Annotated in this window: 54 protein-coding genes and 1 pseudogene (1 of these 55 cut by a window edge); 13 read left to right on the forward strand and 42 right to left on the reverse strand. The window is 60.0% G+C overall.

Annotated features, from left to right (window positions below):
* From AC1RT4_RS12810 to AC1RT4_RS12850, 9 genes are all read right to left on the reverse strand, one after another.
* On the reverse strand, positions 1–416 hold the 5' end (the start) of the coding sequence (locus AC1RT4_RS12810) for a tail fiber protein (RefSeq protein ID WP_493085542.1). 2578 nt of this gene lie to the left of the window's left edge; 416 of the gene's 2994 nt are visible here — the first part of the coding sequence; the start codon lies at positions 414–416; its stop codon lies beyond the left edge, outside the window.
* The gene (locus AC1RT4_RS12815; RefSeq protein WP_493085543.1) at positions 417–1052 is read right to left on the reverse strand and encodes a phage tail protein I; all 636 of its coding nucleotides are present in this window, start codon (positions 1050–1052) and stop codon (positions 417–419) included.
* A complete protein-coding gene (locus AC1RT4_RS12820; RefSeq protein ID WP_493085544.1) occupies positions 1049–2044 on the reverse strand; it encodes a baseplate J/gp47 family protein in 996 nt (331 codons plus the stop codon). Before AC1RT4_RS12820 ends, AC1RT4_RS12815 begins: the two co-directional genes overlap by 4 nt.
* Complete coding sequence (locus AC1RT4_RS12825) at positions 2041–2373, reverse strand: hypothetical protein (RefSeq protein WP_007954853.1); 333 nt, start codon at positions 2371–2373, stop codon at positions 2041–2043. Before AC1RT4_RS12825 ends, AC1RT4_RS12820 begins: the two co-directional genes overlap by 4 nt.
* A 14-nt stretch (positions 2374–2387) precedes the next feature.
* Positions 2388–2996 (reverse strand): phage baseplate assembly protein V, encoded by a 609-nt coding sequence (locus AC1RT4_RS12830; protein ID WP_493085545.1) that lies wholly within the window; start codon positions 2994–2996, stop codon positions 2388–2390.
* Positions 2997–2999: 3 nt separating this feature from the next.
* On the reverse strand, positions 3000–3521 hold the full coding sequence (locus AC1RT4_RS12835; RefSeq protein ID WP_493085546.1) for a hypothetical protein: 522 nt from the start codon (positions 3519–3521) through the stop codon (positions 3000–3002).
* A gap of 70 nt (positions 3522–3591) precedes the next feature.
* Complete coding sequence (locus tag AC1RT4_RS12840; RefSeq protein ID WP_011332709.1) at positions 3592–3930, reverse strand: phage holin family protein; 339 nt, start codon at positions 3928–3930, stop codon at positions 3592–3594.
* 125 nt (positions 3931–4055) lie between these two features.
* Positions 4056–4496, reverse strand: coding sequence for a tail fiber assembly protein (locus AC1RT4_RS12845; protein ID WP_493085547.1), 441 nt, complete (start codon positions 4494–4496; stop codon positions 4056–4058).
* Between the two features lie 526 nt (positions 4497–5022).
* The gene (locus tag AC1RT4_RS12850; RefSeq protein WP_493085548.1) at positions 5023–5757 is read right to left on the reverse strand and encodes a LexA family transcriptional regulator; all 735 of its coding nucleotides are present in this window, start codon (positions 5755–5757) and stop codon (positions 5023–5025) included.
* Between the two features lie 211 nt (positions 5758–5968).
* Between AC1RT4_RS12850 and mutS the strand changes: the two genes are divergently transcribed.
* Together mutS and fdxA are read left to right on the forward strand one after the other, a co-directional pair.
* Positions 5969–8551 (forward strand): DNA mismatch repair protein MutS, encoded by a 2583-nt coding sequence (gene mutS / locus AC1RT4_RS12855; protein ID WP_493085549.1) that lies wholly within the window; start codon positions 5969–5971, stop codon positions 8549–8551.
* Positions 8552–8714: 163 nt separating this feature from the next.
* Positions 8715–9038, forward strand: a complete 324-nt coding sequence (fdxA, locus tag AC1RT4_RS12860; RefSeq protein ID WP_007908827.1) for a ferredoxin FdxA — start codon at positions 8715–8717, stop codon at positions 9036–9038.
* Between the two features lie 488 nt (positions 9039–9526).
* Here the strand turns inward: fdxA and rpoS are convergent, their stop codons facing one another.
* The 8 genes from rpoS to AC1RT4_RS12900 form a co-directional block, all read right to left on the reverse strand.
* Complete coding sequence (rpoS, locus tag AC1RT4_RS12865) at positions 9527–10534, reverse strand: RNA polymerase sigma factor RpoS (protein WP_007954831.1); 1008 nt, start codon at positions 10532–10534, stop codon at positions 9527–9529.
* Positions 10535–10640: 106 nt separating this feature from the next.
* Entirely contained in the window at positions 10641–11522 is an 882-nt protein-coding gene (locus AC1RT4_RS12870) for a peptidoglycan DD-metalloendopeptidase family protein (protein WP_493085550.1), read from the reverse strand.
* Between the two features lie 211 nt (positions 11523–11733).
* Positions 11734–12369 carry a protein-L-isoaspartate(D-aspartate) O-methyltransferase gene (locus AC1RT4_RS12875; protein ID WP_493085695.1) on the reverse strand — a complete coding sequence of 212 codons (636 nt, stop codon included), beginning with the start codon at positions 12367–12369 and terminating at the stop codon, positions 11734–11736.
* Positions 12370–12410: 41 nt separating this feature from the next.
* Positions 12411–13160, reverse strand: a complete 750-nt coding sequence (surE, locus tag AC1RT4_RS12880) for a 5'/3'-nucleotidase SurE (RefSeq protein WP_007954824.1) — start codon at positions 13158–13160, stop codon at positions 12411–12413.
* On the reverse strand, positions 13148–14206 hold the full coding sequence (gene truD / locus AC1RT4_RS12885; RefSeq protein ID WP_493085551.1) for a tRNA pseudouridine(13) synthase TruD: 1059 nt from the start codon (positions 14204–14206) through the stop codon (positions 13148–13150). Before truD ends, surE begins: the two co-directional genes overlap by 13 nt.
* Positions 14203–14676: a 2-C-methyl-D-erythritol 2,4-cyclodiphosphate synthase gene (ispF, locus tag AC1RT4_RS12890; protein ID WP_007954821.1), complete on the reverse strand. Its 474-nt coding sequence runs from the start codon at positions 14674–14676 to the stop codon at positions 14203–14205. The genes truD and ispF overlap by 4 nt, the downstream gene beginning before the upstream one ends.
* Positions 14677–14719: 43 nt before the next feature.
* A complete protein-coding gene (gene fghA, locus AC1RT4_RS12895) occupies positions 14720–15565 on the reverse strand; it encodes an S-formylglutathione hydrolase (RefSeq protein ID WP_493085552.1) in 846 nt (281 codons plus the stop codon).
* Positions 15566–15620: 55 nt separating this feature from the next.
* Positions 15621–16733, reverse strand: a complete 1113-nt coding sequence (locus tag AC1RT4_RS12900; RefSeq protein ID WP_007954819.1) for an S-(hydroxymethyl)glutathione dehydrogenase/class III alcohol dehydrogenase — start codon at positions 16731–16733, stop codon at positions 15621–15623.
* Positions 16734–16849: 116 nt separating this feature from the next.
* Here AC1RT4_RS12900 and AC1RT4_RS12905 point away from each other — a divergent pair, with 116 nt between their 5' ends.
* Positions 16850–17746 carry a LysR substrate-binding domain-containing protein gene (locus tag AC1RT4_RS12905; protein ID WP_493085553.1) on the forward strand — a complete coding sequence of 299 codons (897 nt, stop codon included), beginning with the start codon at positions 16850–16852 and terminating at the stop codon, positions 17744–17746.
* Here the strand turns inward: AC1RT4_RS12905 and ispD are convergent.
* The 23 genes from ispD to rpsB all read right to left on the reverse strand — a co-directional run bounded on the left by ispD (position 17743) and on the right by rpsB (position 43893).
* Positions 17743–18450 carry a 2-C-methyl-D-erythritol 4-phosphate cytidylyltransferase gene (gene ispD / locus AC1RT4_RS12910; RefSeq protein ID WP_085605225.1) on the reverse strand — a complete coding sequence of 236 codons (708 nt, stop codon included), beginning with the start codon at positions 18448–18450 and terminating at the stop codon, positions 17743–17745. The two genes, AC1RT4_RS12905 and ispD, sit on opposite strands and share 4 nt — an antisense overlap.
* Complete coding sequence (ftsB, locus tag AC1RT4_RS12915) at positions 18447–18725, reverse strand: cell division protein FtsB (RefSeq protein ID WP_003222158.1); 279 nt, start codon at positions 18723–18725, stop codon at positions 18447–18449. Before ftsB ends, ispD begins: the two co-directional genes overlap by 4 nt.
* Positions 18726–18896: 171 nt before the next feature.
* Positions 18897–20186, reverse strand: a complete 1290-nt coding sequence (eno, locus tag AC1RT4_RS12920) for a phosphopyruvate hydratase (RefSeq protein WP_007954808.1) — start codon at positions 20184–20186, stop codon at positions 18897–18899.
* A 156-nt stretch (positions 20187–20342) separates the two neighbouring features.
* The gene (gene kdsA, locus AC1RT4_RS12925; RefSeq protein WP_007954807.1) at positions 20343–21188 is read right to left on the reverse strand and encodes a 3-deoxy-8-phosphooctulonate synthase; all 846 of its coding nucleotides are present in this window, start codon (positions 21186–21188) and stop codon (positions 20343–20345) included.
* Between the two features lie 5 nt (positions 21189–21193).
* Complete coding sequence (gene pyrG / locus AC1RT4_RS12930) at positions 21194–22825, reverse strand: CTP synthase (RefSeq protein WP_007954805.1); 1632 nt, start codon at positions 22823–22825, stop codon at positions 21194–21196.
* A 274-nt stretch (positions 22826–23099) separates the two neighbouring features.
* On the reverse strand, positions 23100–24428 hold the full coding sequence (gene tilS, locus AC1RT4_RS12935; RefSeq protein WP_493085554.1) for a tRNA lysidine(34) synthetase TilS: 1329 nt from the start codon (positions 24426–24428) through the stop codon (positions 23100–23102).
* A 146-nt stretch (positions 24429–24574) separates the two neighbouring features.
* Entirely contained in the window at positions 24575–25522 is a 948-nt protein-coding gene (locus AC1RT4_RS12940) for an acetyl-CoA carboxylase carboxyltransferase subunit alpha (RefSeq protein WP_007954801.1), read from the reverse strand.
* A 139-nt stretch (positions 25523–25661) separates the two neighbouring features.
* Entirely contained in the window at positions 25662–29183 is a 3522-nt protein-coding gene (gene dnaE / locus AC1RT4_RS12945) for a DNA polymerase III subunit alpha (RefSeq protein ID WP_207985170.1), read from the reverse strand.
* A 76-nt stretch (positions 29184–29259) separates the two neighbouring features.
* Positions 29260–29886, reverse strand: a complete 627-nt coding sequence (rnhB, locus tag AC1RT4_RS12950; protein WP_007954798.1) for a ribonuclease HII — start codon at positions 29884–29886, stop codon at positions 29260–29262.
* Positions 29887–29897: 11 nt separating this feature from the next.
* The gene (gene lpxB, locus AC1RT4_RS12955; RefSeq protein WP_493085555.1) at positions 29898–31028 is read right to left on the reverse strand and encodes a lipid-A-disaccharide synthase; all 1131 of its coding nucleotides are present in this window, start codon (positions 31026–31028) and stop codon (positions 29898–29900) included.
* Between the two features lie 2 nt (positions 31029–31030).
* The gene (gene lpxA / locus AC1RT4_RS12960) at positions 31031–31807 is read right to left on the reverse strand and encodes an acyl-ACP--UDP-N-acetylglucosamine O-acyltransferase (RefSeq protein ID WP_007954792.1); all 777 of its coding nucleotides are present in this window, start codon (positions 31805–31807) and stop codon (positions 31031–31033) included.
* Entirely contained in the window at positions 31804–32244 is a 441-nt protein-coding gene (gene fabZ, locus AC1RT4_RS12965; RefSeq protein WP_003222142.1) for a 3-hydroxyacyl-ACP dehydratase FabZ, read from the reverse strand. The genes lpxA and fabZ overlap by 4 nt, the downstream gene beginning before the upstream one ends.
* Before the next feature lie 106 nt (positions 32245–32350).
* Positions 32351–33406, reverse strand: a complete 1056-nt coding sequence (lpxD, locus tag AC1RT4_RS12970; RefSeq protein ID WP_493085556.1) for a UDP-3-O-(3-hydroxymyristoyl)glucosamine N-acyltransferase — start codon at positions 33404–33406, stop codon at positions 32351–32353.
* Positions 33407–33409: 3 nt separating this feature from the next.
* Positions 33410–33913 carry an OmpH/Skp family outer membrane protein gene (locus AC1RT4_RS12975; protein WP_003222140.1) on the reverse strand — a complete coding sequence of 168 codons (504 nt, stop codon included), beginning with the start codon at positions 33911–33913 and terminating at the stop codon, positions 33410–33412.
* Between the two features lie 45 nt (positions 33914–33958).
* Entirely contained in the window at positions 33959–36349 is a 2391-nt protein-coding gene (bamA, locus tag AC1RT4_RS12980) for an outer membrane protein assembly factor BamA (RefSeq protein WP_115076720.1), read from the reverse strand.
* A gap of 74 nt (positions 36350–36423) precedes the next feature.
* Positions 36424–37776, reverse strand: coding sequence for a sigma E protease regulator RseP (rseP, locus tag AC1RT4_RS12985; RefSeq protein ID WP_207985166.1), 1353 nt, complete (start codon positions 37774–37776; stop codon positions 36424–36426).
* Positions 37777–37829: 53 nt separating this feature from the next.
* On the reverse strand, positions 37830–39020 hold the full coding sequence (gene ispC / locus AC1RT4_RS12990) for a 1-deoxy-D-xylulose-5-phosphate reductoisomerase (RefSeq protein WP_493085557.1): 1191 nt from the start codon (positions 39018–39020) through the stop codon (positions 37830–37832).
* Positions 39017–39823 (reverse strand): phosphatidate cytidylyltransferase, encoded by an 807-nt coding sequence (locus tag AC1RT4_RS12995; RefSeq protein ID WP_493085558.1) that lies wholly within the window; start codon positions 39821–39823, stop codon positions 39017–39019. Before AC1RT4_RS12995 ends, ispC begins: the two co-directional genes overlap by 4 nt.
* A complete protein-coding gene (gene uppS / locus AC1RT4_RS13000; RefSeq protein ID WP_493085559.1) occupies positions 39823–40578 on the reverse strand; it encodes a polyprenyl diphosphate synthase in 756 nt (251 codons plus the stop codon). Before uppS ends, AC1RT4_RS12995 begins: the two co-directional genes overlap by 1 nt.
* A 14-nt stretch (positions 40579–40592) precedes the next feature.
* Positions 40593–41150 carry a ribosome recycling factor gene (gene frr / locus AC1RT4_RS13005; protein WP_230735728.1) on the reverse strand — a complete coding sequence of 186 codons (558 nt, stop codon included), beginning with the start codon at positions 41148–41150 and terminating at the stop codon, positions 40593–40595.
* Positions 41147–41890 (reverse strand): UMP kinase, encoded by a 744-nt coding sequence (gene pyrH / locus AC1RT4_RS13010; protein ID WP_011332683.1) that lies wholly within the window; start codon positions 41888–41890, stop codon positions 41147–41149. The genes frr and pyrH overlap by 4 nt, the downstream gene beginning before the upstream one ends.
* 211 nt (positions 41891–42101) lie before the next feature.
* Positions 42102–42965 carry a translation elongation factor Ts gene (tsf, locus tag AC1RT4_RS13015; protein ID WP_011332682.1) on the reverse strand — a complete coding sequence of 288 codons (864 nt, stop codon included), beginning with the start codon at positions 42963–42965 and terminating at the stop codon, positions 42102–42104.
* 190 nt (positions 42966–43155) lie between these two features.
* Positions 43156–43893 carry a 30S ribosomal protein S2 gene (rpsB, locus tag AC1RT4_RS13020; protein ID WP_008052780.1) on the reverse strand — a complete coding sequence of 246 codons (738 nt, stop codon included), beginning with the start codon at positions 43891–43893 and terminating at the stop codon, positions 43156–43158.
* 374 nt (positions 43894–44267) lie between these two features.
* Between rpsB and map the strand changes: the two genes are divergently transcribed.
* From map to AC1RT4_RS13050, 6 genes are all read left to right on the forward strand, one after another.
* Positions 44268–45050 carry a type I methionyl aminopeptidase gene (map, locus tag AC1RT4_RS13025; protein ID WP_039769663.1) on the forward strand — a complete coding sequence of 261 codons (783 nt, stop codon included), beginning with the start codon at positions 44268–44270 and terminating at the stop codon, positions 45048–45050.
* A 40-nt stretch (positions 45051–45090) separates the two neighbouring features.
* Entirely contained in the window at positions 45091–47793 is a 2703-nt protein-coding gene (locus AC1RT4_RS13030; protein WP_007954768.1) for a [protein-PII] uridylyltransferase, read from the forward strand.
* A 43-nt stretch (positions 47794–47836) separates the two neighbouring features.
* Positions 47837–49036, forward strand: a complete 1200-nt coding sequence (gene dapC / locus AC1RT4_RS13035; RefSeq protein ID WP_262195169.1) for a succinyldiaminopimelate transaminase — start codon at positions 47837–47839, stop codon at positions 49034–49036.
* Between the two features lie 169 nt (positions 49037–49205).
* A complete protein-coding gene (locus AC1RT4_RS13040) occupies positions 49206–49934 on the forward strand; it encodes a M12 family metallopeptidase (RefSeq protein WP_493085560.1) in 729 nt (242 codons plus the stop codon).
* A 179-nt stretch (positions 49935–50113) separates the two neighbouring features.
* Positions 50114–50794: a M12 family metallopeptidase gene (locus tag AC1RT4_RS13045; protein ID WP_493085561.1), complete on the forward strand. Its 681-nt coding sequence runs from the start codon at positions 50114–50116 to the stop codon at positions 50792–50794.
* 60 nt (positions 50795–50854) lie between these two features.
* Positions 50855–51607, forward strand: coding sequence for a M12 family metallopeptidase (locus AC1RT4_RS13050; protein ID WP_493085562.1), 753 nt, complete (start codon positions 50855–50857; stop codon positions 51605–51607).
* Between the two features lie 42 nt (positions 51608–51649).
* Here AC1RT4_RS13050 and AC1RT4_RS13055 read toward each other — a convergent pair.
* Positions 51650–53281: pseudogene (locus AC1RT4_RS13055) on the reverse strand (Na+/H+ antiporter).
* 182 nt (positions 53282–53463) lie between these two features.
* Between AC1RT4_RS13055 and AC1RT4_RS13060 the strand changes: the two are divergent.
* The 4 genes from AC1RT4_RS13060 (at position 53464) to AC1RT4_RS13075 (ending at position 56623) form a co-directional block, all read left to right on the forward strand.
* Positions 53464–53826, forward strand: a complete 363-nt coding sequence (locus AC1RT4_RS13060; protein ID WP_003222107.1) for an ArsC family reductase — start codon at positions 53464–53466, stop codon at positions 53824–53826.
* Between the two features lie 31 nt (positions 53827–53857).
* Positions 53858–54892 (forward strand): 2,3,4,5-tetrahydropyridine-2,6-dicarboxylate N-succinyltransferase, encoded by a 1035-nt coding sequence (dapD, locus tag AC1RT4_RS13065; protein ID WP_007954762.1) that lies wholly within the window; start codon positions 53858–53860, stop codon positions 54890–54892.
* A 124-nt stretch (positions 54893–55016) separates the two neighbouring features.
* Complete coding sequence (locus AC1RT4_RS13070) at positions 55017–56222, forward strand: aminotransferase class V-fold PLP-dependent enzyme (protein ID WP_493085563.1); 1206 nt, start codon at positions 55017–55019, stop codon at positions 56220–56222.
* Positions 56219–56623 (forward strand): SufE family protein, encoded by a 405-nt coding sequence (locus tag AC1RT4_RS13075; protein WP_493085564.1) that lies wholly within the window; start codon positions 56219–56221, stop codon positions 56621–56623. The genes AC1RT4_RS13070 and AC1RT4_RS13075 overlap by 4 nt, the downstream gene beginning before the upstream one ends.
* Before the next feature lie 25 nt (positions 56624–56648).
* On the opposite strand, the gene tcdA is transcribed toward AC1RT4_RS13075, so the two are convergent.
* Positions 56649–57467: a tRNA cyclic N6-threonylcarbamoyladenosine(37) synthase TcdA gene (gene tcdA, locus AC1RT4_RS13080; RefSeq protein ID WP_039769652.1), complete on the reverse strand. Its 819-nt coding sequence runs from the start codon at positions 57465–57467 to the stop codon at positions 56649–56651.
* Positions 57468–57671: the final 204 nt, after the last annotated feature.

Below are 57671 nucleotides of genomic sequence, written 5' to 3' on the forward strand. Positions count from 1 at the left end.
AGCGTCACCAGCGAAGCATTGCTGGTCTCGAAAATCGAGCGGATGTAGAACTCTTTGCCCGAGCCGGAGTTAGCCAGAACCGGCTTGAACGACTCCGGGTATTTGACGATCGCGTAGAGAATGCCGGTGTCGGTCCACAGACCGGCTTCACGCACGTACCAGCCACCGACGTCCGGCGGGATGGTGACTTCGGCGAGCAGCCAGCTCGGGTTTTTCTCGTCCTGGAACAGCGCATTGAGCGGACCGCGCCAGACTTCGCGCTTCAGCGCGGTGGCGGTTGCGGCCGGGTTGTAGACCCCGCCCTCACCACCGTCGCCAACGGAAATCTGCGTCAGTTTGATCGGTACGCCCGCTGCCTTGCAGGCGGTTTCGTAGGCAATCCCTGCGTTGGTGAGCAGGGTGTAATAGTCAGCCATTCAGGCCCCCTGAGGATAAATAGTGGATGTTTCGACGGTGTACAGCGCCGCCGCCATGAAGGCCTCGCCGGATGTCTCGAGCCCGTCGAGGAATACCGGATAGACCGTGGTCAGCTCACCGCAGAAGGTCGCGGCGCCGATGACGTGATTGCCGAAGGCGCTGAGGCCGACCGACACCGACAGCACGTCCCGTTCGCTCTTGGCATCAGCCAGGCGTCGGTCGAGACGGGCGTCGATTGCTTCGCTGTAGGGTTGTTCGCTGAAGGCCCGCACGGAAAAGCTGTAAGGCTCGCCGGGCGGTATCTGTTCGTACCAGGCGCGGATTTCCGGTCGGAGCTGTAAGCCCTTGGCGGCGTTCTCCAGCGCCTTGCGAGTGCCGGCCTGGCGCGCGGTGGGCCAGGCCAGTTCGACGGTCAGGCGCTTTTCCGCTTCCGGTGCGTCGGTGCTCCATTCAGCCACCCCGCGATCTGCGGCGAGATACGGCAGGAACGCGACGGGTGTCGAGGCCGGGTTCATCAGTTCGGGAAACGGCGGCGCGACGCGATCAAGCAATGCGCCGAAGCCGATGTCGAGTGCCCGTTCCAGCGCCGAGCTGTTGGCTGGCAGCAGAGTCGGACGCGGTGTCTGATCGGTCATAGCGTCTGCACCTCGACTTCGACCGCCGTGCAGTACGGCGCTTGAAACGCCGAGCACACAACGGAATCCAAAGGTTCAAGAATCTGCAATTGCACAGCGCCGGCGCTGTGCAGCGTGTAGTCGATCCAGCTCGGGTCGACCCGGCCTTCCAGGCGATGGCAGCTGTCGGCGTAGGCCTGCAAATGCTGCTGCGCGGCGACTTTGGTCAGGCCCGAATCCGGACCGGAATTGATCTTGGCCACGACGCGGATTTTGTAGCGTTGAATGTCAGCAGCTTTGACGGTGACCTTGTCCGTTTCCGGGCACACATCGGGCCGGGCGAAATGTCGGCGCACGCCTTCGAGCAACGTCGGTGACGGTGTACCGTCGCCCTCGCGGGCAAGCACGGTGACTTGCACTTCGCCCGGCGCGGTGCGACGACCGTTACCGTCCTTGACCTGCGCAGCGAGGCCGTCCGGGTCGAAGGTGTAGGTGACGTTGACGACACCCGCATCGGTGGATTCGACTTTCACCGCTGGCCGTTCGCCGAGGGTGAAGACCTCACGGCGATACTGCATCCGCGAACCCGCCGCCGGCGCATGGGGCGCCAGGTAATAGCGCAGCCGGGCGTCGTCGTCGCTCTCGTAAATCGCCGGCACTGGCGGGAATGCCGCCGGATCGCCCGGGTCGAGCAACTGTCGCTCCAGGCCCATGTCCGCCAACCGCGCATCAAGGTTGCTGCCGGTGGCCCACCACGCCAGCATCTGCTTGATCCGGGCGTTGTATTTGCGTTCATGGGTTTGCAGGCGAACGCAGAAAGCCTCAAGCGCCAGGGTCAGCAGTTCGCTTTCGTTTTCCAGGCTGGTCTTGAGTTTTTCCGCGCTCTGCGGCGAGCGTGCGCCGACGTACTCGATGACGAAGGTCTTGAACTCGGCGAGCAGATCCTCGAACGCATCGACCTTGATCAAGGAGGGTTCGGCCAACTGATTCTGGCCGGGGATCAACATGCTCATGTCACGACCTCGAAAGTCTGTTGGCGATTTTTCCAGGTACCGGCAAACCGCAGCAGCAGACCGGCACCCTGTCGGGTGGCGACGATCACGCCGGGCTGGAAATCGCCGATGCCGTTTTGCGGGTTGTAGAACGCCTGAGCCGCGTGGCTCTGGGCGAGCAACAGGATGTCGTCGCCCAGGTTCTGCCCCAGCAGCGTGGGGATCAGCGAACCGTACAAGGGCCGTTTTTGCCGGGTGCCCAGCGGCGTGGTCAGGGCCCGGGTCGCGCGCTGCACGAACTGCAGCCAGTCGTCGACCGTGGCCCCGCTGTCTCTATCGATTCCGATCATGGGAAGCTCTTGATTCAGGGGCTGATGACGCGGCCCTGGTGATCCACCAGCGGGCCGCTGAAATGCACGCCCGAGGCGTCGATGGTCAGGCCGACGGCGCCCAGTTGCAGGTTGATCGCTTGCGGGGTCATCGCCAGCCGTGCGGGGCCGATGCTCAGCTCAAGGGATTCGCGGGAGCCGTTGAAGGCGGCCGGACCGTTTTGCCAGTGCAGGGTGTGAGAGGCATCGTCGTAGCCACTTTCGCTGCCATCGACATGAACCCGTCGCGTCAGCGTGGGGACGGTGGCAGCGGGTGGAAAGCGATCACTGTTCAGGCCAAACAAAGCCACGCTTTGCGCACCGCTTTCGCCGCTGCCGTAGTTGAACAGCAGGCACTGTTCGCCCACGCTCGGAATCCGCGACTCGCTCTGTGCGCCGGCACTCGGGTTGAAGAACTTGATGGCCGGGGTGAGCAATCCTCCGTGGCTGACCCTGCAGGTGTTGCTCGCGGCGTCGACGTCCTGACAGATGCCGATGCGACAATAACTCTCGGCGCGCCGGTGCAGGTCTTCGATCTCGGCTTCCATTTCCGCCAGACGCTCGATGATCGGGCCCAGCTGCATGCGCAGTAACGCGTCGAACATCGGTCAGGCCTCCAGCGTGGTGTATTGGTCGGGATCGTCGATGTCGCTGACTTCCCAGGTGCGGGCGAATTTCGGTGTGCCCAGCGGATCGTCGAGCAAGGTCGGGCCCAGGTAGAGGGTCTGGTTGAACGACAGGGTCCAGGCTTTGCTCGGCTGATCGGCGCGGATGAGCAATGACGGCATTCCATCGATGTTCATCGGCAGATCGCATTGATCGCCGGGCAGGCTCCAACGGTTGTCGGTGATCAGGTTCTTCAGGGCGGCAATGAGATCGCACGCGGCAAACGCCGTGGCGGACAGCGCCGGAATGACTTGCAGCGACAGCGTCAGCACATGGGCAATGCGCCCGTTGGCGGCGCGCTCTCCCGGTGCGTTTCGCTCGATGTCGATCAGCACCCAGGCCTGCTCGCCCGGCGCATCAAAATCCCCGCGACTGCCGACCTTGAGGTCGAGTCCGGCGGTGTTGCGCAGTGTCGTCGCGATGGCGGTGAACAGTTGCGACGGCTGCTGGATCGGTGTGGGCATAGATGACCTCCTTTTCATTCGTCCACGCGAAGCCCTGCCGCCGAAATGGCGGCATGGGAAAAAGTGAAATTCAAGGCTGGTCGCGTGGCGGGACTTCGCAGACGCCGATGCGCTTGGCCGCCCAGCGCTCGTACAGACCGATGGCGACGTCGGCCCCGGCCATGGCCGTCAGGCAACCGAATGCGCCGGCAGCCCAGATCGACAGCCCGGCGGCATACAGCAGCATGATCGCCGAGACACCGCAGATCATGCAGGCGCCGGAACGCAAGGCCAGGCGCCGCAACAGTGACCAGCCGCGAGCGCCCTCCTTGTCGGCGCGCCACATTTCGCCGGACACCCCGCCGACCACGGCGAGGAGGATCACCAGCCAGATCGGCATGTCCGCCAACGCTTGTTGCTCGTTTGTCATGTCACGCCTCCGGGGGTAATGGGTGAGTGTTGTGTGTAGGGTTCAAACGTTTTCTCTTGAGGCAGGCATTCCAAAAAGCCCGGCGCAAGGCCGGGATTTTCAGTAATGCGCACTCGTGTCTGAAACTAGAAGGGAGCTACCGGCCAGTTGATAGTGGCCGGATAGCCAGGCTGATTTTTGACTTCGCTGACGGCAACGAAGTATTGCTTGTAAGCAAGTAACGCAGCTTCGTCCGCCGGCGTAGCGACGCCAAGATCCAGCTTGTATTGCAAAGGATTGAATGTCAGCCAGAGTGCGGCGACATCAAACCGCTCTTGCATGCGGGCAGCGGTGATTGCGAGATGCTCTTCGTGGGTCGGCTCTACAAAGAGCAAACCGTCTTCTTCCAGTTTAAAAAAAACCTTCCATCCCACGTGAGCCGTAGTATCTCCGGTGATGTCATACCACTCTGCATCCGCTATCCCAACCGGAAGAGTCGTCGGCATTGGCTCATCCGATTCCAGAATCTGCAGAGCGACTTGATAACCGGACTTATAAACACGTCCTACCAAAACGTAACGATTCATTCGCTTTACCTCTGATGACTTCCAATACACGCTGCGCGTCCTTCTGCACACCTCTTGAATATCAGGCAGGCATTCCAAAAAGCCCGACAATTCGCCGGGCTTTTCAGTAATGCGCTCCTTCGCCTTCCTTCAATCCTGTGTTCGTGAAGGAAGCTGACTTTTCGGCGCTACTGGCGCGGTACGAGTCCATTCAAATTGTTTTTCCGACCGCGGTCCCTGCCCGCCGGATAACTGCTTCTGGTGCTTTACGCTGCACACCCGGGTCAGTTGCCAACCCTCTGAACCGTTGAGGCCGGTTCATCGCTGCCTGTTCTTGTGGAACTAAAGAGCTGTTGTTGCCAGCCGCTTTGTCGAGCGGCTTGGTGGCAAGAATATGCATGGATGCATATACAGTCAATGCGTAAATGCATTTATTTATGCACAAAAAATGCGCGGATGCATGAAAGCCCCGCCGTTCAAGGGTTGGCCGGTTTTCTACAGGCGAAAAAAAACCCGCCGAGGCGGGTTTTGTCAGAAAGGAATCAGGTTACCGGGCGTACATGCCCCACCAGAAGACGTGACCGAGGATGACAATCTGCTCTTCCTGCATATCCTGGAAGCTGTAGTCCTCGTCCGGGTGTTCATCACGATTGAAGCTGCGCAGACGGATACCGGTAGGCAGGCGATAGAGCTGCTTCACCCGCAATTGACCGTTGTGGTTGATCGCATAAAGGTCGCCATCAATGATGTCGCCGATCCCGCACTTGCCTGCGTTGACACCGACAGTGGCACCGTCGCGCAGCACCGGCAACATGCTGTTGCCCCGTACTGTCACGCATTTGGCCTGGTCGAACTGCACACCGTTATGGCGCAGACTGCGCTTGCCGAAGCGCAGGCTGGAGCGCTCGCTCTCTTCGATGACGAATCTTCCTGATCCAGCAGCCAATTCAACCTCGCGAAGAAAGGGCACCGACACCTCGTCGTCATCGACTGGCGTGTCGTCGTCCCACAGGCTTATGTCCTTGAGTTCGGAATGCAACTCGTCGCGTCCGCTGTTGCCGGCGGGCGCAACATCCGCGCGCCCGCGCAACTGATCGGTACTCACGGCGAAGTACTCGGCAATCTTCGAGATGTGTTTATCCGAAGGATCGACGATCTTCCCGCTGAGAATCCGCGAGAGCGTGGATTGAGGCACGCCGGTGCGACGGTGGAGCTCCGTGGGGGAGATCCCGTGCTGATCGAGCAGTGCTCTTAAGACGGTAGATACGTTGCGTTTTTGCATAACGCGCATAGTGCTTGAAGTTTTTCGCGAAGACAAATGCTGATTTGCATAAATCGTGCATAGTCGACCTTTTTAAGCCCGATAGCTGTCACCCGGCCGCGATGCTCTGCGTCCGATAGACCGCCCATGGTAATCTTGCGCCCATCGCGGAAAAGCCCGGCCACTGCCGCGCTTTTGCCCCACACCTTTGAACGAGTTGCCTGACAATCCGATGAATAAAGCCGTCTCCGACCTGTCCTCCCACACTCCGATGATGCAGCAGTACTGGCGCCTGAAGAATCAGCACCCGGACCAGCTGATGTTCTACCGCATGGGCGACTTCTACGAGATCTTCTACGAAGACGCGAAGAAGGCGGCCAAGTTGCTGGACATCACCCTGACCGCGCGCGGGCAATCGGCGGGTCAGGCGATTCCGATGTGCGGGATTCCGTATCACGCGGCGGAAGGCTACCTGGCGAAACTGGTCAAGCTTGGCGAGTCGGTAGTGATCTGCGAGCAGGTCGGCGATCCGGCTACCAGTAAAGGTCCGGTGGAACGTCAGGTGGTACGGATCATCACTCCGGGCACGGTCAGCGACGAGGCATTGCTGGATGAGCGTCGCGACAACCTGATCGCGGCGGTGCTGGGAGACGAGCGCCTGTTCGGCCTCGCCGTACTGGACATCACCAGCGGCAACTTCACCGTGCTGGAGATCAAGGGCTGGGAGAACCTGCTGGCGGAGCTTGAGCGGGTCAACCCGGTCGAGCTCTTGATCCCGGATGATTGGCCGAAAGACTTGCCGGCAGAAAAACGCCGTGGCGTACGTCGCCGTGCACCGTGGGATTTCGAGCGTGATTCGGCGCTGAAAAGTCTCTGCCAGCAATTCTCCACCCAAGACCTGAAAGGCTTTGGCTGCGAAACCCTGACTCTGGCGATCGGCGCCGCCGGTTGCCTGCTGGCGTATGCCAAGGAAACCCAGCGCACCGCCCTGCCCCATCTGCGCAGCCTGCGCCATGAGCGGCTGGACGACACCGTGGTGCTGGACGGCGCCAGCCGCCGCAACCTCGAGCTCGATACCAACCTGGCCGGCGGCCGCGACAACACGCTGCAATCGGTGGTCGACCGTTGCCAGACCGCCATGGGCAGCCGCTTGCTGACCCGCTGGCTCAACCGTCCGCTGCGCGACCTGACCGTGCTGCTGGCTCGCCAGACCTCGATCACTTGCCTGCTCGACCGCTATCGCTTTGAAAACCTGCAACCGCAGCTCAAGGAAATCGGCGACATCGAGCGGATCCTGGCGCGGATCGGCCTGCGCAATGCCCGCCCTCGCGACCTCGCCCGCCTGCGTGATGCACTCGGCGCCCTGCCTGAACTGCAAGCGGCGATGACCGATCTTGAGGCGCCGCATCTGCAACGTCTGGCGACCACCACCAGCACTTATCCGGAACTGGCGGCGCTGCTGGAAAAAGCCATCATCGACAACCCGCCGGCGGTGATCCGTGACGGCGGCGTGCTGAAAACCGGTTACGACAGCGAGCTCGACGAGCTGCAATCGCTGAGCGAGAACGCCGGCCAGTTCCTGATCGATCTGGAAGCCCGGGAAAAGGCCCGCACCGGCCTCGCCAACCTGAAAGTCGGATACAACCGCATTCACGGTTACTTCATCGAGTTGCCGAGCAAGCAGGCTGAATCAGCACCAGCAGACTACATCCGTCGTCAGACCCTCAAGGGGGCCGAGCGCTTCATCACGCCTGAACTGAAAGAGTTCGAAGACAAGGCGCTGTCGGCCAAGAGCCGCGCCCTGGCTCGCGAGAAAATGCTCTACGAGGCGTTGCTGGAAGATCTGATCAGCCAGTTGCCGCCGTTGCAGGACACCGCTGGCGCGCTGGCCGAACTGGACGTACTGAGCAACCTCGCCGAGCGTGCGCTGAATCTCGACCTGAATTGCCCGACGTTCGTCAGCGAACCTTGCATGCGCATCTCCCAGGGCCGTCACCCGGTGGTCGAGCAAGTGCTGACCACGCCGTTCGTGGCCAACGACCTGAGCCTGGACGACAACACCCGCATGCTGGTGATCACCGGCCCGAACATGGGCGGTAAATCCACCTATATGCGCCAGACTGCACTGATCGTGCTGCTGGCGCACATCGGCAGCTTCGTGCCGGCGGCCAGTTGCGAGCTGTCGCTGGTGGACCGGATCTTCACCCGGATCGGTTCCAGCGATGACCTCGCCGGCGGGCGCTCGACCTTCATGGTGGAAATGAGCGAAACCGCGAACATCCTGCACAACGCCACCGAGCGCAGCCTGGTGCTGATGGACGAAGTCGGTCGCGGCACCAGCACCTTCGACGGTCTGTCCCTGGCGTGGGCGGCGGCCGAGCGCCTCGCCCATCTGCGTGCCTATACTCTGTTTGCGACGCACTATTTCGAACTGACCGTGTTGCCGGAAGCCGAACCGCTGGTGGCCAACGTGCACCTCAACGCCACCGAACACAATGAGCGCATCGTGTTCCTGCACCATGTGTTGCCAGGGCCGGCGAGCCAGAGTTATGGCCTCGCGGTTGCACAACTGGCCGGTGTGCCGAGCGAGGTGATCGTGCGCGCTCGTGAGCACCTGAGCCGCCTGGAAGACACCGCGCTGCCGCATGAGGCGCCAAAACCGGCCGCCAAGGGCAAACCGGCGACACCACAGCAGAGCGACATGTTTGCCAGCCTCCCGCATCCGGTGCTGGATGAGTTGGCGAAACTGGATCTGGATGACGTGACACCGCGTCGTGCACTCGAAATGCTCTATGCACTAAAGAACCGGATCTAAGCACCGACGAACCGGATATAACGCAAACGGCTTCAAGCTGTTAGAATCTCGCGCGGTTTGGGATGCTGCTGGCTAATAGCCTGGCTGGCAGACATCGCTCCCGAACCTGGCGACCCCAACCGTGAAGGGGCAACGCTGCCGCCGCCTGAGGAGAAAATTAGAAATGACCTTCGTCGTCACCGACAACTGCATCAAGTGCAAGTACACCGACTGCGTAGAAGTCTGTCCGGTGGACTGCTTCTACGAAGGCCCGAATTTCCTGGTGATTCACCCGGACGAGTGCATCGACTGCGCCCTGTGCGAACCGGAATGCCCGGCCGTGGCCATTTTCTCCGAGGACGAAGTTCCGGAAGAGATGCAGGAGTTCATTCAGCTGAACGTCGAGCTGGCCGAAATCTGGCCGAACATCACCGAGAAAAAAGAATCGCTGCCGGATGCCGAAGAGTGGGATGGCGTCAAAGGCAAGATCAAAGACCTCGAACGCTGATCTGTCCCGCGTTTGAAGAAAAGGCCCCTCGCGGGCCTTTTTGCTTTTCCGGGTTTTGCTTTTCTACAGGCAAAAAAAGGGGCGGTTTGACCCGCCCACATTTTTTCCCTATTCCCTGTGTTCCTTTTCATCGTCCTGATGAATCGCTTCCTGCGATGTCCGTTCCCCTCTTCCTTGAAGGGCGTGTCTATCCGTCGACACAACCCAGATACTAGAGATTTCCCCGCCGGGGGCAACTGGCCTCCAGCGCACGAACGGGTTGTCATAAGCCCTTCACATTAAAAAATAACCATATGAATCATTAAGTTATGAATCAACAACGAGCGTAATCGCCTTCAGCGGCAGTGTAAAAATAACGAACACTTACGATACAGTCAGCAAAGGCTTACAACGCAAACCTACAAGCTGGGAACGTATCCCGCTTTCAGTGTGCCAACAAAAAGCCCCGAACCAGTCGGGGCTTCCTGCATAGCGGTCATGCGGGTGGCTTATTGAAACAGCGACTCGCTCGACAGGCCGTTTTTCTCGAGAATTTCCCGAAGGCGCTTGAGGCCTTCCACCTGGATCTGTCTTACCCGTTCCCGGGTCAGGCCGATCTCCAGGCCTACATCTTCCAGCGTACTGCTCTCATGGCCGCGCAGGCCGAAGCGGCGCACGACCACCTCGCGTTGCTTGTCGGTCAGTTCCGAGAGCCATTGATCGATGCTCTGCGACAGGTCGTCATCCTGCAGCAGTTCACATGGATCGGTCGGACGGTCATCCGTCAGGGTGTCCAGCAGGGTTTTATCCGAATCCGGACCCAGCGAGACGTCGACCGAAGAAACCCGCTCGTTCAGGCCCAGCATGCGCTTGACCTCGCCCACCGGTTTTTCCAGCAGGTTGGCAATTTCTTCGGGTGAAGGTTCGTGGTCGAGTTTTTGCGTCAGCTCCCGTGCAGCCCGCAGGTACACGTTGAGCTCCTTGACCACATGGATCGGCAACCGGATGGTCCGGGTCTGATTCATGATTGCGCGTTCGATGGTCTGACGAATCCACCAGGTCGCGTAGGTCGAGAAGCGGAAGCCGCGCTCGGGATCGAACTTTTCCACCGCGCGGATCAGTCCGAGGTTGCCCTCTTCGATCAGATCCAGCAGCGACAGCCCCCGATTGACGTAACGCCGGGCGATTTTGACCACCAGCCGCAGGTTACTTTCGATCATGCGCTTGCGCCCGGCAGGATCGCCACTTTGCGACAAGCGCGCAAAATGAACTTCTTCTTCCGGGGAGAGCAATGGGGAAAAGCCGATTTCGTTGAGGTACAGCTGCGTGGCATCGAGTGCCCGAGTGTAATCGATGTACTTGTGTTGTTTAAGTGAAGCGGAGTGTTTGGATTTGGCACGAACGGAAGGTGGAGCAGCCCCTTCATCATTCGACATCGAATCCGAATCGATGCCGGTCTCCATCAGGAGAACCTCATCGTCGATGTCAAACTCCGGCACTTCTTTACTGAGAGCCATTGTTATAGTCCTTTGGTGAGTTCGACCCCAAGCTCAAGCGACGCCTTTATCCTTGGCAACGCTGGAGCCTGTCCCCTCTACGCGACGGAACAGGCTGGTCTGCAAATCAACGTCTTGGCAGGAACTGCAGCGGATCTACAGGTTTACCTTGTCGGCGAATCTCAAAATGCAGTTTCACCCGGTCTGTACCCGTTGACCCCATTTCGGCAATTGTCTGTCCGACCTTGACCTGCTGTCCCTCCCGTACCAACAGCCGACGGTTGTGTCCGTAAGCACTGACGTAGGTTTCGCTGTGTTTGATGATGACCAATTCGCCGTAGCCCCTTAAGCCACTCCCGGCGTATACCACCGTCCCATCAGACGCAGCTAAAACAGGCTGTCCCAAATCTCCGGCGATATCAATTCCTTTATTCAAACTACCGTTTGAAGAGAATTTACCAATCAGAATGCCATTAGATGGCCATCCCCAGCCGGTCGGGGCCGGGCCCGGTGGAGGCAATGGAGCGGGTGTTTGCTTGTTGGCGACGGACGGTACAACCGTCGTCGCAGCCGCACCGGAACCTGTGGTTGTCGTAGTTGTCGTGCCATTTGCCTGGCGCCGGATAACCGTGGTTTTGCTGGACGAAGACGCTGAGGAACCGGAGTTGCTGACGACCGCAGTCGACGTTGAACCGGTGCGGCCATCGAAGCGAATTGTCTGACCCGGATGGATCGTGTATGGCGTAGGAATATTGTTCCGGGCGGCGAGGGCTTTGTAGTCCCAGCCGTAGCGAAAAGCGATGGAAAACAAAGTATCGCCCGGACGGACTACATACTGCCCGGTCGTCACGACCGGACGCTGGGCCACCGCATTGTTGCGATCGACGACCCGAACGTTGCTCGATTTTGTGCTGGAGCAACCGACCAGCAAGGTGCTCAAGACAAGGCCAGTCACCAGGCGCTGAAAGCTCGTGTTACCCATACGCTGCGCAATGACTGTGAGACTCACCCGCCGCTCCCTTTGTGGTGGCTGAAAAATGTGGAATGCCGAATCCGGCATGAAACTTCGCAAGTATAACGGGCGCAACCGGCTTTACCTTTATAGAAGCGCTATCGCCCGGCGCACACGTTTGCTTGTAGACGATCCATCCTGTTTAAACATTCGCTGCCGCTGTAAGACAGGCGCGTTCGACAGGAATTCAGCATCCTGAAACAAATGCTCAGGCCAGCGGACCGTTGAGCAATGGCACGAAACGCACCGCCCCGAGAACGTGTCGGGAGAAGCCGTTTTCTTCGCGCACGATCAGCATCAATTGCTGCACTTCACCGGAGCCGACCGGGATCACCATCCGCCCGCCCGGTGCCAGTTGATCAAGCAGAGCCTGAGGCACATCGGCCGCAACGGCGGTGACGATAATGCCGTTATACGGCGCCAGGGCCGGCCAGCCTTCCCAGCCATCGCCCCAGCGAAACACCACGTTGCGCAGGTTGAGCTCGACCAGGCGTTCCTTGGCCCGATCCTGCAGAACCTTGATGCGCTCCACCGAGAACACCCGCTCGACCAGTTGCGACAGCACCGCCGTCTGATAACCGGAACCGGTGCCGATCTCCAGCACCTTGTCCAGCGGCCCGGCCTCCAGCAGCAGCTCGCTCATGCGCGCCACCATATAAGGCTGGGAAATGGTCTGGTTGTTGCCGATCGGCAGCGCGGTGTCCTCATAGGCACGGTGCGCCAGCGCTTCATCGACGAACAGGTGTCGCGGGGTGCGGCGGATCACTTCCAGCACGCTGGCGTTGGAAACGCCCTCTTCGTACAGACGCTGGATCAGGCGCTCACGGGTTCGCTGGGACGTCATCCCGATGCCGCTGCGCAGCCTGTCGTCTTGTTCACGAGCCATCAGTTGAGCCCCTCCAGCCAGCCGTCGAGACTTCTGAAGGCATCATTGAAGGTGCGATCGAGCTGCAACGGAGTGATGGATACGTAACCCTGCATGACCGCATGGAAATCGGTGCCCGGCCCGCCATCTTCCGCATCACCTGCCGCTGCGATCCAGTAACCGGCCTTGCCGCGCGGGTCCACGACTTTCATCGGTGCCGCCGCACGGGCGCGATGGCCGAGACGGGTCAGTTGAATGCCGCGAATGTGATCGATCGGCAGATTGGGAATGTTCACGTTCAACACCGTGCGCGGTGGCAGATCGAGCCCGGCGTGGGCCTCGACCAGTTTGCGCGCAAAGTAGGCGGCCGTGGGCAAGTTGTCGACCTGCCGCGAAACCAGCGAGAAGGCAAACGACGGGCGCTCGAGAAAGCGGCCCTCGAGGGCGGCTGCCACCGTTCCGGAATACAGCACGTCGTCACCCAGGTTGGCGCCCAGGTTGATCCCTGAAACCACCATGTCCGGCTCGCGTTCGAGCAAACCGTTGAGCCCCAGATGGACGCAGTCGGTCGGTGTGCCATTGAGGCTGATAAAGCCATTGGCCAGGTATTGCGGGTGCAGCGGACGGTCGAGTGTCAGCGAACTGCTGGCACCGCTCTTGTCCTGTTCCGGGGCGATAACCACGCACTCGGTGTAATCCGCCAGCGCAGCATAAAGCGCGGCAAGACCGGGTGCAGTCACCCCATCGTCGTTAGAAATCAGAATACGCATGGGCTGTCCGTCTGCCCCACCGGCACCAGATCAACGAGTTCGCGCACCAATACGGTGGCGAAGCATCCGGCCGGGAGGACGAATTCCAGTTGCAGAATGTCAGGCTCGGGATAATGCCACGTCAACCCGCCAATGGGCAGCCGCAGGATGCGACGTTCGTGGCTCATACCGGCATTAATCAACCAATCGCGCAGATCCGCCTCGCGTGCGGCAATCCCCTGCTCCAGATCATGGACAACCCCGGCCGCCGGCGAGTCACCTTCGCCCCACTGCGGGCCGGTCGGATGCAGGTCGAGAATCGCCAGACGCGGGTCGCTGCACTCGGCTTCACCGGCCGGGAAAAAGCTGCGGCTGTCGGTGAAGGCCAGCAGATCGCCAACCTGGGCACGTTGCCAGGTGCCATCGGCGACCCGCGCCGCGAGCACCTGATTGAACAGAAAACTGCGCGCGGTCGACAGCAGTCGCGAACGCACATTGCGTTGCTCCGGCAGTGCCTTGCGCGCCGCCCAGGAACGGGCATCGACGACGTTGCCGCCGTCATGGCCGAAACGCTGGGCGCCGAAGTAATTCGGGATACCTAGTTTGGCGATCAGTTGCAGGCGCTCGTCGATGGCAGCCTTGTTGCCATTGAACTGGGTCAGGCGCAACGTGAAACCGTTGGCCGAATGCGCACCGCGCTGCAGCTTGCGCTTGTGGCGGGTGGTCTTGAGGATTTTCAGCGTGTCGTTTTCCGCCGCCGACAGATCCGGATCGGCCTTGCCCGGCAATTGCACGCTGAACCACTGACGGGTCAGCGCCTGACGATCCTTCAGACCGGCATAGCTCACCGTACGCAACGGTACACCGGCAGCCTTGGCGATGCGGCGCGCGGCCTCTTCCGTATTCAAGCCGCGCTTTTCCACCCAGATCCACAGGTGCTCGCCGTCACCGCTGAACGGAATGTCGAGAACTTCATCGACCTGGAAATCTTCGGCGATGGCTTTCAGTACCGCGGTGCCGAGGGCGTCGCCATAGGCCCGCGGGCCGAGCAGTTGCAGTTCGTTCATGCGCGCAGCAACAAGGCAACGGAATGCACGGCGATGCCTTCTTCGCGACCGACGAAGCCGAGCTTCTCGGTGGTGGTGGCTTTCACGTTCACTTGATCCAGTTCTACTTGCAGATCCGCGGCAATCAGCGCGCGCATCGATTCGATATGGGGGGCCATTTTGGGGGCCTGGGCAACGATGGTGTTGTCGACGTTGCCGACCTTCCAGCCTTTGGCGTGGATCAGACTGACCACGTGACGCAGCAGCACTCGGCTGTCGGCGCCCTTGAATTGCGGGTCGGTATCCGGGAAATGTTTGCCGATATCACCCAGCGCCGCCGCGCCGAGCAAGGCGTCGCTCAAGGCATGCAGCAGGACGTCACCGTCGGAGTGAGCGAGCAGCCCGAAGCCGTGTGCGATTCGCACGCCGCCCAGAGTAATGAAATCGCCTTCAGCGAAACGGTGCACATCATAGCCGTGGCCAATACGCATAAAAAAACGCCCCGAATTTTGTCAGGGCGTGATTCTACCTGCATTAGGCCTTGAGGGCGCGCGCGTGATGCTGCAAGTGGTCGTCAATGAAGCTCGCGATGAAGAAATAGCTGTGGTCGTAGCCCGGTTGCAGGCGCAACGTTAACGGATGACCCGCTTGTTTTGCCGCTTGTTGCAGAGCTTCCGGTTTGAGCTGGGTCGCGAGGAAATCGTCGCGATCACCCTGATCGACCAACAACGGCAGCTTCTCGTCCGCCTCGGCGATCAGTGCACAGGCATCCCATTCGCGCCACTTCGAACGGTCTTCGCCCAGATAGCGGGTGAATGCCTTCTGGCCCCACGGGCAGTCGATCGGATTGTTGATCGGCGAAAACGCCGAAACCGACTGGTAGCGACCCGGATTACGCAACGCGCAAACCAATGCGCCGTGGCCGCCCATGGAGTGGCCGCTGATGCTGCGCTTGTCCGAGGCCGGGAAATGCGCTTCAACCAGTGAAGGCAATTCCTGCACGACGTAGTCATGCATCCGATAGTGCCGCGACCAGGGTTCCTGCGTGGCATTCAGATAAAACCCGGCACCGAGGCCGAAATCCCAGGCCCCGTCAGGATCACCCGGCACATCCGGGCCGCGCGGACTGGTGTCCGGCGCCACGATGATCAGGCCGAGTTCGGCCGCCATGCGCATCGCGCCGGCCTTTTGCATGAAGTTCTCGTCCGTGCAGGTCAGGCCCGACAGCCAGTACAGCACCGGCAACTTGCCGCCCTGCTCTGCCTGCGGCGGCAGGTACACGGCGAACACCATGTCGCAGCCCAGCACTTCGGAACGATGGCGATAGCGCTTGTGCCAGCCGCCGAAACTTTTCTGACAGGAGATGTTTTCCAGACTCATGTAAGACTCCTACGCCGCCACGGCTGCACATCGGCAGCCGTGGCATCGCGATTGATCAGAAATGAATGACGGTGCGGATGCTCTTGCCTTCGTGCATCAGGTCGAAGGCTTTGTTGATGTCTTCCAGGCCCATGGTGTGGGTGATGAAGGTATCCAGCGGGATTTCGCCGCTTTGCGCCATGTCGACGTAGCTTGGCAATTCGGTACGGCCACGCACGCCACCGAACGCCGAACCACGCCAGACGCGACCGGTCACCAACTGGAACGGACGGGTGGCGATTTCCTGGCCGGCACCGGCGACGCCGATGATGACCGATTCGCCCCAGCCTTTATGGCAGCACTCGAGGGCTGCGCGCATCAGTTGCACGTTGCCGATGCATTCGAAGGAGAAGTCGACACCGCCATCGGTCATGTCCACGATCACTTCCTGGATCGGACGATCGAAGTCTTTCGGGTTCACGCAGTCGGTGGCACCCAGCTGCTTGGCGATTTCGAACTTGGCCGGGTTGATGTCGATGGCGATGATGCGCGAGGCCTTGGCCTTCACCGCACCAATCACGGCCGACAGACCGATGCCGCCCAGACCGAAGATGGCCACGGTGTCACCCGGCTTGACCTTGGCGGTGTTGATCACGGCACCGATACCGGTGGTCACGCCGCAGCCGAGCAGGCAGACCTTTTCCAGCGGTGCATCCTTGGAGATCTTGGCCACGGAGATTTCCGGCAGCACGGTGTACTCGGAGAACGTCGAAGTACCCATGTAGTGGAAAATCGTTTGGCCCTTGTAGGAAAAGCGCGAAGTGCCGTCCGGCATCAGACCCTTGCCCTGAGTGGCGCGAATGGCCTGACACAGGTTGGTCTTGCCCGACTTACAGAATTTGCACTGACCGCATTCCGGGGTGTACAGGGGAATCACGTGGTCGCCGACGGCCACCGAGGTCACGCCTTCGCCGATCGCTTCGACGATGGCGCCGCCTTCATGGCCGAGGATCGACGGGAAGATACCTTCCGGGTCAGCGCCGGACAGGGTGTAGGCGTCAGTGTGGCAAACCCCGGAAGCCACCACGCGCAGCAACACTTCACCGGCCTTGGGCATGGCGACATCGACTTCTACGATTTCCAGCGGCTTTTTGGCCTCGAAGGCAACGGCGGCGCGCGACTTGATCATGCTGACTCTCCAGTGAATCCATTGAATAAAAAACCAGACAGCGAGTGTAGTCCAGCGCTGCTTGATGAATAATCCGGACAAAAGCAAAACATTATTGCCATACAGGGATAATCCCCATGTCCGAAAACCGCTGGGAAGGCATCGACGAGTTCGTCGCCGTTGCCGAGTGCAGCCAGTTCACCGCGGCTGCCGAACGCCTGGGCGTTTCTTCCTCACACATCAGTCGACAAATCGTACGGCTGGAAGAGCGTTTGCAGACGCGACTGCTGTATCGCAGCACCCGGCGCGTCACCCTGACCGAGGCCGGCCAGACTTTTCTGCAACATTGTCAGCGCCTGCAGGACGGTCGAGAAGAAGCGTTGCGCGCAGTCGGCGACCTGACCAGCGAACCCAAAGGCATGCTGCGCATGACCTGCGCCGTGGCCTATGGCGAGCGCTTCATCGTGCCGCTGGTGACCCGGTTCATGGGGCACCACCCGCAACTGCGCATCGATATCGAACTGACCAACCGCCAGCTCGATCTGGTGCACGAAGGCCTGGACTTGGCGATCCGCCTCGGTCGTCTTCAGGATTCCCGGCTGGTGGCGACGCGCCTTGCACCGCGTCGGATGTATCTGTGTGCATCGCCTTCCTACCTTGAACGGTACGGACGCCCACACAGTTTGTCGGAACTGGGACGGCACAATTGCCTGATCGGCAGCTCGGACATCTGGCAGCTTGAACAAAACGGGCGGGAATTTTCCCAGCGGGTGCAGGGAAACTGGCGCTGCAACAGTGGGCAAGCGGTGCTGGATGCGGCGCTACAAGGCGTCGGACTGTGTCAGTTGCCGGACTATTACGTGCTGGAGCATCTGCACAGCGGTGCGTTGATTTCGCTTTTGGAGGCGCATCAACCGCCGAATACGGCGGTGTGGGCGCTGTATCCGCAGCAGCGGCACTTGTCGCCGAAGGTGCGCAAACTGGTGGATTTTCTCAAGGAAGGTTTGGCCGAGCGGCCGGAGTACCGGATCTAACGACGATTGGTCCAGCGCTGACGCAACCATTCCAGGTCTTCGGGGCGGGTGACTTTCAGGTTGTCCGCGCGGCCTTCGATCAGGCGCGGCGCCATGCCAGCCCACTCCATCGCCGAGGCTTCATCGGTAATCACTGCATCCGCCACCAGACTGTCAGCCAGCGCCCGGTGCAACGCACCGAGGCGGAACATTTGTGGCGTATAGGCTTGCCAGATCACGCTGCGATCGACGGTTTCTACCACCCGACCGTGCTTGTCGACCCGTTTCAAAGTGTCCTTCGCCGGCACGGCCAAAAGGCCGCCGACCGGATCGTTTGCCAGTTCAGCAAGCAATTTGTCGAGATCGTCACGGCTCAGATTGGGCCGCGCCGCATCGTGCACCAGCACCCAGTCCTCGTCGTCCGCACCTTGCGCATGCAGGTGCAACAAGGCGTTGAGCACCGAGCCGGAACGTTCGGCACCACCGTCGACCCGTTGAATGCGCGGATCGCTGGCGCTGGCCAGGTTCGGCCAATAAGGATCATCAACGGCAAGACTGACCACCAGGCCCTTGAGGCTCGGGTGATCGAGGAAACAGCCGAGGCTGTGTTCGAGAATTGTGCGTCCGCCCAGTTGCAAGTACTGCTTGGGACGGTCCGCGGCCATACGGGCACCAACGCCCGCGGCAGGAATCACGGCCCAGAAGGCCGGCAGGGAATCGATCATTGGGCCAACTGGTAAAGGGTTTCGCCGTCCTTGACCATGCCCAGTTCGTGACGAGCCCGCTCTTCAACGGTCTCCATGCCTTTCTTCAACTCGCTGACTTCAGCGTCCATCACCCGGTTGCGCTCCAGCAGGGCTTCGTTCTCGGCGTGTTGATCAGCAATCTGCTGATTCAGTTCGGCGACCTGCGCCAGACTGCCATTGCCCACCCACAGGCGGTACTGCAGACCGGCCAGCAGCAAGAGCAAAACGAGAAACAACCAGTAAGGACTGCGCATCGAATATCAGGTATCCAGTGAAAAAAGACAGCCACGCCAAAACTTTGAAGCATCTGATAGCACGAAGCCTGGAATATCCAGGCTTGTGCATATAAGGCATCAGATTAGTGGCAAATCCATCGCTGTCACGACTTTTCCGACACAATCCGGTGTCTTTTTACCATTTACAACTTAGCCGCGGAACTCGGAGCGACCGTTGTACTTGGCCTTGCCATTCAACTGCTCTTCGATACGCAGCAGTTGGTTGTACTTGGAAACTCGGTCGGAACGGCACAGCGAACCGGTCTTGATCTGGCCAGCCGAAGTACCCACAGCCAGGTCGGCAATGGTCGAATCTTCGGTTTCGCCCGAACGGTGCGAGATCACGGCGGTGTAACCGGCAGCCTTGGCCATCTGGATGGCTTCCAGGGTTTCGGTCAGGGTGCCGATCTGGTTGAACTTGATCAGGATCGAGTTGGCGATCTTTTTGTCGATGCCTTCTTTCAGGATCTTGGTGTTGGTCACGAACAGGTCGTCGCCGACCAGCTGGGTCTTCTCGCCGATCTTGTCGGTGAGGATTTTCCAGCCAGCCCAGTCGGACTCGTCCAGGCCGTCTTCGATCGAGATGATCGGGTAACGCTCGGTCAGACCTTTGAGGTAGTCGGCGAAACCTTCAGCGGTGAACACCTGGCCTTCGCCGGACAGGTTGTACTTGCCGTCTTCGAAGAACTCGCTGGCCGCGCAGTCCAGAGCCAGGGTCACGTCGGTGCCCAGCTTGTAACCGGCGTTGGCGACTGCTTCGGAGATCACTTTCAGTGCGTCTTCGTTGGAAGCCAGGTTAGGCGCGAAACCACCTTCGTCACCGACAGCAGTGCTCAGGCCACGAGCCTTCAGCACGGCTTTCAGGTGATGGAAAATCTCGGTGCCCATGCGCAGACCTTCCGAGAAAGACTTGGCGCCAACCGGCTGAACCATGAATTCCTGGATGTCGACGTTGTTGTCGGCGTGTTCGCCACCGTTGATGATGTTCATCATCGGAACCGGCATCGAGTACACACCCGGGGTACCGTTCAGGTTGGCGATGTGAGCGTACAGCGGCAGGTCCTGATCCTGTGCAGCCGCCTTGGCTGCAGCCAGGGACACGGCGAGGATGGCGTTGGCGCCCAGGGTCGCTTTGTTTTCAGTACCGTCCAGCTTGATCATCGCGTGATCCAGGGCTTTCTGGTCGCTTGGGTCGGTGCCCAGCAGCAGATCGCGGATCGGACCGTTGATGTTGGCTACCGCCTTGAGCACGCCCTTGCCCAGGTAACGGCTCTTGTCGCCATCACGCAGCTCGAGCGCTTCACGCGAGCCAGTGGATGCACCGGACGGCGCGCAAGCGCTGCCGATGATGCCGTTGTCGAGAAGCACGTCCGCTTCCACGGTGGGATTGCCACGGGAGTCGAGAACTTCACGACCTTTGATGTCGACGATTTTTGCCATTGTTGTAAACACTCCAAAGTTGACGAAAACGACGCAGCTAGAGGAAATCTTTTTACCGTCGGCAAGTGGTGTGCAGCGGGCAGCTTGCAGACGACAACGCTCATACCCGAGGGCATGAGCGACAAATCGTGCGGTACTTTACCGGAGAATTGAGGTTTACGCGGTTTCTACCGTCGGAAAACTCTTCACCAGTTCGTCCAGGGCTTTGAGCTGGGCCAGGAATGGCTCCAGTTTGTCCAGACGCAAGGCGCAAGGGCCGTCGCATTTGGCGTTGTCCGGATCCGGGTGCGCTTCGAGGAACAGGCCCGCCAGCGACTGGCTCATGCCAGCCTTGGCCAGATCGGTGACCTGGGCGCGGCGACCGCCGGCGGAGTCGGAACGACCGCCAGGCATTTGCAGCGAATGGGTCACGTCGAAGAATACCGGGTACTCGAACTGCTTCATGATGCCGAAGCCGAGCATGTCGACCACGAGGTTGTTGTAGCCGAAGCTCGAACCGCGCTCGCAGAGGATCAACTGATCGTTACCCGCTTCCACGCACTTGTTCAGGATGTGTTTCATTTCCTGAGGCGCGAGGAACTGGGCTTTCTTGATGTTGATCACAGCGTTGGTCTTGGCCATCGCGACGACCAGATCGGTCTGGCGCGACAGGAAGGCCGGCAGCTGGATGATGTCGCAGACCTCAGCGACGACCGCGGCCTGGTCAGGCTCGTGGACGTCGGTGATGATCGGCACGCCGAAGGCTTGTTTGATGTCCTGGAAGATGCGCATGCCCTCTTCCAGGCCAGGACCGCGATAAGAGGTCACAGAAGAACGGTTGGCCTTGTCGAAACTGGCCTTGAACACGTAAGGGATACCGAGCTTTTCGGTGACCTTCACGTACTCTTCGCAAACCTGCATGGCCATGTCACGGCTTTCCAGCACGTTCATGCCGCCGAACAGCACCATGGGTTTGTCGTTGGCAATCTCGATGTCGCCGACGCGGATGATCTTCTGTGCCATCGGGGTTACGCCTTCTTCTGGTGTTGAGCCAATGCCGCTTTGACGAAGCCGCTGAACAGCGGATGGCCATCGCGTGGCGTCGAGGTGAACTCTGGGTGGAACTGGCAAGCGACGAACCATGGATGATCCGGGGCTTCGACCACTTCAACCAGCGCTGCATCGGAAGAACGACCGGAAATCTTCAGGCCGGCTTCGATGATTTGCGGCAGCAGGTTGTTGTTCACTTCGTAACGGTGACGGTGACGTTCGACAATCACATCCTTGCCGTAGCAGTCGTGCACCTTGGAGCCGGCTTCAAGCAGGCATTCCTGAGCGCCGAGGCGCATGGTGCCGCCCAGATCGGATGCTTCAGTACGGGTTTCGACTGCACCGGTAGCGTCTTCCCACTCGGTGATCAGACCGACAACCGGATGGCCGCTGGCACGATCGAACTCGGTGGAGTTGGCGTCTTTCCAGCCCAGCACGTTACGGGCGAACTCGATGACTGCCACTTGCATGCCCAGGCAGATACCCAGGTATGGAACCTTGTTTTCGCGAGCGTATTGAACGGCGGTGATCTTGCCTTCCACGCCGCGCAGACCGAAGCCGCCCGGTACGAGAATCGCGTCGACGCCTTCCAGCAGCGCGGTGCCCTGGTTCTCGATGTCTTCGGAATCGATGTAGCGCAGGTTGACCTTGGTACGGTTGGTAATGCCGGCGTGACTCATCGCTTCGATCAGCGATTTGTAGGCGTCCAGCAGCTCCATGTACTTGCCGACCATCGCGATGGTGACTTCGTGCTCTGGATTCAGCTTGGCATCAACGACCTTTTCCCACTCGGACAGATCGGCGCCATTGCATTGCAGGCCGAAACGCTCGACGACGAAATCGTCCAGACCCTGAGCGTGCAGCACGGCCGGGATCTTGTAGATGGTGTCGACGTCTTCCAGGGAGATCACCGCACGTTCTTCAACGTTGGTGAACAGCGCGATCTTGCGACGCGACGACACATCCACCGGATGGTCGGAGCGGCAGATCAGCACGTCTGGCTGCAGACCGATCGAACGCAGTTCCTTCACGGAGTGCTGGGTCGGCTTGGTCTTGGTCTCGCCCGCGGTGGCGATGTACGGAACCAGGGTCAGGTGCATCAGCATCGCGCGCTTGGAACCGACTTCCACACGCAGCTGGCGGATGGCTTCGAGGAACGGTTGCGACTCGATGTCGCCAACGGTACCGCCGATTTCCACCAGGGCTACGTCGGCATCGCCGGCGCCCTTGATGATGCGACGCTTGATTTCGTCGGTGATGTGCGGAATCACCTGGATGGTTGCACCCAGGTAGTCACCACGGCGCTCTTTGCGCAGCACGTGCTCGTAGACACGGCCGGTGGTGAAATTGTTGTTCTGGGTCATGGTCGTGCGGATGAACCGCTCGTAGTGGCCCAGGTCCAGGTCGGTCTCGGCGCCGTCGTGGGTGACGAACACTTCACCGTGCTGGAACGGGCTCATGGTGCCCGGGTCGACGTTGATGTACGGATCCAGCTTCAGCATGGTGACCTTAAGCCCCCGCGCCTCCAGGATGGCCGCCAATGAAGCCGATGCAATGCCTTTCCCCAAAGAAGAAACAACACCGCCCGTGACGAATATGTAGCGCGTCATGAAAAACCCTAGAAGTCTGCGTTAAAGCGGTCCGAGCCGCCGGGGAAAGCGAAGGAAGGCCGAAGCCCCCGATCACCTGCATTAATCACAGTGCACCTTTCAAAAAAACCGCCGCGTTGGGACAGACCGGAAGTGAAAACACCGGTACGTTGCTCGCTACACATTTTTTGGAATCGCCCAGCAAAGACTGCTTGGTAATCGGCAACTCCTGCAATTCAGGCGAATCCACAGAAGTTGTATCAAGAAGGGAGCGTAGTCTACCGGAATGCCCCCTTCATCTCAAACCTTGATCTTCGTCAGAAGGCTGCCAATGCAATCGCCAGCCTTCCAGAGCATTGCCGTCGAGCCCCGGCAGGTTCGCCACGGCGAGCAATTCTTCACCGCGAAACAGCAGCGGCAATCTGCCACGCACGAAGCCCGGCACCGCGCGCTCATTGAGCAGGCGCTTGAGATCGCGATGTCCGCGATCCGCCAGATGCATCACCTCGCCGCCCTGCCGATAGCGGATCTGCAGCGGCCCGGCGGGAGTCTGGCCGCTGAACATGACACGCCCGTTATCGGGCAAGCGTAGCGCTGACGACAGGTCATGCCAGTCGCCGCTGACCACCGGTGCGCGTAGCCATTGCCCGCTGAGCCACCACAGGCGACCGGCGCTGCGGTGCAACTCGCCATCCGCCAGACGCCAGATCGGCGAGGCATCGTTGCCGGCATCGCGCAGATCCGCCCAACCCGACCAATGGTCGGTATCCGGTAGTCGGGTCAGTGGTTCAAGCCAGTGACTGAGTGCGTTTCGCTGACGGGCATCAGATAAGCTCGCAATGACTGCGAACTCCAGTGAGGGCAATCCCGACCACTCGAACTCCCCGGGCAAGTTCGCTGTAGTCAGATCGATTTGCGCCAGATCATCGAGCAAGCCTTGCGCCTCACGCAGATGCGCCGCACTGCGGGCCATGCTGGCGTGTGCCTGGGGCCAGCGACCGGTCAATAGCGGCATGACCTGATGGCGCAGATAATTGCGCGAGAACTGTCGATCCTGATTCGACGGATCTTCTACCCAACGCAGACCATGGTCCTGCGCATAGGCTTCCAGCTCTGCACGCGTAACATCGAGCAACGGCCGAACCAGACTGCCCTGCCCCAGCGCTCGCGTGGCCGGCATTCCGGACAGCCCACGCACACCGGCGCCACGCAACAGGCGGAACAGCAGCGTCTCAGCCTGATCATCGCGGTGTTGCCCGGTCAGCAACACGTCATTGGCCAGAGTCGCTGCACTGAACGCTGCATAGCGCGCATCCCGCGCCGCCCGTTCCACACTCGCCCCCGGCTGCACCTGCACACGCAGCACTTGCAATGGCACCGACAGTTCATCGCAAACCGCCTGGCAATGTGCCGGCCACGCATCGGCCACAGCCTGAAGGCCGTGATGAACATGGATGGCGCTTAGCGCCGGAATGGATTGGGTTTTGGCGAGATGCGCCAGGAGGTGCAGCAAGACGGTGGAGTCGAGGCCACCGGAGAAGGCGATGCGCCAATGGGAAGCACCGAGCCAGGGCTTGAGATTGCGCAGAAGCCTGGAAGGCAAATCAATCGAGGGCTGACCCATTTTTCTACCTTTTCACAAACCAAATGTGGGAGCGGGCTTGCTCGCGAAAGCGGTGAAACAGCCAACACAGTCGTTGAATGTTACATCGCATTCGCGGGCAAGCCCGCTCCCACAGTGTTTTGCATCGCTGGCCGAAACGGCTCGACTTAGAGACCGTAGCTCATCAGACGATCGTAACGACGCTTGAGCAGCGCTTCGTTGTCGAACTTCTTCAGCATCGCCAGTTGCGAGCTCAGCTCGGCGCGGATCGATGCAGCGGCAGCGGCCGGATCGCGGTGAGCGCCACCCAGAGGCTCGCCGATCACCTTGTCGACGATGCCCAGGCCTTTCAGACGCTCGGCAGTGATGCCCATCGCTTCAGCAGCATCCGGCGCTTTCTCTGCGGTTTTCCACAGAATCGAAGCACAACCTTCCGGCGAGATCACCGCGTAGGTCGAGTACTGCAGCATGTTCAGCTGGTCGCACACGCCGATCGCCAGTGCACCGCCAGAACCACCTTCACCAATCACGGTGGCGATGATCGGGGTTTTCAGGCGAGCCATGACGCGCAGGTTCCAGGCGATCGCTTCGCTCTGGTTGCGCTCTTCGGCGTCGATGCCCGGGTAGGCACCCGGGGTGTCGATGAAGGTCAGGATCGGCATTTTGAAACGCTCGGCCATTTCCATCAGGCGGCAAGCCTTGCGGTAGCCTTCCGGACGCGGCATGCCGAAGTTGCGGCGTACCTTTTCACGCACTTCACGGCCCTTCTGGTGACCGATCACCATCACTGGCTGGTCTTCCAGACGTGCCACGCCGCCCACAATGGCCGCGTCGTCGGAGAAGTGACGGTCACCGTGCAGTTCGTCGAACTCGGTGAAGATGTGGTCGATGTAGTCCAGGGTGTAAGGACGTTTCGGGTGACGCGCCAGACGTGCGATCTGCCAGCTGGTCAGCTTGCCGAAGATGTCTTCGGTCAGCGTCTTGCTCTTGTCCTGCAGGCGGGAGATCTCATCGCCGATATTCAGCGAATTGTCATTACCGACCAAGCGCAACTCTTCGATCTTGGCTTGCAGGTCGGCGATCGGCTGTTCGAAATCTAGAAAATTCGGGTTCATAGGCGTCCGTCTTGGGTCGTGTCCCAAGTGAGCTTGGGCCGGCCGGTTGTCTATTCGCGCCCTACCTTAAGGGAGAGGCGCGCTGAGGTCGAGATTAAAAATTCAGGTTGTGGGCAGGCGCTTTGATGGCACCTGCCGGTCAACGGTATTGGAGGAAGACGTTGTCTCGCCCGAACTGGTCACGCAGGGCTTGAATCAAGGCATCCGCCGGGTCGATCCGCCAGGTCTCGCCAAACTGCAGCAAGGTCTTCGCATCGGGACTGGTGTATTCCATGGTGATCGGGCACGCCCCGCGATGACGCTTGAGCAAATCACCCAACCAGCGTAGCTGATCGCCTTTCAGGTCCTGGGTCTGCAACTTCAGGCGCAGGCTCTCGGCCAGGTTGGTGCGCGCATCTTCCATGCTCATCACCCGCTTGACCCGCAGGCGCAGGCCGCCGGAGAAGTCATCGTTGCTGACCTCGCCTTCGACCACCACCATCGCATCGGTCTGAAGCAGCGATTGCGCAGAATGGAACGCATCGGCGAACAGCGACGCCTCGATCCGCCCGGAGCGGTCGTCGAGGGTGATGAAGCCCATCTTGTCGCCCTTTTTGTTCTTCATCACTCGCAGGGCGATGATCATCCCCGCCACGGTCTGGGTATCCCGGGCCGGTTTCAGGTCGATGATGCGCTGACGGGCGAAACGGCGGATCTCACCTTCGTACTCGTCAATCGGGTGACCGGTCAGGTACAGGCCCAAGGTGTCTTTTTCACCCTTGAGTCGTTCCTTGAGGGTCAGCTCTTTCGCCTTGCGATGGATCGCGTAAACGTCCGCGTCTTCCTCAACGAACAGCCCGCCAAACAGGTCGGCGTGACCGCTGTCACGGGTGCGCGCGGTCTGCTCGGCCGACTTGATCGCCTCTTCCATCGCCGCCAGCAGCACGGCGCGGTTGCGATCGATGTTGGCCTGATAGGCCTTTTGCTCGTCATGGAAGTACGGGCCGAGGCGATCCAGCGCGCCGCTGCGGATCAGACCATCCAGCGTGCGTTTGTTGATGCGCTTGAGGTCGACCCGGGCGCAGAAGTCGAACAAGTCCTTGAACGGACCGGCCTGACGGGCTTCGGTGATCGCTTCCACCGGGCCTTCGCCGACGCCTTTGATCGCACCGAGGCCATACACGATGCGGCCTTCGTCGTTCACCGTGAACTTGAACTCCGAGGTGTTCACGTCCGGCGCGTCGAGGCGCAGCTTCATCGTGCGCACTTCCTCGATCAAGGTCACGACCTTGTCGGTGTTGTGCATGTCCGCCGAGAGTACCGCGGCCATGAACGGCGCCGGGTAGTGGGCTTTCAGCCAGGCAGTCTGGTACGAGACCAGGCCGTAGGCGGCGGAGTGGGATTTGTTGAAGCCGTAACCGGCGAATTTCTCTACCAGGTCGAAAATGTTACCGGCCAGATCCGCGTCAATATTGTTCGACGCACAACCCTCAATGAAACCGCCGCGCTGCTTGGCCATTTCCTCGGGTTTCTTCTTGCCCATCGCCCGACGCAGCATGTCCGCACCACCGAGGGTGTAACCGGCCATGACCTGGGCGATCTGCATCACCTGTTCCTGATACAGGATGATGCCGTACGTCGGCGCCAGCACCGGCTGCAAACCTTCGTACTGGTAATCCGGGTGCGGATAAGCAAGCTCCGCGCGACCGTGCTTACGGTTGATGAAGTCATCCACCATGCCGGACTGCAACGGGCCCGGACGGAACAGGGCCACCAGTGCGATCAAGTCTTCGAGGCAGTCGGGCTTGAGCTTTTTGATCAGCTCTTTCATGCCACGGGATTCAAGCTGGAACACCGCGGTGGTTTCAGCTTTTTGCAGCAGCTGATAAGTCGGCTTGTCATCCAGCGGGATGAACGCGATGTCCAGCGGCGGCTCGTTGACCTTGGCGCGATCGCGGTTGATGGTTTTCAGCGCCCAGTCGATGATCGTCAGGGTCCGCAGGCCGAGGAAGTCGAACTTCACCAGACCGGCCGCCTCGACGTCGTCCTTGTCGAACTGGGTCACCAGACCGTCGCCGGCCTCGTCGCAATAAATCGGCGAGAAGTCGGTCAGTTTGGTCGGCGCGATGACCACACCACCGGCGTGTTTACCGACGTTACGCACCACGCCTTCGAGCTTGCGCGCCATCTCCCAGATTTCCGCCGCTTCTTCATCGACCTTGATGAAGTCGCGCAGGATTTCTTCCTGCTCGTAGGCTTTTTCCAGGGTCATGCCGACTTCGAACGGAATCATCTTCGACAGGCGATCCGCCAGGCCGAACGACTTGCCCTGGGCCCGCGCCACGTCACGAACCACAGCCTTCGCCGCCATGGAACCGAAGGTGATGATCTGGCTCACCGCATTGCGGCCGTATTTTTCGGCCACGTAATCGATTACCCGGTCGCGACCATCCATGCAGAAGTCGACGTCGAAGTCGGGCATGGATACACGTTCCGGGTTGAGGAAACGTTCGAACAGCAGGTCATATTCCAGCGGGTCGAGGTCGGTGATCTTCTGCACATAGGCCACCAGCGATCCGGCACCCGACCCCCGGCCAGGGCCCACCGGCACGCCGTTATTCTTGGCCCACTGGATAAAGTCCATCACGATCAGGAAGTAACCGGGGAACCCCATCTGGATGATGATATCCAGCTCGAAATTCAACCGGTCGACGTAGACCTGACGCTTGGCCTCATAGTCTTCGGTAGTGTCCTTGGGCAGCAGCACGCTGAGACGATCGTCCAGACCGTCGAACGACACCTTGCGGAAATACTCGTCGATGGTCATGCCATCGGGAATCGGATAGTCAGGCAGGAAGTGCTTGCCCAGCTTCACGTCGATGTTGCAGCGCTTGGCGATCTCGACGGTGTTTTCCACCGCATCCGGCAGGTCGCTGAACAGCTCGGCCATTTCCTCGGCGCTTTTCAGGTACTGCTGATCGCTGTAGTTCTTCGAACGCCGCGGATCGTCGAGGGCACGACCCTCACCGATGCAGACGCGGGTTTCGTGGGCGGCGAAGTCTTCCTGCTTGATGAAGCGCACATCGTTGGTCGCAACCAGCGGCGCGCCGAGCTTGTCGGCCAGGGCCACGGCACCGTGCAGTTGTTCTTCGTCATTCGGACGGTTGGTACGCTGGACTTCCAGATAGAAACGATCCGGGAACACCGCCATCCATTCGCGCGCCAGGGTTTCGGCCTCGGCGGGGTTGCCGCCGATCATGGCCATGCCGATCTCGCCTTCTTTGGCGGCGGACAGCATGATCAGGCCTTCGTTGGCCTCGGCGACCCATTCGCGCTCGATGATGATCATGCCGTTGCGCTGACCTTCGATGAAGCCACGGGAAATCAGCTCGGTCAGGTTGCGGTAGCCCTGGGCATTCATGACCAGCAGGCTGAGGCGGCTCAGCGGACCATCCGGGTCCTTGTTCGACAGCCACAGGTCGGCGCCGCAGATCGGCTTGATCCCGGCGCCCATGGTGTTTTTATAGAATTTGACCAGAGAACACATGTTGTTCTGGTCGGTCACCGCAACAGCCGGCATGCCCATGCCGGTCAGGGCCTTGACCAGCGGCTTGATCCGCACCAGCCCGTCGACCAGGGAGTATTCAGTGTGCAGGCGTAGATGAACGAATGAAGCCGGCATAGTGATCCTGTCCAGTTACATAGAGACAACAAGGCCCGGATTGTACCGGGCCCCGAACAAAACATCAGCCTCGCCGCTAAACCTGCGCGAGACCTTCCAGCGCTTCATAAGCCTGCCGAACCGGGGCAAAAGAACGCCGGTGAATCGGTGTCGGCCCGAGGCGCACCAGCGCTTCCAGATGAACGGGCGTCGGGTAGCCTTTGTGGCCGCCGATGCCGTAACCCGGGTAGATCAATTCGAACGCCGCCATCTCGCGGTCGCGGCTGACCTTGGCCAGAATCGAGGCCGCTGCAATGGCCGGGACCTTGCTATCGCCCTTGACCACCGCTTCGGAACGCATCGGCAGTTTCGGGCAGCGGTTGCCGTCGATCATCGCCAGTTTCGGCTGGATGTGCAGGCCAGCGACGGCGCGCTGCATTGCCAGCATGGTGGCGTGAAGGATGTTCAGCTCGTCGATTTCTTCGACTTCGGCGCGGGCGATGCACCAGCTGAGCGCCTTCTCGCAGATCTCGTCGTAGAGCTTTTCACGCTTGGCTTCGGTGAGTTTCTTCGAGTCGTTGAGACCGAGAATCGGCCGGTTCGGATCGAGGATCACCGCTGCGGTGACGACCGCGCCGCACAACGGACCGCGACCGACTTCATCAACGCCGGCCACCAGTTCTTCGACTTCGGCGACCAAGGTGAAATCCAGGCCCATCTGCATGCTTGTCTTGCTCATCGTGTTTGACCGATCAGGTTCAGAACGGCGTCAGCCGCCTGATTGGAAGCGTCCAGGCGCAGGGTGCGATGGATCTCGTCGAAGCCGCGGGTCTGCTCTTCGCCACCGTCGATCAACGGCGACAAGGTCTGGGCGAGCGCTTCGACCGTCGCATCATCCTGCAACAATTCCGGAACCAGCAGTCGCTGGGCCAGCAGATTCGGCAGGGACACGTACGGGCTCTTGACCATGCGTTTGAGAATCCAGAACGTCAGCGGCGCAAGACGATAAGCCACGACCATCGGACGCTTGTACAGCAGCGCTTCCAGGGTCGCCGTACCCGACGCGATCAAGACCGCGTTGCACGCCGCCAGGGCCAGATGGGATTTGCCATCGAGCAGGGTCACCGGCAGGTCGCGGCCGGCCAGCAGCTCTTCGAGCTGGGCACGACGCTCGGGGTTGGCGCACGGTATGACGAAGCGCACACCCGGGCGCATGGCCCGCACGCGCTGGGCGGTATCGAGGAACAGCGCCCCCAGACGACTGACTTCGCCGCCCCGGCTGCCGGGCATCAAAGCCACCAACGGGCCGTCGGGCAGACCGAGTTCGGCACGCGCAGCGGCGCGATCGGCCTCCAGTGGAATGGTGTCGGCCAGCGTATGGCCGACAAACCGCACCGGTACGCCCTTCTCTTCGTAGAATCTGGCTTCGAACGGCAGCAGCGTGAGCATCAGGTCGCAGCCTTCGCGGATCTTCAGGACCCGCTTCTGCCGCCACGCCCACACCGAAGGGCTGACGTAGTGCACGGTCTTGATCCCGGCCTGACGCAGCTTGAGTTCGATATTGAGGTTGAAGTCCGGCGCATCGATGCCGATGAACACATCCGGTTTTTCAGCGATAAGCGTGGCGATCAGGTCCTTGCGGCGTTTGAGCAATTCACGCAACCGCCCCAGAACTTCCACCAGCCCCATGACCGACAGACGCTCCATCGGAAAATAGGACGTCAGGCCTTCGGCCTGCATCAGCGGGCCGCCGACACCGATGAACTCCACCGCAGGATGCTGTGCCTTGAGGGCGCGCATGAGACCGGCGCCCAGAATGTCACCGGAAGCCTCCCCCGCCACCAGCGCAATACGCAGATTGGCCATGATCAGCGGGTGATGCCGCGGGTCGACGACTGGATGGAGTCACGGAACATCGCGACTTCCGGGAACTGTGCAGACGGCTCGGCCAGTTCGGCCAGCGCCTGTTCGACGGTCAGGCCCTGGCGATACACCGTTTTGTACGCACGGCGCAGGGCGTGAATGGCGTCTTCGCTGAAACCGCGGCGACGCATGCCCTCGAAGTTCATGCTGCGCGCTTCGGCCGGGTTGCCGAATACGGTAACGAACGCCGGAACGTCCTTGCCGATCGCCGTGCCCATGCCGGAAAAGCTGTGGGCGCCAATGTGGCAATACTGATGCACCAGGGTGAAACCGGACAGGATCGCCCAGTCATCAACGTGCACATGGCCGGCCAGCGCGGTGTTGTTGACCAGAATGCAGTGGTTGCCGATAACACTGTCATGTCCGATGTGGGCATAGGCCATGATCAGGTTGTGATCACCCAGGGTCGTTTCGGAACGATCCTGAACGGTGCCACGGTGAATCGTCACGCCTTCGCGGATGACGTTGTGGTCACCGATCACCAGACGGGTTTCTTCGCCCTTGTATTTCAGGTCCGGCGTGTCTTCGCCTACCGAGGAAAACTGGTAGATACGGTTGTGCTTGCCGATACGGGTCGGACCTTTGAGGATCACGTGTGGCCCGATGACCGTACCCTCGCCGATTTCCACACCTGCACCGATGATCGACCACGGGCCGACCTCGACGCCATCAGCCAGGACGGCCGACGGATCGATGATTGCGCGAGGGTCAATCAAACTCATAGCTTGCGTTCCGCACAGATGATTTCAGCCGAGCAGACCGGTTTGCCATCGACCGAAGCCTGGCATTCGAACTTCCAGATCTGACGCTTGCAGCTGATGAACTTGGCTTCAAGGATCAACTGATCACCCGGCAGCACTGGCTGGCGGAAGCGCAGCTTGTCGGAACCGACGAAGTAGTAAAGCGTGCCGTCGGCCGGTTTCACGTCAAGCATCTTGAAACCGAGGATCCCGGCAGCCTGAGCCATGGCTTCGATGATCAGCACGCCCGGCATGATCGGATGCGCAGGGAAGTGACCATTGAAGAACGGTTCGTTGATGCTGACATTCTTGTAGGCGCGAATGCGCTTGCCTTCAGTATCCAGCTCCACTACCCGGTCCACCAGCAGGAACGGGTAACGGTGAGGCAGGTATTCGCGAATCTCGTTGATGTCCATCATTTCGGGGGGAAGCCTATGTAAAGATTGGGAGCGCGACTGACGCGCACTCCTCTAGCAAATCAAGGAGGCAGTCCAGAGGCTGTGCACACTTGATATGGAAATGGTATCAGCCTTCAGATGAAGCATTACCGTCGGGGGTCACTTCCCCGGACCGCTTTTCCAGCTGTTTCAAACGTCGCGCGATGTCATCGAGCTGACGAATACGGGCCGCGCTTTTGCGCCATTCGGCCGCAGGTTGCATGGCTGTGCCGGAAGAATAGGCACCCGGCTCGGTAATCGAGTGGGTCACCATGGTCATCCCGGTCAGGAATACGTTGTCGCAAATATCGATGTGTCCTACCAGGCCAACACCCCCGGCGAGCATGCAGTGCTTGCCGATTTTGGTGCTGCCGGAAATCCCCACGCACGCCGCCATGGCGGTGTGGTCACCGACCTGCACGTTGTGGGCGATCTGAATCTGGTTGTCGAGCTTCACGCCGTTGCCGATCACGGTATCGGCCAACGCACCGCGGTCGATGGCGGTATTCACGCCAATCTCCACATCGTCGCCGATGGTCACGCCACCGATCTGGGCAATTTTCTGCCAGATGCCCTTCTCGTTGGCAAAGCCGAAGCCTTCACCGCCGAGCACGGCACCGGACTGGATCACCACACGCTTGCCGATCCGCACATCGTGATACAGCGTGACCCGCGGGGCCAGCCAGCCGCCCTCGCCGATTTCACTGCGGGCACCGACAACGCAATGCGCGCCAAGTGTCACGCCTGCACCGATTCGCGCACCGGCTTCGATCACCACGAAAGGACCGATGCTGGCACTCGGATCGACCGCGGCGTCCTCGGCGATCACCGCCGTCGGATGAACGCCGGCAGTTGCCTTGGGCTTCGGATCGAACAAATGGGAAATGCGTGCGTAAGCCAGGTAAGGATCCGGCACCACCAGCGCATCACCGGCATAACCTTCGGCGTCGGCAGCCTTGAGCAACAGGGCTGCGGCTTGCGAGCCAGCCAGGTATTTACGGTATTGGGGGTTTGCCAGAAAGCTCAACTGAGCTGGGCCAGCCTCCTGCAAGGTGGCTAGCCCAGTAATTTGCTTCTCGGGGTCGCCACTCAGGGTGGCGCCGAGGAACTCGGCCAACTGGCCGAGCTTGATAGTCACGGTCATGGGTTACTTCAGCTGATTCATGCGCTCGATAACCTGGCGCGTGATGTCGTACTGAGGTTTGACATCGATCACTGCGCCACGCTCGAACACCAGGTCAAAACCACCTTTCTTGATGACTTCTTCCACTGCGCTATCCAGTTTCGGCTTCAGTTGCTTGAGCATTTCGCGGTCGGCAACGGCCTTGGCTTCGTTCAGTTCCTTGGACTGGAACTGGAAGTCACGAGCCTTTTGCTTGAACTCAAGCTCCAGACGCTCGCGCTCGCCCTGCTGCATCTTGTCGCCACCGGCCATCAGACGATCCTGAATACCCTTGGCGCTGCTTTCCAGGGTTTTGAGCTTGGTCAGTTGCGGACCGAATTTCTTCTCGGCATCCACGGCGTACTTCTTGGCCGCGTCGGATTCCAGCAGAGCCATCTGATAGTTCAGAACGGCGATTTTCATGTCGGCAAATGCCGGGCCTGCCACCAGTACGGAGGCCAGGAGAACCAATTGAGTCAACTTACGCACGATGCACTCCTACAAAATCCATTGTCGTTATCTTGGGTCAGACGCTTAGAACGTCTGGCCGAGGGAGAATTGGAACACTTGAGTTTCAGCGTCATCCGGTTTCTTGATCGGCATCGCCAGTGCAAAACTCAGCGGACCCAGTGCGGTGACCCAGGTCACGCCGACACCGACGGAGCTGGCCATGTTGCTGAGGCTGATGTCGTTGCACTGAGTGGCAGAAGTCGAACCAACAGTCGCGTTGGTAGTCTTCTCGCACTTGGAGTCAAATACGTTACCCACGTCCCAGAATACCGAAGTACGCAGGGAACGCTGATCCTTGACGAATGGCAGCGGGAACAACACCTCGACACCACCCTGGATCAACACGTTACCACCGAACGGCAGCGGATCCTGATCCGGGTCGGCAAGCGTACCGGCGTTACCGGTTACAGCCTGGCCACGGCTTGGGGTACTGCGAGGACCCAGTGTGCTGTCTTTAAAGCCGCGAACCGAGTTGAAACCACCAGCATAGTAGTTTTCATAGAACGGCAAGCCATCGGTCGAACCGTAACCGTCGCCATAGCCCAGCTCGGTGTGCAGGCGCATGGTGTAGTTCTCGCTCAGCGGCTGGAACAACTGGCCACGGTAGTCGAGCTTGAAGAACGACAGGTCACTGCCCGGAATGGTGGTTTCCAGGGTCAGGCTCTGGGAACGACCACGGGTTGGCAGAACGCCTTTGTTCAGGGTCGACTCGGACCAGCCGGCCGAAGCCTTGAAGTTCAGGTAGTTGTCGCCTTCACGCTTAACGAAGTCGAAAATCTCGTCAACGGTGTACTGACCGGTCTTGATCTTGTCCTGTTGTGCGGACAGACCAAAGGTCAGACGCGAAGTCTCGCTGATCGGGTAGCCCACGTTCACGCCGGCACCCAGGCTGTCTACGGCATAGCTCGCCACATCGACGTCGAGGTCTTTGTAGTCGGTGGTGCGGTAGAACGCGTTGTAACCCAGGCTCACGCCATCGGCGGTCCAGTAGGGGTCAACGTAGCCGAAGTTGTAGCGGCTCTGGTATTCGCTGCGAGTCAGGCCGACGCTCACACGGTTACCAGTACCGAGGAAGTTGTTCTGAGTGATCGAACCACCGAGGATCAGACCGGCGCTCTGGGCGAAACCGACGCTGGCGGTGATCGAACCGGAAGCCTGCTCTTCAACGCTGTAGTTCACGTCAACCTGGTCGTCGACACCTGGCACGGCCGGAGTCTCGACGTTGACCTCTTTAAAGAAGCCCAGACGCTCCAGACGGGTCTTGGACTGGTCGATCAGGTAGGTCGAAGCCCAGCCACCTTCCATCTGACGCATTTCACGACGCAGCACTTCGTCCTCGGACTTGGTGTTGCCACGGAAGTTGATGCGGTTGACGTAGGCACGCTTGCCCGGATCGACGGCAAACAGGATATCCACGGTGTGATCTTCGTCGTGCGGCTGTGGCACGCCGTTGACGTTGGCGAAGGTGTAACCCTCGTTACCCAGACGTCGGGTGATCAGTTCGGAAGTGGTGGTCATCAGCTTGCGCGAGAACACCTGGCCTTTCTGCACCAGCAACAGCGACTTGACCTGGTCCTCAGGGACTTTCAGGTCACCGCTGAGCTTGACGTCACGAACGGTGTACTTTTCGCCTTCGTTGACGTTGACGGTGATGTAGACGTGCTTCTTGTCCGGGGTGATGGACACCTGGGTGGAAGCGATATCCATGTTGATATAGCCGCGGTCCAGGTAGTAGGAGCGCAGGCGTTCCAGGTCACCGGAAAGCTTTTCACGGGCGTACTTGTCGTCGTTCTTGAAGAACGACAACCAGTTGGTGGTTTTCAGTTCGAACAGGTCGGTCAGGTCTTCCTCGGGGAAAACCGTGTTGCCCACCACGTTGATGTGCTGAATGGCAGCGACGGTGCCTTCGTTGATCTTCACTTTCAGGCCGACACGGTTGCGCGGCTGCGAGACCACTTCGGTATCGACGGTAGCCGAGTAACGACCTTGCGCAACGTATTGACGTTGCAGCTCGTTACGCACGCCTTCGAGGGTCGCGCGCTGGAAGATTTCGCCTTCGGCCAGACCGGATTGCTTGAGGCCCTTCATCAGGTCTTCGGTGGAGATCGCCTTGTTGCCTTCGATCTCGATGCTCGCGACCGAGGGACGTTCGACGACAGTGATCACCAGAACGTTGCCTTCGCGGCCCAGCTGGATATCTTGAAAGAAACCGGTTTTGAACAACGCACGAGTGGATTCCACCAGGCGACGATCATCCGCCTGCTCGCCGACGTTCAACGGCAAGGCACCAAAGACGCTACCCGCGGAGACCCGCTGGAGGCCATTGACGCGAATATCAGAGATAGTGAAGGACTCGGCGTGAACTTCGGCGATCATCAATACGGTGAGAACCGCAGTTAGCAGCAGACGTTTCATGAAGTCCTTTCTTATTCCAACTGGCAATAAACAAACTGCCGCAAAATGCGGCAGATTCGCAATTCAGCGAAGCGTTACAGACGACCCAGATCGTTGACCAGAGCAAGCAACATCACCCCGACCACCAAACTGATACCGATCTGTATCCCCCAACCTTGCACCCGATCCGACAAGGGACGACCACGCGCCCACTCGATCAGATAAAACAACAAATGCCCCCCATCCAGTACAGGAATGGGCAGCAAATTCAGAACCCCCAGGCTAATACTCAGATAAGCAAGGAAATTCAGGAAATCAGCGACGCCCGACTGGGCAGAAGCGCCCGCCACTTTAGCAATGGTTATCGGTCCACTCAAGTTTTTTACCGAGAGCTCGCCGAAGAGCATTTTCTTCAGTGAATCCAGCGTCAGGACACTCATGGTCCAGGTACGACGGGCACCCTCGCCAATCGCTGCCAAAGGCCCGTAGCTGACCTCGCGGATCATCTCCGGCGGCCAGTCGACAGCCTTCACGCCCGCCCCCAGGTAACCGCTTGGAGACTTTTTCTCGCCACGTGCGGCCAGCGTCACAGGGACGTCGATTTGAACACCGTCGCGCTCGACGCGCAGCACGATTTTGGTATCAGGACGCGTACGAACGGTGTCGACCACCTGCTGCCAGTCATCCAGCGCCTTGCCATCCAGCGTCAACAGACGATCGCCGGTTTTCAGTCCGGCTGCCTGGGCCGGGCCTTTCGGATCGAGTTCGGCCAGCACCGGCGGCAATGCCGGGCGCCAAGGGCGAATGCCAAGGGAGCGAATCGGATCCGGCTCGTCAGCCCCTTTAAGCCATTTATCAAGTGCCAGCACACGAGGCGAATCCACCGTGGAACCCTGATCGCGCACCAGCAATTGCAGAGAACCGCTCTCCCCCAGCCGGCGCACCAGCTGCAGGTTGACCGCAGCCCACCCCGAGGTCGGCTCGCCGTCGATCGCGACAATTTCCTGACCGGCGCTCAGCCCAGCCGTTGCGGCGATGCTTCCGGACTCCACCGAACCGATGACCGGGCGAATCTGCTCGCTGCCGAGCATGGCCAGCACCCAGAAGAACACCAGCGCGAGCAGGAAGTTGGCCACAGGACCGGCCGCGACGATGGCGATGCGCTGACGAACAGACTTGCGATTGAATGACTGATGAAGCTGATCGGCCGGCACTTCACCTTCGCGCTCATCGAGCATCTTGACGTAGCCGCCCAGCGGAATGGCCGCTACCACGAACTCGGTGCCCTGCTTGTCATGCCAGCGCAGCAGCGGCATGCCGAAGCCCACGGAGAAACGCAGAACCTTGACGCCACAGCGACGCGCGACCCAGAAATGGCCGAATTCGTGAAAGGTGACCAGCACACCCAAAGCGATCAGGGTGCCGGCAATCATATAGAGCGCGCTCATCTACTTTCTCCGCAATCCTGTCCAGTGCCGCGTGAAGCCATGTGTTGCAAGACCTATCGGCCGTGGCGAGTCAACCACTGACCGGCCAATGTCCGGGCAGTCGCGTCAGCGGTAAACACCGCATCGAGATCGTCCAGGGCCACCACTGGCTCGAGATTCAAGACTTCCTCGATGATACTCGCGATTTCCAGATAGCGAACCCGCCCGTCGAGAAACGCGGCAACCGCCACTTCATTCGCCGCGTTGAGCATGGCCGGAGCGCTGTTTCCCGCCTCGGCGGCCTGCCGCGCCAGACGCAGGCACGGAAAGCGCTCTTCGTCGGGAGCTTCGAAATCCAGGCGCGCAACAGCGAACAGATCCAGCGGCGCCACGCCCGAGTCAATCCGCTCAGGCCAGGCCAGGGCATTGGCAATCGGGGTGCGCATGTCGGGATTGCCCAACTGCGCCAGCACCGAACCGTCCACATAATCGACCAGCGAATGAATGACGCTTTGTGGGTGAATCACCACTTCGACCTGCGAAGGCTTGGCATCGAACAACCAGCAGGCCTCGATCAACTCGAGCCCCTTGTTCATCATGCTGGCCGAATCCACCGAGATCTTGCGACCCATGGACCAGTTCGGGTGCGCACAGGCCTGATCGGGTGAAACATGCGCCAGTTCGGCCATCGGCGTCTGCCGGAAAGGGCCGCCAGAGGCTGTCAGCAAAATCCGACGGACGCCAACGTTGCTCAACCCGCGAGCAAAATCCTGCGGCATGCACTGGAAAATCGCGTTGTGCTCACTGTCGATCGGCAGCAGCACCGAACCGCTCTTGCGCACAGCCTGCATGAACAAGGCGCCGGACATGACCAGCGCTTCCTTGTTGGCCAGAAGAATCTTCTTTCCCGCCTCGACAGCCGCGAGGGTCGGGCGCAGACCGGCGGCGCCGACGATGGCGGCCATGACGGCATCCACCTCGGGTGCAGCCGCAACCTGGCACAAGCCCTCCTCGCCGACCAGCACCTGCGTCGACAAGCCTGCAGCACGCAAATCGTCCTGAAGGTTGCGAGCAGCGCCAGCTTCCGGAACTACCGCGTATTTAGGGAGATGGCGAACACACAGGGCAAACAGTTCGCTCAGACGCGAAAAACCGCTCAGAGCGAACGCCTGATAGCGCTCCGGATGCCGGGCGATGACATCCAGGGTGCTCAGACCGATCGAACCGGTCGCGCCCAGGACGGTAATCTGCTGCGGGCGACTCACGACGCCGCCATCCACAACAGCACCGCGAACACCGGGATCGCCGCTGTCAGGCTGTCGATGCGATCCAGCACACCACCGTGGCCCGGCAGCAGATTGCTGCTGTCCTTGATGCCGGACTGACGCTTGAACATGCTTTCGGTCAGATCGCCCACCACCGAGATGAAGACAATCACCGCAGCACCGATCAAACCCTTGAACAGTTGCGCCACCGTCCAGTCACGGAACAGCGCGACCAGGGTGGTGATGACCAGGCTCAGCGCCAGGCCGCCATACACGCCCTCCCAGCTTTTGCCGGGACTGACTTGCGGCGCCAGCTTGCGCTTGCCGAACGCACGACCGGAGAAATACGCCCCGATGTCAGCGCCCCAGACCAGCACCATCACGGCCATGATCAGCCAGTTGCCGAGCGGGTATTGCTTGATCTGCACCAGTCCTTGCCAGGCGGGCAACAGAATCAGTAAACCAATCACCAGTTTGCTGGCGGCACTGGACCAGCGCTCGCTGGAACGCGGGTACGTCAGCACCAGCCAGGTCGCCAATGCCCACCAGATCACTGAAGCGCCCAGCACCCACGGTGCCAGCCCCGGCAGGATGTACATGACGAACAGCATCAGCGCGACTACCGCCGCGTAGCCGACACGAAATGTCTGCGCGGTGAAACCGGCCAGACGCGCCCATTCCCAGGCACCCAGACTCACGACCAGCCCGATGAACAGGGCAAAACCGGAACCTTCAAGCAGGAAAAAACCGCCCAGGGCGATCGGCAGCAGAATCAGTGCAGTGATGATGCGTTGTTTAAGCATTAAACCCGGGCTCCAGCCTCGACCTGCTCGCTCGTTTTACCGAAACGACGCTGACGCGAAGCGAAATCGGCCAGCGCATTGCGCATGGCTTCGTGTTTGAAGTCCGGCCAGAACAGGTCGGAGAAGTACAACTCGGAGTATGCCAACTGCCACAAGAGGAAGTTGCTGATGCGATGCTCACCACCGGTACGAATACACAGGTCCGGCAACGGCAGATCACCGGTGACAAGGCAGGTCTGCAACAGATCCGGCGTGATGTCTTCCGGACGCAGATGACCAGCCTGAACCTCACGCGCGAGACGCTGCGCTGCCTGCGCGATATCCCACTGACCGCCGTAATTTGCGGCGATCTGCAGGATAAAGCGGTTGGCACCAGCGGTCATCGCCTCTGCTTCACGCATGGCTGCCTGAAGCTCCGGATGAAACCGCGTGCGGTCACCAATGATGCGCAGACTGATGTTGTTATCGTTCAGGCGCTTGGCCTCGCGACGCAACGCCTTGAAGAACAGGTCCATCAAGGCACTGACCTCATCGGCCGGGCGTTGCCAGTTCTCACTGGAGAAGGCAAACAGGGTCAGCACTTCGACCTTGGCCTCTGCGCACACCTCGATCACCGCCCGAACGGCGTCCACGCCCGCTTTATGCCCGGCGACACCCGGCATAAAGCGTTTTTTCGCCCAGCGATTATTGCCATCCATGATGATCGCGACATGGCGCGGCACCGCGGACGGCGCAGTCTGCTTGGTCTTGTCCATTTAAAACTCGACCCTTATACGGCCATCAGGTCTTTTTCTTTCTCGGCCAGCTTAGCGTCGATTTCAGCCACGAACTTCTTGGTCAGGTCGTCGATCTCGCCAGTGGCGCGACGCTCTTCGTCTTCGCTGATTTCCTTTTCCTTGACCAGATCCTTCAGCGAGCTGTTGGCATCGCGACGGATGTTGCGCACGGCAACACGGGCGTCTTCAGCCACGTCACGCGCCTGCTTGGTGAAACCGCGACGGGTTTCTTCGGTCAGGGCCGGCATGCTGATCAGCAGCAGCTCACCCAGGTTGGTCGGGTTCAGGTTCAGACCTGCACTACCGATGGCCTTGTCGACGGCGCCCAGCATGTTGCGTTCGAACGCAACGACTTGCAGGGTACGAGCATCCTTGACGGTAATGTTGGCCACTTGCTTGATCGGGGTGTCAGCGCCGTAGTAAGGCACCATCACGCCTTCCAGGATGCTTGGGTGCGCCTGACCGGTGCGGATACGACCGAAGTTGTGAGCCAGGGACTCAACGGACTTCGTCATACGCTCTTTAGCGTCTTTCTTGATTTCGTTGATCATTGTTGGACTTCCTCGATCAGAGTGCCTTCAGCGCCACCATGCACGATGTTCAGCAGGGCGCCCGGCTTGTTCATGTTAAATACGCGCAGCGGCATCTTGTGATCGCGGCACAGGCAGATAGCCGTCAGATCCATTACACCCAGCTTGCGATCCAGCACTTCATCGTATGTCAGATGATCGAACTTCTCGGCATGCGGGTCTTTGAACGGGTCAGCGGTGTAAACGCCATCGACCTTGGTCGCCTTGAGCACGACGTCCGCGTCGATTTCAATGGCGCGCAGGCAGGCTGCCGAATCCGTGGTAAAGAACGGATTGCCGGTACCGGCCGCGAAAATCACCACGTCCTTGGAGTTCAGGTGGCGCATGGCCTTGCGACGGTCATAGTGGTCGGTCACGCCAACCATGGAGATGGCCGACATCACGATCGCCGAGATATTGGCACGTTCCAGCGCGTCGCGCATGGCCAGGGCGTTCATCACAGTGGCCAGCATGCCCATGTGGTCGCCCGTGACCCGATCCATGCCGGCCTTGCTCAGCGCTTCACCGCGGAACAGGTTGCCACCGCCGATCACCAGACCGACCTGAACGCCGATACCGACCAGCTGGCCGACTTCCAGCGCCATGCGATCCAGCACTTTCGGATCGATCCCGAACTCTTCCGAGCCCATCAGGGCCTCGCCGCTAAGCTTGAGTAGAATGCGTTTATAGCGAGCCTGATAACCACTGCCCTGCTGAGCCATTGCGAATCTCTCCTGCGGCGTATTTTAAAAATTCTTTGCGAGCTGTTTACAGCTGGCGTTCACTCTAGCTTGGCGCTGCTTCAGCGCCATCGGAACATGGCTTTGTAAGTCAGTTCCAAGGGGAAACCAATTAAAAATTGGTAACCCTATCTGAAAAGAGGCTGCGCGCGTGAGCGGGCAGCCTCTTTCGGGCGACAGTTGAAAAACCGTCTTATTGCTTGGCGGCAGCCAGCTGGGCAGCAACTTCTTCAGCGAAGTTGTCGACCGGCTTCTCGATGCCTTCGCCTACTTTGAAGTAGGTGAAGGAAACGATTTCAGCGCCGCCTTTCTTGGCCAGCTCGCCAACCTTGATTTCAGGGTTCTTGACGAACGCCTGCTCAACCAGGCTCGCTTCTGCCAGGAACTTGCTGATACGGCCTTTGACCATGTTCTCAACAATGTTTTCTGGCTTGCCTTTGATTTTTTCTTCGTTCAGCTGCAGGAACACAGCCTTTTCACGCTCGATCGCTTCGTCGGAGACTTGCGAAGGCAGCAGGAACTCAGGGTTGCTTGCAGCAACGTGCATTGCGATGTCTTTGGCCAGCTCGACGTCACCGCCTTTCAGGACAACAGCAACACCGATCTTGTTGCCGTGCAGGTAGGTGCCGACCACGTCGCCTTCTACGCGCACCAGGCGACGGATGTTGACGTTCTCGCCTACTTTGGCAACCAGTGCTTCGCGAGCGGCTTCTTGAGCAGCGATCAGCGGAGCTGCGTCGGTCAGCTTGTCAGCGAATGCTTTGTCAACGCTGGCAGCAACGAAGTTTTTGAAGTCGTCCTGCAGAGCCAGGAAGTCGGTCTGCGAGTTGACTTCGATCAGAACGGCAGCCTTGCCGTCGTCCTTGATGGCGATAGCGCCTTCAGCGGCAACGTTGCCAGCTTTCTTGGCAGCCTTGATGGCGCCCGAAGCACGCATGTCATCAATGGCTTTTTCGATGTCGCCGCCAGCCTTTTCCAGGGCTTTCTTGCAATCCATCATGCCTTCGCCGGTACGCTCGCGCAGTTCTTTGACCAACGCTGCAGTAATTGCTGCCATTTTCAAATTCCTCTTGGATAGGTTTTCAACCATTCCACCCGATCGAACGGGCGTTCAATTCTTCCCGAGCCACCTTGTAGCCGCTGCACGTTACAGATGCTGTAGCTGCGCTGCCGACAAATGGTTTTCGAGGTGGCAAAAAGGGGGCCAAGCCCCCTTTTTGCTTACTGAGTCAACGCCAGGGCGTCAATTACTCAGCTGCAGCCTGAGTTTCTTCAGCTGCGAATTCTACAGTACCGCCAGCAACGTTGTTGCGACCGCGGATGACTGCGTCAGCCATCGAACCCATGTACAGCTGGATAGCGCGGATTGCGTCATCGTTGCCTGGGATGATGTAGTCAACGCCTTCCGGGCTGCTGTTGGTATCGACAACGCCGATGACCGGGATGCCCAGCTTGTTGGCTTCGGTGATCGCGATGCGCTCGTGGTCAACGTCGATCACGAACAGTGCGTCTGGCAGACCGCCCATGTCCTTGATGCCGCCCAGGGAGCGATCCAGCTTCTCAAGATCGCGAGTGCGCATCAGCGCTTCTTTCTTGGTCAGCTTGGCGAAAGTACCGTCTTCGGCTTGTACTTCAAGGTCACGCAGACGCTTGATGGAAGCACGAATGGTCTTGAAGTTGGTCAGCATGCCGCCCAACCAGCGGTGATCGACGTACGGCGAACCGCAACGTGCTGCTTCTTCAGCAACGATCTTGCCAGCGGAACGCTTGGTGCCGACGAACAGAATCTTGTTTTTGCCCTGGGCCAGACGCTCTACGAAAGTCAGAGCTTCGTTGAACATTGGCAGGGTTTTTTCAAGGTTGATGATGTGAATCTTGTTACGCGCGCCGAAAATGTATTTACCCATTTTCGGATTCCAGTAACGGGTTTGGTGACCGAAGTGCACACCGGCCTTCAGCATATCGCGCATGTTGACTTGGGACATGATAGTTCCTTGATAAGTCGGGTTGGGCCTCCACGTATCCCAATGACCAACCATTGATCCGAGGATCAAAGGCACCCAGGCCATCGTGTCGACACGTGTGTGGGTTAATGCTCTCGGGGCTATCCCCGGAAAGCGGCGCATTTTATACCACAGGGACGACGCAAACGGAACCCGGAATCTGCAATCGCGTCAGGGACATGCGCGCCAGCCCCTTGGAATCGGGACAATGCACCACATTGTATAGAGAGAAGCGATGCACGCAGGCGCGGATTTGCGCCTTTGGTCTGTTAGAATCGCGTTTTTCGGGGCCGCCAAATCAACAGCCGCGCCCCTGTTCGTATCAGCAAGCGCCGCCGAGCGCAGAGAGAGCCTGTATGACCGTCACCCTCAAAACCCCCGAGGACATCGCTGGCATGCGTGTCGCCGGCAAACTGGCCGCCGATGTGCTGGAAATGATTGCCGAGCACGTCAAGCCGGGCGTGACCACCGATGAGCTGAACCAGATCTGCCACGACTATATCGTCAACGTGCAGCAGGCCATCCCTGCCCCGCTCAACTACAAGGGCTACCCGAAGTCGATCTGCACCTCGATCAACCATGTGGTCTGCCACGGCATCCCGAACGACAAGCCGCTGAAAAACGGCGACACCCTGAACATCGACGTCACCGTTATCAAGGACGGCTACCACGGCGACACCAGCCGCATGTTCCACGTCGGCACCGTGCCGGTCTGGGCCGAGCGCCTGTCGCAGGTCACCCAGGAATGCATGTACAAGGCGATCGAGATCGTCAAACCCGGCTGCCGCCTCGGCGACATCGGCGAAATCATTCAGAAGCACGCTGAAAAGAACGGTTTCTCGGTGGTGCGTGAGTTCTGCGGCCACGGTATCGGCAAGGTGTTCCACGAAGAGCCGCAGATCCTGCACTACGGCCGTGCCGGCACCGGCATGGAACTGAAGGCCGGCATGACCTTCACCATCGAGCCGATGATCAACCAGGGCAAGGCCGACACCAAGGTGTTGGGCGACGGCTGGACCGCGATCACCAAGGACCGCAAGCTGTCGGCACAGTGGGAACACACTTTGCTTGTCACCGACACCGGCTACGAGATCTTCACCCTGCGCAGCGACGACACCATCCCGCGCATCTCGGCCTGATCCAGACACCGTTCCCAGCCTATAGAAGGAAAGCCAATCGATGCCGCAGGTGGATCCCGAACTCTTCGACCGCGGTCAGTTCCAGGCTGAACTGGCCCTGAAAGCGAGTCCCATCGCGGCGTTCAAGAAGGCGATCCGCCAGGCCCGCGAAGTGCTCGATGCACGTTTTCGGGCCGGGCGTGACATCCGGCGGCTGATCGAAGACCGGGCATGGTTCGTCGACAACATTCTGCAAAAGGCCTGGGACCAGTTTGACTGGAGCGAAGACGCCGACATCGCGCTGGTCGCGGTCGGCGGCTACGGTCGCGGCGAACTGCACCCTTACTCCGACATCGACCTGCTGATCCTGCTGGACAGCGCTGATCACGAAATTTTCCGCGACTCCATCGAGCGTTTTCTGACGCTGCTGTGGGATATAGGGCTGGAAGTCGGTCAGAGCGTTCGCTCCGTCGACGAATGCGCCGAAGAGGCCCGCGCCGACCTGACGGTGGTCACCAACCTGATGGAAAGCCGCACCATCTGCGGCCCCGAGCGCCTGCGCCAGCGCATGCTCGATGTCACCAGCACCGCACATATGTGGCCGAGCAAGGATTTCTTCCTGGCCAAGCGCGCCGAGCAGAAGGCTCGCCACCACAAGTACAACGACACCGAATACAACCTGGAACCCAACGTCAAAGGCTCGCCCGGCGGACTACGGGATATTCAGACGATTCTGTGGGTGGCCCGTCGTCAGTACGGCACCCTGAACCTGCGCGCTCTGGCCGGCGAAGGCTTTCTGGTCGAGAGTGAAAACGCCCTGCTGGCCTCCTCCCAGGAATTCCTCTGGAAGGTGCGTTACGCCCTGCACATGCTCGCCGGTCGCTCCGAAGACCGCCTGCTGTTCGATCACCAGCGCACCATTGCCGGGCTGCTGGGTTTTGAAGGCGACGACGCCAAACAGGCTGTCGAAAACTTCATGCAACAGTACTTCCGCGTTGTGATGAGCATTGCCCAGCTCAGCGACCTGATCATCCAGCACTTCGAGGAAGTCATCCTCGCCCCGGAAGACGAAGCGCCGCCGCAGCCGATCAACTCGCGTTTCCAGCTGCACGACGGCTACATCGAGGCACGCAACGACAACGTATTCCGCCGCACGCCGTTCGCCATGCTCGAGATCTTCGTGCTGATGGCCCAGCAACCGGAAATCAAAGGTGTGCGCGCCGACACCATTCGCCTGCTTCGAGAAAACCGTCACCTGATCGACGACAATTTCCGCAACGACATCCGCAATACCAGCCTGTTCATCGAACTGTTCAAGTGCAAGATCGGTATCCACCGCAACCTGCGGCGGATGAACCGCTACGGCATTCTCGGGCGCTACCTGCCGGAGTTCGGCTTCATCGTCGGGCAGATGCAGCACGACCTGTTCCACATCTATACGGTCGATGCGCACACGCTGAACCTGATCAAACACCTGCGCAAGCTGCAGTACACCCAGGTGTCGGAGAAATTCCCGCTGGCCGCCAAGCTCATGGCGAAACTGCCCAAGCCTGAACTCATTTATATGGCCGGCCTGTACCACGACATCGGCAAAGGCCGGCATGGCGATCACTCGGAGATCGGCGCGGTCGATGCCGAGGCGTTCTGCCAGCGTCACCAACTACCGGTGTGGGACAGCCGCCTGATCGTCTGGCTGGTGCAGAACCACCTGGTGATGTCGACCACTGCCCAGCGCAAGGACTTGTCCGACCCGCAGGTCATCCATGATTTCGCCCTGGCGGTCGGTGACGAAACCCGTCTCGACTATCTGTACGTCCTGACCGTGGCCGACATCAACGCGACCAATCCGACCTTGTGGAACTCGTGGCGCGCCAGCCTGTTGCGCCAGCTCTACACCGAAACCAAGCGTGCCCTGCGCCGTGGCCTGGAGAATCCGGTGGATCGCGAAGAGCAGATCCGCCAGACTCAGAGCGCGGCGCTGGATATCCTGGTACGCGGCGGCACCGATCCGGATGACGTCGAGCAATTGTGGGCGCAACTGGGCGATGACTACTTCCTGCGCCACACCGCTGGCGACGTGGCCTGGCACACCGACGCGATCCTTCAGCAACCGGCCGACGGCGGCCCGTTGGTGCTGATCAAGGAAACCACCCAGCGCGAATTCGAGGGCGGCACGCAGATCTTCATCTATGCGCCCGACCAGCACGACTTCTTCGCCGTGACTGTGGCCGCGATGGACCAGCTCAACCTGAACATTCACGACGCCCGGGTCATCACGTCCAGCAGCCAGTTCACCCTCGACACCTACATCGTGCTCGACACCGATGGCGATTCGATCGGCGACAATCCGGTCCGGGTCAAACAGATTCGCGACGGTCTGACCGAAGCCCTGCGCAATCCCGCCGACTACCCGACGATCATCCAGCGTCGGGTGCCGCGCCAGCTCAAGCATTTCGCGTTCGCCCCGCAGGTGACGATCCACAACGACGCCCAGCGCCCGGTAACGGTGCTGGAACTCACGGCACCGGATCGCCCGGGCCTGCTGGCACGGGTTGGCGGGATTTTCCTCGAGTTCGACCTGTCGCTGCAGAACGCCAAGATCGCCACCCTGGGCGAGCGGGTGGAAGACGTGTTCTTCATCACCGACGCCCACAATCAACCGCTGTCCGACCCGCTGCTGTGCAGCCGTTTGCAGGATGCCATCGTCGAACAGTTGAGCGTCAATCAGGAACCCGATATCAAACTGTCGCGCATCAGCATTTGATTGCGCGCCCGGATTCAACCGCTTTGCACGAGATCCCGCACCGATGAACAACGCTCTGTCCCAGCTTCAGCCCTACCCGTTCGAAAAGCTCCGCGCCCTGCTCGGCAGCGTCACGCCAAACCCGGACAAGCGCCCGATCGCGCTGTCCATCGGCGAACCGAAGCACCGCTCGCCAAGCTTTGTCGCCGAGGCTTTGGCGAACAATCTGGATCAGATGGCGGTGTACCCGACCACGCTCGGCATTCCGGCCCTGCGCGAAGCCATCGCCGCCTGGTGCGAGCGTCGCTTCAACGTGCCGAGCGGCTGGATCGACCCGGCGCGCAATGTGCTGCCGGTCAACGGCACCCGTGAAGCGCTGTTCGCCTTCACCCAGACCGTGGTCAACCGTGGCGACGACGCACTGGTGGTCAGCCCGAACCCGTTCTATCAGATCTACGAAGGCGCAGCGTTCCTCGCCGGCGCCAAGCCGCACTACCTGCCGTGCCTGGACGAGAACGGCTTCAACCCGGATTTCGACGCGGTTTCGCCGGACATCTGGAAGCGCTGCCAGATCCTGTTCCTCTGCTCGCCGGGCAACCCGACCGGCGCGCTGATTCCGGTCGACGTGCTGAAAAAGCTGATCGCCCTGGCCGACGAATACGACTTCGTGATCGCCGCCGACGAGTGCTACAGCGAGCTGTACTTCGACGAACAGACCCCGCCGCCGGGCCTGCTCAGCGCCTGCGCGGAACTGGGTCGCAAGGACTTCAAGCGTTGCGTGGTGTTCCACAGTCTGTCCAAACGCTCGAACCTGCCGGGCCTGCGCTCCGGTTTCGTCGCCGGCGACGCCGACATCCTCAAGGGTTTCCTGCTGTACCGCACCTACCACGGCTGCGCGATGCCGGTTCAGACCCAACTGGCCAGCGTTGCCGCGTGGAATGACGAAGTGCACGTGCGCGCCAACCGTGCGCTTTATCGCGAGAAGTTCGATGCCGTGCTGGCGATCCTGAGTCCGGTGATGGATGTGCAGCGTCCGGATGGCAGCTTCTACCTGTGGCCAAACGTGCAAGGTGATGACGCAGCTTTCTGCCGTGATCTGTTTGCCGAAGAGCACGTGACCGTGGTGCCGGGTTCGTACCTGTCCCGTGACGTCGATGGCGTCAACCCGGGCGCCGGGCGCGTGCGCATGGCACTGGTTGCGCCTCTGGCGGAATGCGTCGAGGCTGCCGAGCGCATCCGCGATTTCGTCCTGCGCCACAAGTAATGCCTGAACGCCCGTGCCGGGCAATCCGGCACGGGAGATCAAATATCACGTAACAGTTCCCCTCCTGTTTCTACCCCTCTCCCCTGCCCGCCAGACGTTAGTCTTGAGCGGCGCCGTTCTTTGCGCATCCACCAAAAACCGACGTTTGACTTCATGGAAGAAGTGAAAAATGACTGAATTGCTCGATTGCCACCTCAATCAATGGCCCGACGATCAGGCGGCCTATACAGCCGCCATCAACGAAAACCCGGCCAATGCCGGCACCGTGACCGGCACTCGCCGCAGGCGCTCCGTCGTCAACTACTCAAAACTGTGGGCCAACGGCCGCACGCTGAAAATCGCCTTCATGGATGCACCCGACGACGCTCACAAAACAGGGATTATCAATGCGGCCAGCAACTGGCTGCCCTATATCAATCTCAAGTTTGAATTCGTCGACGATTTGAAAGGTGATATCCGCATCGCCACCCAAAACAATGACAACAGCTCAATGCTGGGCACCGATGCCCTGTTGATACATCCCGACCATCCAACGATGAACCTCGGCGTCAAGCCGGATCACGCCGACTTCGAGGTCATCGTAATGCACGAGTTCGGCCATGCACTGGGTGCCATGCATGAACATCAGCACCCACAAGCCAATATTCCATGGGATAAACCCAAGGTGTACGCGTTTTATCAGAATCGGGAAATGAATCCGCTGACCCGCGAACAGGTCGACCACAACCTGTTCGCGTCCTTCGATACCCTGGATGCGCTTTATACCGCCTACGACAAACGCTCGATCATGCATCACCCCGTATCGAACGACCTGACAATCGGCAACTGGGAAGTTCCGACAAACCGCAAGATCAGCAAAAAAGACAAACAGTTGATGAAACTGCTTTATCCAAAATAACCAAGGCACTTAAAACGCAAAAGCTCGTCTGGCGCAACGCCAGGCGAACTTCAACTGAAACACACCGCCTTACACCAAACAACTTTCACTCACTCACGAACCTCACTAACTTCTTCACTTCCCGAATACATCGTATTCCAGAGCCTTTTAGTTATCCCTACAAGTAAGGACGCTTGAACATGAATAAAACATCTATCGAATCCAACCGTAAAAAACGCGCTATCGGCAAACCGGCCCATTTCTGGACGCCGGGCCAGACATTGCGCATCGCCTTCCTGAGTGGCGATCAGGCGTTCAAGGATGCTGTTAAAACGGCAGCGAGCAACTGGTTACCTCACATCAATCTGAAGTTCGATTTTGTCGAAGGCGCGTCGGGGGATATCCGTATCAGCAGTGAGCCAGGGATCTACTGGTCGATCATCGGAAACAATGCCCTGCTGATCGAGGAAGGCCCGACCATGCGGCTGTCGCCCGATCTGCGCACTCCGACATTTTTCGCCGCCAATGTGATGCATGAGTTCGGGCACGCACTGGGTGCCGAACATGAGCACCTGCACCCGGAGTCGAACATTCCCTGGAACAAGCCTGCGGTCTACGCGGCGCATTCGGTGGCTGAAGACGCCGACGAAGACGATTACGCACGCCGCGCTGTCGATGAGCGTTACTTCAACCTGCTAGACGCCAGCGATTACGACTATTCACCTTACGATCCGAAATCGATCATGCATTACGCCGTGCGCCAGAGCTGGACCCACGGCGACTTCAAGATTGATCTGAACATGGTGCTCAGTGAAAAGGACAAGGCGTTCATGGCAAAGGCCTATCCACACTTGGCGACCTGGCAGGGCCGAGCCATTTAACACGGCGCATTTCCATAAAACACTCGAAAACAATCCAGACTTGAATAGCGAAATCAAGTAATGAACAACTGCAATCTCTGCAAAACCATCCCCCCTGTTGATCCCTTTCTTTCCTACCAGGCCGCCATCAAAGAAAGCCCAGGAAACTCACGTGCAGGCAGTCACCCTGTGCGCTCGGTTGGACTCTTCTCAAAATTCTGGAAAAACTTCCGAACGCTACCCGTGTGTTTTCTGGATGACTTGAGCGAAGATGACAAACAGGCATTTAAAGAAGTCATCTGGAAATGGGCAAGGTTGACGAACCTTAATATCGTTTTCGTCAACTCCCTTACTGCAACGATCAGGATCAAAACGAATACTCAGGATAACCTTTCCCTGATCGGCACAGATGCGTTATTGGCTGATCCCGGTGAACCGACGACCTGGATTGCAGAAAAGCCCGGCTCCGAATTTTTCGAAGCAACAGTACTTCACGAATTTGGCCACGTACTCGGTCTCCAGCACGAACACCTGCACCCTGAGGCAAACATCCCCTGGAACAAAACCAAAGTTCGGGCGTTTTACGCCACCCACGGCTGGAGTCGCGAAGAAATCGACCGAAACTTTTTCGATCCTATTGACGAGCCACATCCAGTGCTTACGGATTACGACCGCCTGTCAGTCATGCATTACTCGGTTGATAAAGCATTCACGGACGGCCTCTTTGAGGTCAGCAGGAACATGATGCTCAGCGAAGAAGACATTCGTCTGGTCAGAAGGGTCTACCCGGAAACGCCTTCCGAATCCCCCGACGACCCATCGTACCGCCCATGAGCTTGCTCATCGGTTGATTGATCTCACAGGCGCGCGAGTGGCCTACTTGACCTGCCCCAGATTCGCCTCACTCAAATCCAGTTCGCCCAACACTTCGCGCAGCACGTCATCACCGATCTGGTGCTGACGGCTGAGGCTGTACAACTCGAGGCGTTGCGCGCGCAGTGCCTTGAGTCGCAGACGGCGCTCCAGCAGATCCATCTGGAACGCCAGCGCCTGGGCTTCGGCCGAATCGTTGAAGACCTCCAGTTGATGCCGATACTCGGACATGATCCGCGCCTTGAGCTCCGCTGCCAGTGCGGCTTACGCGGCGTCCTGCGGGTTGACCTCTTCGGTTTCCAGCGCATGAATCGCCGCTTCGGCGGTCTTGCGCCAGGCGTCGCGGACTTCCTGTCGGCGCTTGTCGTCCGGGCTCCTTTCGATGCCGCGCAACAACAAAGGCAGCGCAATGCACGCCGCCACCAGCGACAACAGGATCACCCCGGCGGCGATGAAGATCAGCAGATCGCGCTCGGGGAACGCCTCGCTGCCCATCAGCATCGGCACCGACATCACGCCCGCCAGGGTCACCGCACCGCGCACGCCACCGACGGTCAGCAGCCAGCAGGAACGGGTAGTCGGTACTTGCGTCAGATCACCCTTGCCGCGCAGACGGCGCAAAAGTACTGACAGACGCCAGATGCTTTGCACCCAGATAAAGCGCAACAGCACCAGCGCCAGGAAGATAGCCACCACATCCAGACAACGATAGAACAGGGTCGGCCACAACGACGTCTCGTGGCTGGCCACCGCTTTAATGATGTCCGGCAGTTGCAGACCGAGCAGCAGGAAGATCAGGCCATTGAAGGCGAATTCCAGCAACGACCACACACTGCGGTTGAGCAAGCGAGTGCTGGTCTGACGCGGCAGCAGGTCGAGCCAGCTCTGCATCATCCCCGCCGCCACCGCCGAGAGAATGCCCGACGCGCCAAGCCGTTCGGCCAGCACGTAAGCGGCAAACGGCAGCAGCAACATGAACACCACGTGGGTCGCCGGATCGTCCCAGCCTCGGGCGATCATCCAGGCGCGCAACCGGCCGACCAGCCAGCTAAGTGCCACACCGACCGCCAGTCCGCCGACCGCGACCAGCACGAAGGTCAGACTGGCATTGGCCAGGGAAAATGCGCCGGTCACCGCCGCGACCAGAGCAAACTTGAACGTCACCAGACCCGAGGCATCGTTCATCAGCGCCTCGCCTTGCAGCATGTGCATCAGCGGCGTGGGCAAGCGGTTCTGCGAAATGGCCGAGACCGCCACGGCATCGGTCGGCGACAGCACCGCCGCCAGCGCGAATGCCACCGGCAATGGAATTGTCGGCAGCAACCAATGAATGAAGTAACCGGCGCCGACCACGGTAAACAGCACCAGCCCGACCGCCAGCGTCAGCACTGGCCCGCGCAGACGCCACAATTCGCGTTTGGGCATGCGCCAGCCATCGGAAAACAGCAACGGCGGCAGGAACAGAAACAGGAACAGTTCGGGATCGAGGGCCACGTGCAGGCCCAGCGTCGGCCAGGCCAGCAAGGCGCCGGCGGCGATCTGCACCAGTGGCAGCGGCAGCGGAATCACCCGTCCCACCAGGCGCGAGACACTGACCAGCATCAGCAGGATCAGGACGGTATAAGCGGTTTGCATAAAGCGGAAATCCCGGACAATCGACAGCGTTGAACTGCCATATTAGCCGCTTAGGCTGTGGCTGACCGTTGCACCTATGTCGCAGGCGCCCACAGCAAAAGCAACCTCGGCGCCGCGAAACCGTCTGGTCATGGCATAATCCGACACCATTTTTTTCCAGCACCTGTAAAGGGGGCAATTCCTTGACCGTTTCAAGCAAAACGTTGCACCTTTTCGGCATCAAAGCCTGCGACACCATGAAAAAGGCGCGCACCTGGCTCGATGAACACGCTGTCAGCTATGACTTCCACGATTACAAGACCGCCGGCATTGACCGTGAGCACCTGACCCAATGGTGCGACGAGCATGGCTGGCAAACGGTGTTGAACCGCGCAGGCACGACCTTTCGCAAACTCGACGACGAACGCAAAGCCGATCTCGACCAGTCGAAAGCCATCGAACTGATGCTCGCTCAACCCTCGATGATCAAGCGCCCGGTGCTCGATCTCGGTGACCGAACCCTGATTGGCTTCAAGCCAGATATCTACGCGGCCGCGCTCAAGTAAGCAGCCCGTCACTTTTTGCAGAGGTATTCACATGTCCAACTCCCTGTTCAGTATTGCCTTCGGTGTCGGCACCCAGAACCGTCAAGGCGCGTGGCTGGAAGTGTTCTACGCCCAGCCGCTGTTGAACCCTTCGGCTGAACTGGTCGCCGCTGTTGCACCGATCCTCGGCTACACCGAAGGCAACCAGGCCATCACCTTCACCACCGCACAAGCCGCCCAACTGGCTGAAGCCGTGAAAGGCATCGACGCGGTACAAGGCAAGCTGCTGACTCGTCTGGCTGAAAGCCACAAGCCGCTGGTCGCCACCCTGCTGGCCGAAGACGCGCAACTGACCTCGACCCCTGAGGCTTATCTGAAGCTGCATCTGCTGTCCCATCGTCTGGTCAAGCCGCACGGCGTGAGTCTGGCCGGGATCTTCCCGCTACTGCCGAACGTGGCCTGGACCAGCCAGGGCGCGATCGACCTGAGCGAACTGGCCGAGCTGCAACTCGAAGCCCGTCTGCGCGGCGAGCTGCTGGAAGTGTTCTCGGTGGACAAATTCCCGAAAATGACCGACTACGTGGTACCGGCCGGCGTGCGTATCGCTGACGCTGCACGTCTGCGTCTGGGCGCCTACGTGGGCGAAGGCACCACCGTGATGCACGAAGGTTTCATCAACTTCAACGCCGGCACCGAAGGCCCGGGCATGATCGAAGGCCGTGTATCCGCTGGCGTATTCGTCGGCAAGGGTTCGGACCTGGGCGGCGGCTGCTCGACCATGGGCACCCTGTCGGGCGGCGGCAACATCGTGATCAAGGTCGGCGAAGGCTGCCTGATCGGCGCCAACGCCGGTATCGGTATCCCGTTGGGCGACCGCAACACCGTCGAGTCGGGCCTGTACGTGACCGCCGGCACCAAGGTGGCGCTGCTGGACGAGCACAACAACCTGGTCAAAGTGGTCAAGGCTCGTGAACTGGCGGGTCAGACCGACCTGCTGTTCCGTCGCAATTCGGAAACCGGTGCTGTGGAATGCAAAACCCACAAATCGGCGATCGAACTGAACGAAGCGCTGCACGCTCACAACTAAGCGCCAGAAGCTCACCTGAGGGAGCCGGCCCGTTTGCGATGGCGTTCGACCGATCGTCATCGCGGCAAGCCCGCTCCCGCAGGGTTCGGCGTTAACCCGCCCATCTTCACCAGGGCTTGAAACCGTGATGATTCCCTCCCCCTGGCGTGCCGATTTCCCGGCCATCGCCGCCCTGCAACGGCAAGACCAGACCTATCTGGACAACGCCGCCACCACGCAAAAACCCCAGGCCCTGCTCGACGCGCTGGCGCATTACTACGCCAATGGCGCGGCCAACGTGCATCGTGCCCAGCATCTGCCCGGCGCCCATGCCACGCAGGCGTTCGAGGACAGTCGCCTGAAGGTCGCCCAGTGGCTGAATGCCGGTGACAGCGGGCAGATCATCTTCACCCACGGCGCCACCAGTGCGCTGAATCTCCTGGCCTATGGCCTGGAACATCTTTTCCATCCGGGCGATGAAATTGTCATCAGCGCCCTGGAGCATCACGCCAACCTGCTGCCGTGGCAGCAAATGGCACAACGTCGCGACCTGAAGCTGGTGATCCTGCCGCTGGACGATGACGGCGTGATCGACCTCGCCGCCGCCGTTCACCTGATCGGCCCGCGCACCCGCTTGCTGGCGGTCAGTCAGTTGTCCAACGTGCTTGGCGCCTGGCAACCGTTGCCGGCGCTGCTGGCGATGGCCAAGGCGCACAACGCGCTGACCGTGGTCGATGGCGCTCAAGGCGTGGTTCATGGCCGGCATGACGTGCAGGCGCTGGGTTGCGACTTTTATGTGTTTTCCAGCCACAAGCTGTATGGCCCAGATGGCCTTGGCGTGCTGTTCGGGCGCAATGCAGCGCTCGAACAGCTGCGCCCGTGGCAGTTCGGTGGCGAGATGGTGCTGGAAGCCAATTATCACGACGCGCGTTTCCGCCCAGCCCCACTGGGCTTCGAAGCCGGAACGCCGCCGATTGCCAGCGTGATCGGCCTTGGCGCGACTCTCGACTACCTCGCGGGTCTGGATCAGGACACGGTGTCTGCCCACGAAGCGGCGCTGCACGACTATCTGTTGCGCGGCCTCGCCGCCCGTAATGGCATCCGTCTGCTCGGCAAGCCGCAATTGGCGCTGGCGAGTTTTGTCGTGGAAGGTGTGCATAACGCCGATCTGGCGCACTTGCTGACCGAACAGGGCATCGCCGTACGTGCCGGTCACCACTGCGCGATGCCGCTGCTCAAGCGTTTCGAACTGGCCGGGGCGATTCGCGTCTCGCTGGCGTTGTACAACGATTCCGAGGATCTGGAACGGTTCTTTGAAGCGCTGGATCAGGCGCTGGAGTTGTTGCGATGAGCCTGCCGGTCGAGGCCTCCGAAGCGCTGCAAACGTTTCAGAACGCCGCCGGTTGGGAACAACGGGCGCGGCTGTTGATGCAGTTTGGCGATCGTCTGCCGCCGTTGAGCGATGCGGACAAGTGCGAGGCCAATCGGGTACACGGCTGTGAAAGCCAGGTGTGGCTGGTCGGTGAGCTGCGCGACGGCCATTGGCAATTCGCAGCCAGCAGCGATGCGCGGATGATTCGCGGACTGGTGGCGTTGCTGCTGTTGCGGGTCAACGGCTTGTCGGCCGCCGAGTTGCAGCAAATCGATCTGCCGGACTGGTTCAATCAGCTGGGACTGTCGCGGCAGTTGTCGCCTTCGCGCAGCAATGGCTTGAATGCCGTGCTGCAGCGGATGAATGAATTGGCGCGATAAAAGGGCTGCTGCGCAGCCCTGTAATTCAGGCCTGAGGCTTGACCCGATCCGCCGGGCGCCGAACGCCCGCCACAATCTTGTCCACGGCCTTGGTCGCCGCGACCATGCCGAACGTCGCCGTCACCATCATCACCGCACCAAACCCGCCGGCGCAGTCCAGCTTCACGCCGTCACCGACAAAACTCTTCTGCAGGCAGATGCTGCCGTCCGGTTTCGGATAGCGCAGTTGTTCGGTGGAGAACACGCACGGCACGCTGTAATGGCGGGTCACGGTGCGCGAGAAGCCGTAGTCGCGGCGCAGCGTCGAGCGCACTTTCGAAGCCAGCGGATCATTGAACGTACGGTTGAGGTCGCAGACCTGAATCAGCGTCGGATCGATCTGCCCGCCGGCACCGCCGGTGGTGATGATCTGGATCTTGCGGCGCTTGCACCAGGCGATCAGCGCAGCCTTGGCGTTGACCGCGTCGATGCAGTCGATCACGCAGTCGATGTTCGGCGTGATGTATTCGGCCATGGTGTCGCGGGTGACGAAGTCCGCCACGGCGTGCACCTTGCAGTCCGGGTTGATCCCGCGCAGACGCTCGGCCATCACCTCGACCTTGGGCTTGCCGACGGTACTGTCCAGCGCGTGCAGCTGGCGGTTGGCGTTGCTGACGCAGACGTCGTCGAGGTCGAACAGCGAAATCTCGCCCACCCCGCAACGGGCCATGGCTTCCGCCGCCCAGGAACCGACGCCGCCGACGCCGACAATCGCCACATGGGCTGCACGCAGCCGCTCAAGGCCCTCGATGCCATACAAACGGGCGATGCCTGCAAACCGCGGATCTTCTGTACTCATGACCATTACCCTAAAAACCGGCGCGCATTATAGGGCCGTCGGCGGCCAAGAGCATCTTTGCGCTATGAACGGCGAACGCGCCTGCTTTAATTAAAGCTGCACGTAACAAAGATTTGTCTTACACGCTGAAACGAAAGAACTTAAGTCAGGTTGGATTGCCCAACGTCCGGCATTTCCCTGTCTCTTGTAGGACTCAGCGAACTGCCGGTG

Source organism: Pseudomonas sp. GW821-FHT11D10, assembly GCF_058808435.1.

Excerpts from the sequence above, each read along its gene's own strand:
- AC1RT4_RS12820 (WP_493085544.1), bottom strand. The coding sequence starts at position 2,044 with ATGAGCATGTTGATCCCCGGCCAGAATCAGTTGGCCGAACCCTCCTTG.
- dapC (WP_262195169.1), top strand. The coding sequence starts at position 47,837 with ATGAACAACGCTCTGTCCCAGCTTCAGCCCTACCCGTTCGAAAAGCTC.
- AC1RT4_RS12830 (WP_493085545.1), bottom strand. The coding sequence starts at position 2,996 with ATGTTCGACGCGTTACTGCGCATGCAGCTGGGCCCGATCATCGAGCGT.
- ispF (WP_007954821.1), bottom strand. The coding sequence starts at position 14,676 with ATGCGTATTGGCCACGGCTATGATGTGCACCGTTTCGCTGAAGGCGAT.
- ftsB (WP_003222158.1), bottom strand. The coding sequence starts at position 18,725 with ATGCGCAGTCCTTACTGGTTGTTTCTCGTTTTGCTCTTGCTGCTGGCC.
- AC1RT4_RS12905 (WP_493085553.1), top strand. The coding sequence starts at position 16,850 with ATGTCCGAAAACCGCTGGGAAGGCATCGACGAGTTCGTCGCCGTTGCC.
- uppS (WP_493085559.1), bottom strand. The coding sequence starts at position 40,578 with ATGGACAAGACCAAGCAGACTGCGCCGTCCGCGGTGCCGCGCCATGTC.
- fabZ (WP_003222142.1), bottom strand. The coding sequence starts at position 32,244 with ATGATGGACATCAACGAGATTCGCGAATACCTGCCTCACCGTTACCCG.
- AC1RT4_RS13045 (WP_493085561.1), top strand. The coding sequence starts at position 50,114 with ATGAATAAAACATCTATCGAATCCAACCGTAAAAAACGCGCTATCGGC.
- frr (WP_230735728.1), bottom strand. The coding sequence starts at position 41,150 with ATGATCAACGAAATCAAGAAAGACGCTAAAGAGCGTATGACGAAGTCC.
- dnaE (WP_207985170.1), bottom strand. The coding sequence starts at position 29,183 with ATGCCGGCTTCATTCGTTCATCTACGCCTGCACACTGAATACTCCCTG.
- AC1RT4_RS12995 (WP_493085558.1), bottom strand. The coding sequence starts at position 39,823 with ATGCTTAAACAACGCATCATCACTGCACTGATTCTGCTGCCGATCGCC.
- pyrH (WP_011332683.1), bottom strand. The coding sequence starts at position 41,890 with ATGGCTCAGCAGGGCAGTGGTTATCAGGCTCGCTATAAACGCATTCTA.
- AC1RT4_RS12900 (WP_007954819.1), bottom strand. The coding sequence starts at position 16,733 with ATGATCAAGTCGCGCGCCGCCGTTGCCTTCGAGGCCAAAAAGCCGCTG.
- tcdA (WP_039769652.1), bottom strand. The coding sequence starts at position 57,467 with ATGGTCATGAGTACAGAAGATCCGCGGTTTGCAGGCATCGCCCGTTTG.
- AC1RT4_RS12850 (WP_493085548.1), bottom strand. The coding sequence starts at position 5,757 with ATGCAAAAACGCAACGTATCTACCGTCTTAAGAGCACTGCTCGATCAG.
- AC1RT4_RS12825 (WP_007954853.1), bottom strand. The coding sequence starts at position 2,373 with ATGATCGGAATCGATAGAGACAGCGGGGCCACGGTCGACGACTGGCTG.
- AC1RT4_RS12875 (WP_493085695.1), bottom strand. The coding sequence starts at position 12,369 with ATGACGTCCCAGCGAACCCGTGAGCGCCTGATCCAGCGTCTGTACGAA.
- dapD (WP_007954762.1), top strand. The coding sequence starts at position 53,858 with ATGTCCAACTCCCTGTTCAGTATTGCCTTCGGTGTCGGCACCCAGAAC.
- surE (WP_007954824.1), bottom strand. The coding sequence starts at position 13,160 with ATGCGTATTCTGATTTCTAACGACGATGGGGTGACTGCACCCGGTCTT.
- lpxB (WP_493085555.1), bottom strand. The coding sequence starts at position 31,028 with ATGGCCAATCTGCGTATTGCGCTGGTGGCGGGGGAGGCTTCCGGTGAC.
- AC1RT4_RS12835 (WP_493085546.1), bottom strand. The coding sequence starts at position 3,521 with ATGCCCACACCGATCCAGCAGCCGTCGCAACTGTTCACCGCCATCGCG.
- pyrG (WP_007954805.1), bottom strand. The coding sequence starts at position 22,825 with ATGACGCGCTACATATTCGTCACGGGCGGTGTTGTTTCTTCTTTGGGG.
- kdsA (WP_007954807.1), bottom strand. The coding sequence starts at position 21,188 with ATGGCACAGAAGATCATCCGCGTCGGCGACATCGAGATTGCCAACGAC.
- lpxD (WP_493085556.1), bottom strand. The coding sequence starts at position 33,406 with ATGACCGTGACTATCAAGCTCGGCCAGTTGGCCGAGTTCCTCGGCGCC.
- ispD (WP_085605225.1), bottom strand. The coding sequence starts at position 18,450 with ATGATCGATTCCCTGCCGGCCTTCTGGGCCGTGATTCCTGCCGCGGGC.
- bamA (WP_115076720.1), bottom strand. The coding sequence starts at position 36,349 with ATGAAACGTCTGCTGCTAACTGCGGTTCTCACCGTATTGATGATCGCC.
- AC1RT4_RS13050 (WP_493085562.1), top strand. The coding sequence starts at position 50,855 with ATGAACAACTGCAATCTCTGCAAAACCATCCCCCCTGTTGATCCCTTT.
- eno (WP_007954808.1), bottom strand. The coding sequence starts at position 20,186 with ATGGCAAAAATCGTCGACATCAAAGGTCGTGAAGTTCTCGACTCCCGT.
- fghA (WP_493085552.1), bottom strand. The coding sequence starts at position 15,565 with ATGAGTCTGGAAAACATCTCCTGTCAGAAAAGTTTCGGCGGCTGGCAC.
- AC1RT4_RS12940 (WP_007954801.1), bottom strand. The coding sequence starts at position 25,522 with ATGAACCCGAATTTTCTAGATTTCGAACAGCCGATCGCCGACCTGCAA.
- map (WP_039769663.1), top strand. The coding sequence starts at position 44,268 with ATGACCGTCACCCTCAAAACCCCCGAGGACATCGCTGGCATGCGTGTC.
- lpxA (WP_007954792.1), bottom strand. The coding sequence starts at position 31,807 with ATGAGTTTGATTGACCCTCGCGCAATCATCGATCCGTCGGCCGTCCTG.
- AC1RT4_RS13040 (WP_493085560.1), top strand. The coding sequence starts at position 49,206 with ATGACTGAATTGCTCGATTGCCACCTCAATCAATGGCCCGACGATCAG.
- rseP (WP_207985166.1), bottom strand. The coding sequence starts at position 37,776 with ATGAGCGCGCTCTATATGATTGCCGGCACCCTGATCGCTTTGGGTGTG.
- AC1RT4_RS12840 (WP_011332709.1), bottom strand. The coding sequence starts at position 3,930 with ATGACAAACGAGCAACAAGCGTTGGCGGACATGCCGATCTGGCTGGTG.
- tilS (WP_493085554.1), bottom strand. The coding sequence starts at position 24,428 with ATGGGTCAGCCCTCGATTGATTTGCCTTCCAGGCTTCTGCGCAATCTC.
- AC1RT4_RS12815 (WP_493085543.1), bottom strand. The coding sequence starts at position 1,052 with ATGACCGATCAGACACCGCGTCCGACTCTGCTGCCAGCCAACAGCTCG.
- tsf (WP_011332682.1), bottom strand. The coding sequence starts at position 42,965 with ATGGCAGCAATTACTGCAGCGTTGGTCAAAGAACTGCGCGAGCGTACC.
- fdxA (WP_007908827.1), top strand. The coding sequence starts at position 8,715 with ATGACCTTCGTCGTCACCGACAACTGCATCAAGTGCAAGTACACCGAC.
- AC1RT4_RS12845 (WP_493085547.1), bottom strand. The coding sequence starts at position 4,496 with ATGAATCGTTACGTTTTGGTAGGACGTGTTTATAAGTCCGGTTATCAA.
- rnhB (WP_007954798.1), bottom strand. The coding sequence starts at position 29,886 with ATGCAGATGGGCCTGGATTTCACCTTGGTCGCCGAAGTCGAAGAACTG.
- rpoS (WP_007954831.1), bottom strand. The coding sequence starts at position 10,534 with ATGGCTCTCAGTAAAGAAGTGCCGGAGTTTGACATCGACGATGAGGTT.
- truD (WP_493085551.1), bottom strand. The coding sequence starts at position 14,206 with ATGAACGAACTGCAACTGCTCGGCCCGCGGGCCTATGGCGACGCCCTC.
- mutS (WP_493085549.1), top strand. The coding sequence starts at position 5,969 with ATGAATAAAGCCGTCTCCGACCTGTCCTCCCACACTCCGATGATGCAG.
- rpsB (WP_008052780.1), bottom strand. The coding sequence starts at position 43,893 with ATGTCCCAAGTCAACATGCGCGATATGCTGAAGGCCGGTGTGCACTTC.
- AC1RT4_RS13030 (WP_007954768.1), top strand. The coding sequence starts at position 45,091 with ATGCCGCAGGTGGATCCCGAACTCTTCGACCGCGGTCAGTTCCAGGCT.
- AC1RT4_RS13075 (WP_493085564.1), top strand. The coding sequence starts at position 56,219 with ATGAGCCTGCCGGTCGAGGCCTCCGAAGCGCTGCAAACGTTTCAGAAC.